Here is a 56,818-nt window from a genome sequence, read left to right as displayed (position 1 = left end):
GCGCGGCAAGGACATCAGCGCCTTCCTGGTCCCGCTCGACCTGCCGGGTGTCACCCGGGAGCCGTTCTCGGACATGGGGACGACGGCGGTCGGCCGCGGCGCCGCGCACTTCGACGGCGTGCGCGTCCCGGCCGGTCACCTGCTGGGCGAGGCCGGGAGTGGCTTCACCCAGGTCATGCAGGGCTTCGACTTCAGCCGGGCGCTGATCGGTCTGCAGTGCGTCGGTTGCGCCCAGCAGACCGTCGACGAGACGTGGGAGCACGTCAGCACCCGGCAGGCGTTCGACCGGCCGCTGTCCACGAACCAGGGCGTCGCGTTCCCGCTGGCCGAGGCCGAGACGCTGCTGACGGCGGCCCGGCTGCTCTGCTACCACACCCTGTGGCTGAAGGACGCCGGTCTTCCGCACACCTCGCAGGCGGCGATGAGCAAGTGGTGGGCGCCGAAGACCGCCTACGACGTCATCACCCAGTGCCTCCTGCTGCACGGCCAGTACGGCTACCGGACCGAGCTGCCCGTCCAGCAGCGCCTGCGGGACGTCCTCGGCCTGCAGATCGGCGACGGCACCGCCCAGATCATGAAGCTCGTCATCGCCCGGCAGCGCCTGGGCCGCGAGCTCGCCCCCTGAATCCCGACACAGGTGAAAGGCACCGCCATGGGAAAGCTCGACAGCAGGGTCGCCATCGTGACCGGCGCCGGCCAGGGCATCGGCCGGGCCATCGCGGAGAAGCTCGCCACCGAGGGCGCCACCGTCATCGTCACCGACGTCAACGAGGCGACGGCGACGGAGACCGCCGAGGCGATCGGCGACGGGGCGATCGGCATCCGCACCGACGTCACCTCGCCGGAGTCGGTGAACGCGATGGTGGGCCAGGTCAGGGCGCAGTTCGGCCGGATCGACGTGCTGGTCAACAACGCCGGCTGGGACAAGGTCGGTCCGTTCGTCGACTCCGATCCGGCCGACTGGGACCGGATCGTCCAGATCAACCTCTACGGCGTCCTCAACACCTCCAAGGCGGTCCTGCCGGTCATGGCCCAGCAGGGATCGGGGTCAGTGGTGAACCTGGCCTCGGACGCCGGCCGCGTGGGTTCCTCCGGGGAGGCGGTGTACTCCGCGGCCAAGGGCGGTGTCATCGCGTTCACCAAGGCGACCGCCCGCGAGATGGCCCGCTCCCGGGTCAACGTCAACTGCCTCTGCCCCGGGCCCACCGACACCGCCCTGTTCGCCTCCGTGGGTGGCGACGACCCGAAGCTGCGGGAGGCGCTGACCAAGGCCATCCCGTTCCGCCGCCTCGGCCAGCCCGCCGACCTGGCCAACGCCGTCGCCTTCTTCGCCTCCGACGAGGCCTCCTACATCACCGGGCAGACCGTCAGCGTCAGCGGCGGCCTGACCATGAGCTGACAGGGACGCACCCGCCATGGCCCTCGAGACGATCCTCAGCCGCGAGCGCACCGACCTGCACACCCGCGACGGTTTCTGGGTGGACCGCACGATCACCGACCATCTCGACGAGGCAGCCGCCGCCACCCCGGACAGGGTCGCCTTCATCGACGCACGCCGGCAGATCACCTACGCCGAGCTCCGCCGCGAGGTCGACCGCTGCGCCCTCGGGCTGCTCGAGCTCGGCATCCGCCCCGGTGACGTCGTGTCCTTCCAGCTGCCCAACTGGATCGAGTGGGTGGTACTGCACTACGCCGCCACCCGGATCGGGGCGATCAGCAACCCGCTGATCCCCATCTACCGGGAGCGGGAGGTCGGCTTCATGGTCGGCCTGGCCCGCTCGAAGGTCATCGTCGTGCCGTCGGAGTTCCGAGGCTTCGACCACCCGGGCATGGTGGACAAGCTGCGGGTGGACTGGCCCGCGCTCGAGCACGTGCTCGTCGTGGACGGCTCCCCCGGCCAGGGCACGCAGTCCTGGGCCGAGTTCATGGCGACGCCCTGGGAGGAGCGTCGCGATCCGGCCGGGCTGGCCGAGCTGCGGCCCGACCCGAACGAGGTCACCGTGCTGATCTTCACCTCGGGCACCACGGGCGAGCCGAAGGGCGTGATGCACACCCACAACACCTTGGTGGCCGCGAACCACCCGCTGCCGGAGCGGCTCGGCATCACGTCCCACAGCGTGGTCCACATGGCGTCGACGCTGGCGCACCTCACCGGCTTGCTGTACGGAGCTCGGCTGCCCGTGCAGAACGGTGCGACCGGCGTCCTCCAGGACGTCTGGGACCCGGTGCGGTTCGTCGAGCTCGTCGAGCAGCACGGGATCACCTACACCTCGGCCGCCACCCCCTTCCTCCACGACCTGCTCGCCGCGCCGAACCTTGCCCAGCACGACGTCTCGTCGCTCGTGCGGTTCTGCTGCATGGGCGCGCCGATCCCGCGGGCGATGGTCCGTGCGGCCCGCCGGGAGCTGCCCGGCCTGGTGGTGCTCGGCGGATGGGGGCAGACCGAGGACGCGCTGGTCACCCTCGGCATCCCCGGCGACCCGGACGAGAAGCTGATCGACACCGACGGCCACCCGTGGCCCGGCATGCAGATCCGGGTGGTCGACGACAGCGGCGCCGAGCTGCCTCCCGGCGTCGACGGCCGGCTGCAGGTGACCGGGCCGTTCCTGTTCGTCGGCTACGCGGAACGGCTGGAGATGACGCGGGCGCTCTTCGACGGCGAATGGTTCGACACGGGCGACCTCGCGCACATCGACGCCGAGGGCTACCTCAGCATCTCCGGCCGGACCAAGGACGTGATCATCCGCGGCGGGGAGAACATCCCGGTCGCCTACGTCGAGAACGTGCTCTACGAGCACCCGCAGATCCAGGAGGTCGCGGTCGTCGGCGTGCCCGACCCGCGGCTGCAGGAACGCGCGTGCGCCTGCATCGTCCCCATCGCGGATGCGGATCTCACCCTCGACGACCTCAAGGCGTTCCTCGCCGAGAAGGGGGTGGCCAAGCAGTACTGGCCCGAGCGTCTGGAGATCCGCTCGGAGCTGCCGCGAACGCCCAGCGGCAAGATCCAGAAGTTCCGCCTCCGCGAGGAGATCGGGGACGGGGCGTGAGCGCCGCCTACCTGGTCGCCGGGGCACGCACCCCGATCGGCCGCTACGGCGGCGGGCTGGCGCCGGTCCGGCCGGACGACCTCGCCGCCCACGTGATCCGGGCGCTCGTCGATCGCCTGCCGTCGGTCGACTGGGCCGCGGTCGACGACGTCGTCCTCGGCTGCGCCAACCAGGCCGGCGAGGACAACCGCGACGTCGCCCGGATGGCGGCACTGCTCGCGGAGCTGCCGGTCGACGTGCCCGGGGTGACGGTCAACCGGCTGTGCGGGTCGGGGCTCGACGCGGTCGCGCTCGCGGCCCGCGCAGTCCGCTCCGAGGAGGCCGATCTGGTCGTCGCCGGCGGGGTGGAGAGCATGAGCCGCGCCCCGTTCGTGCTCCCGAAGGCGCCCGCCCCGTGGTCCCGCACCACCGAGATGCACGACACCACGATCGGGTGGCGCTTCGTCAACCCGCGGATGCAGCGCCTCCACGGCACCGACTCGATGCCCGAGACCGCGCAGACCGTCGCCGACGAGCACGGCGTCTCCCGCGAGGACCAGGACGGGTTCGCGTTCCGCTCCCAGGAGCGCGCCGCCCGGGCGATCCGCTCCGGGCGGCTGGGCCGGGAGATCGCGCCGGTCCCGGTCCCGCAACGGCGGGGGGAGCCGGTGACGGTGGACGCCGACGAGCACCCCAGACCGACGTCGCCGGACGCTCTGGCGAAGCTGCCGCCGATCACACCCGGCGGCAGCGTCACCGCCGGGAACGCCTCCGGGGTGAACGACGGCGCGGTGGCGCTGCTCGTGGCGTCCGACCGCGCGGTCGACCGGTACGGGCTGGAGCCGCTCGCCCGGGTCCACGGTGCCGCAGTCGCCGGCGTGCCGCCGCGGGTGATGGGCCTCGGTCCGGCGCCGGCCACCCGGAGGCTCCTCGACCGGGCCGGGCACGGGGTCGCCGACGTCGACGTCGTCGAACTCAACGAGGCGTTCGCCGCGCAGGCCCTCGCCGTCCTGCGGCTGCTCGGCCTGCCCGACGACGCCGAGCACGTCAACCCCAACGGCGGCGCGATCGCCCTCGGCCACCCGCTGGGCGCCAGCGGCGCCCGGCTGGCGCTGACCGCCGCCCTGGAGCTGCAGGAGAGGGACGCCCGCCGCGCCCTCGTCACCATGTGCGTCGGCGTCGGGCAGGGCATCTCCGTCCTGCTCGAGGCCGCCTGAGACAGGAGACCGCGATGACCGACCTGGCCCACGACTACCTCGACCTGGACAGCCTCCTCTCAGCGGACGAGCTCGAGCTGCGGGCGCGGGTCCGCTCCTTCGTCGACGAGCGCATCCGGCCGGACGTCGCCCGGTGGTACGAGGCCGCGCACTTCCCGCGCGAGCTCGTCAAGGAGATGGGCGCGCTCGGCCTGCTCGGCATGCACCTGCGCGGCTACGGCTGCGCAGGCCGCAGCGCCGTCGAGTACGGGCTGGCCGCCCTGGAACTGGAGGCCGGCGACTCGGGGCTGCGCACGTTCGTCAGCGTCCAGGGCTCGCTGGCGATGAGCGCGATATCGAAGTTCGGCTCCGAGGAGCAGAAGCAGCGGTGGCTGCCGGGCATGGCCGCCGGGGAGCTGATCGGCTGCTTCGCGCTGACCGAACCGACCGCGGGCAGCGACCCGGCGAGCATGCTCACCCGCGCCGTCCGCGTCGGCTCGGGCTGGGTGCTCGACGGCGCCAAACGGTGGATCGGCCTGGCCTCCCTCGCCGACGTCGCCGTCGTCTGGGCGAGGACCGACGCCGGCGTCCGCGGATTCCTCGTCCCGACGGCGACCCCTGGCTTCACCGCCACCGCGATCGAACCGAAGCTGAGCATGCGGGCGTCCATCCAGTGCGACATCACCCTCAACGACGTCCGGCTCCCCGCCGAGGCCGTGCTGCCGGGCGTCACGGGCCTGCGCGGCCCCTTCACCTGCCTCGACGAGGCCCGCTACGGGATCATGTGGGGCGCCATGGGCGCAGCCCGCGACGCCTACGAGACCGCGCTGGCCTACGCCCTGCAGCGCCGCCAGTTCGACGCCTCGCTCGCAGGCTTCCAGCTGACCCAGCAGAAGCTCGTCGACATGGTGGTCGAGATCCAGAAGGGCATGCTGGTCGCCCTGCACACCGGCCGGCTCAAGGACGCGGGACGGCTGCGGCCGGAGCAGATCTCCCTCGGCAAGCTCGACAACGTCCGCAGCGCGATCGCCATCTGCCGCGAGGCACGCACCATCCTCGGTGGCAACGGCATCACGCTGGACCACTCCCCCCTGCGGCACGCCAACAACCTGGAGAGCGTCCGCACCTACGAGGGGACCGACGAGATGCACACGCTGATCATGGGCCGGGCCATCACCGGCATCCCCGCCTTCGCCCCCGGGCGGCCGTCATGAGCCACCCGACGCTGACCGTCGAGGTCTCCGACCGGCTCGCCGTCGTCACCATCAACCGGCCCGAGCTCCGCAACGCCCTGAGCCGGCAGGTGCTCGCCGACCTGCAGGACGTGCTCGCGGTGCTCCGCGACGACGACGAGGTGGGCGCCGTCGCCTTCACCGGAGCCGGGGACAAGGCCTTCGTGGCCGGTGCCGACATCTCGCAGCTGCAGGGATACACGCTGCACACCGGGCTCGAGGGCGCGATGCAGCGGCTCTTCGACGAGATCGAGGCCTTCGACAAGCCCACCATCGCGGCCGTCAACGGCTTCGCGCTCGGCGGCGGCTGCGAACTGGCGATGTCCTGCGACATCCGCATCGCCGCCGACACGGCTCGCTTCGGCCTGCCGGAGACCAACCTGTCGGTGCTCCCCGGGGCCGGCGGTACCCAGCGCCTGGCCCGGCTGGTCGGCACCGGGCGGGCGATCGAGATGGTCCTCTCCGGACGCTTCCTCGCCGCCGCCGAGGCGCGCGAGATCGGACTGGTCACCACCGTCGTCCCGCAGCCGGAGCTGCTCCCCGCGGTGCGCGCGCTCGCCGACCGGATCCTCGCCAAGGGCCCGCTGTCGGTGCGGCTGGCGAAACTCGTGATCCGCGCCGGCATGGACGCCGACCAGCGCACGGGCCTGGTCGTCGAGCGGCTGGCGCAGGCCCTGCTCTACACCACGGACGACAAGCGCGAAGGGGCGACGGCCTTCCTGGAGAAGCGCCCGGCCGCCTTCCGGGGCAGGTGAGGGCCGTGGCGGTACCGACCACCGATCCCGTTCGGCGGATCCTCGTCGTCGGCTCGGGCACGATGGGATCGCAGATCGCGGCGCTCTGCGCGCTCGCCGGATACGTCGTCACCGCTTTCGACGTCGAGCAGGACGCGCTCGACCGCGCCGCCGGTCGGCTGCGCGACCTGCTGGCGCGCGACGTTGCGAAGGGCCGTCGGCAGCAGTCGGACGTCGACGCGGCGCTCGGCCGGCTCGCGTTCAGCGCAGAGCTCGACCCCGCGGCGAGCACCGCCGACTTCGTCATCGAGGCCGCCGCGGAGAAGCTCGACGTGAAGCGGGACATCTTCGCCCGCCTCGACGCGACCGCCCCGGCGCACGCGGTGCTGGCGACGAACTCCTCGGCGATCGTCTCCTCGCAGCTGGCCGGCGCGACCGCCCGACCCGACCGGGTGTGCAACATGCACTTCTTCAACCCGGCGCTGGTCATGCGCTGCGTGGAGGTCGTCGGCGGTCCGCAGACGTCGCCGGACACCATCGCCACCACCGTCGGCCTGGCTCGCGCCCTCGGCAAGGAGCCGGTCCTCCTGGCCAAGGAGATCCCCGGCTTCGTGGCCAACCGCATCCTCAACGCGGTCCGCGACGAGGCGCTCTTCCTCCTCGAGGAAGGAGTCGCCTCGGTGGAGGCGATCGACACCGCCTGCCGCACCGCGCTCGGCTACCCGATGGGGCCTTTCGAGCTCATGGACCTCACCGGGATCGACATCGGCTACCACGCCAAGCTGGCCCGTCACGCGGTGTCCGGCGACCCGCGCGACCTGCCGAGCCGCACGCTCACCCGCCTGGTCGAACGCGGCGAGCTCGGCCGCAAGACCGGCACGGGGTTCTACCGCTACGACGAGGAGGGCCGCCGGCACACCCGGCCGGCTCACGGGACGGATGCGCCATGACCGCTGTCGAGGTGTCCGCGAGCGCCGACTACTACCTGGTGGACGACCTGCTCACCGATGAAGCCCGCACGGTCCGCGACCGGGTCCGTGCCTTCGTGGACCGCGACGTGCTCCCGATCATCAACGGCTACTGGGACCGCGCCGCCTTCCCCTTCGAACTGGTGCCCAGGATCGCCGAGCTCGAGATCATCGGCAGCACGATCGAGGGGTACGGGTGCCCCGGCCTGTCCCGGCTGGCGGCCGGCATCGCCACGCGCGAGATGTCCCGCGGCGACGGCAGCGTCAACACCTTCATCGGCGTGCAGTCCGGCCTGTCCATGGGCTCGATCGCCATGCTCGGCAGCGAGGAGCAGAAGCAGCGCTGGCTGCCCGGCATGGCCGCCCTGGAGAAGATCGGCGCCTTCGCGCTCACCGAGCCCGACCACGGCTCCGACTCCGTGAGGCTGGAGACGACCGTCCGCCGGGACGGCGACCACTGGGTCCTCGACGGCGCCAAGCGCTGGATCGGCAACGCCAGCATCGCCGACGTGGTCGTCGTCTGGGCCCGCGACGTCGCCGACGGCCGCGTCAAGGCCGTCGTGGTGGAGAAGAACCCCGACGGCAGCTACCCCGACGGATACTCCGCCGAGCTGATCACCGGCAAGATCGGCAAGCGCGCCGTCTGGCAGCCGGACGTCGTCCTCCGCGACGTGCGAGTGCCGCTGGAGAACAAGCTGCCCGGCGCCGAGTCGTTCCGTGCCGCTACGCAGGTGCTGACCGCCACTCGCGGTGGTGCGGCGTGGGAATCCCTCGGCCACGCCATCGCCGCCTACGAGCTCGCCCTGGCCCATGCGCTGTCGAGGACCCAGTTCGACCGACCGATCGCCAGCTTCCAGCTGGTGCAGCACAAGCTCGCCGGCATGCTCGCCGAGATCACGTCGATGCAGCTGTACTGCTTCCGGATGGCCGAGCTGCAGGAGCAGGGCAAGTGGACCGGCCCCATGGCGTCCCTGGCGAAGATGAACCACGCCCGCAAGGCCCGCCAGGTCTGCCTCGACGCCCGCGACATCCTCGGCGGCAACGGCCTCCTCGTCGACCACCACGTCGCCCGTCATCTCACCGACATGGAGGTCGTGCACACCTACGAGGGGACCGACAGCATCCAGTCGCTCATCGTCGGGCGGGACATCACCGGCATCCCGGCCTTCTCCTGACACCTGCTCCCGAGGCCCCCGCCTGCTCCCGAGGCCCCCGCCGGCTGGACGCGGTCGTTCGGAGCTCGACCGGGCACCTCGTGATCGGGACCCCCGCTGTGCCGACGCGTGGCCCTCGTCGTCCGCCGCGGTGATCCCGCAGCCGCGCCAGGGGGTCGCCGAGCGCGTCGAGCCGGTCCGGGGAACCGTCCGTCGCCCCCGGATCGCGCCGGGGTGCGCCGACCGGTAGGACAGGGGCCGGACGCCGGCCCGGCGTCCCTCCCCTTCCCGGACGACGCGAGCGAGGACCGTACGTGGCCGCCCCGACCCTCGACACCGACCCGTGGCTCGTCCGCGAGCCGCACGTGGACCCCGACGCGCTCGCCGTCGCCGAATCCCTCTTCAGCCTCTCCAACGGGTACCTCGGCATCCGCGGCACGCTCGACGAGGTCGAGCCCTCCGCCATGCGCGGCACCTACCTGTCCGGCGTCCACGAGACGCATCCGCTGTCCTATCCCGAGGGCGGCTACGGGCACCCCGAGGAGGGGCAGGCGATGCTCACCGTCGCCGACGGCACGCCGCTGCGCCTGCTCGTCGACGGTGTCCCGCTCGACGTGCGCGAGGCCCGGCCGCAGGTCCACGAACGCACGCTGGACCTGCGCGCCGGTACCCTCGACCGCCGCCTGTGCTGGACGGCGCCGTCGGGCACGACGCTGGAGGTGTCCTCGCGGCGGCTGGTCCACCTCGTGGAGCGCTCGGTCTGCGCCGTCCGGTACGAGGTCCGCGCCCTGGACGGGCCCGCGCACGTCCTCGTCCGGTCCGAGCTCGCCGCCGGGGAGGTCACGCCGGCGGGCGTCGACAACGACGACCCGCGCGTCGCGGAGTGCCTGGACCAGGCCTTCGAGCCGCGCGCGCAGATCGGCGACGAGCACGGCGGCGCCCTGGTGGAGCGGACGCGCCGGTCGGGCATCACGATCGCCACCGCGGTCGGCCACGAGGTCGACGGCGGGCGGGTGAGCCCGCACGTCGACCAGCAGCACGTCGTCGTCACGATCGCCGCCGACCTGCTCCCCGGGCAGACCCTCACGATCGTCAAGGCCGTCGGGTACAGCTGGTCGTACGACGCCGGGTCCGACTCCGTCCTCGGGGAGGCCTCGGCAGCCGTGAGTTCCGCCCTCGACCTGGGATGGGAGGGGTTGCTCGCCGGTCAGCGCGCCGCGCTCGACGAGCTGTGGGCGACGGCGGACGTGGAGGTCGACGGCGATCCCGAGCTGCAGCAGGCGCTGCGCTACGCCGTCTTCCAGCTGCACTCCTCCGCCGCCTGCATCTCGAACGCCCCCGTCGGCGCCAAGGGGTTGACCGGCGTGGGGTACAGCGGCCACACCTTCTGGGACGTCGAGGGGTTCGTGCTACCCGCCCTGGCGCTGCTGCGCCCGGACGCGGCGGCACGCCTGCTGCGGTGGCGCTCCGCCACGCTCGACCTCGCCCGCGAGCGTGCCCGGACGTTGGGGCTGGCGGGCGCGTGCTTCGCGTGGCGCACGATCAGCGGGCGCGAGGTCTCCGCGTACTGGCCGGCGAGCACGGCGGCGATGCACGTCAACGCCGACATCTCCCGCGCCTTCTGGCTCTACCGGAACGTCACCGGCGCCGACCTCGTCTCCGTCGGGGGCCTCGGCGTGCTCGTCGAGACGGCGCGGCTGTGGATGTCCATCGGCCACGAGGACGCAGCCGGCGGCTGGCACCTGTTCGGCATGACGGGGCCGGACGAGTACACGGGGATCGTGGACGACAACGTCTTCACCAACCTCATGGCCCGGCGCAACCTCCGGTGGGCCGCCGACGCGTGCCAACGGCTGCAGGCGCGCGCGGCGGAGCTGGGCGTCGACACGACCGAGATCGCCGCCTGGCGGGCCGCGGCGGCGGCGGTGCACGTCCCGTGGGACGAGGGTCTGCGGGTGCACCCGATGAACGCGAACTTCACGACCTACCGGGAGTGGGACTTCGAGGACGGACGCGACGCCTACCCGGTCCAGGAGCACCAGCACTACGCCACCTTCTACCGGCGGCAGGTGCTCAAGCAGGCCGACCTGGTCCAGGCGCTGTGGTGGTGCCGCGACGACTTCACGGCCGAGGAGGTGGCGCGCGATCTGGACTACTACGAGGCGCGCACCGTCCGGGACTCCTCGCTCTCGGCCGCCGTCCAGGCGGTCGTGTGCGCCCAGGCGCAGCACCCCGACCTCGCGCTCCGGTACCTGCGCGAGGCCGCCCTCGTGGATCTGCGCGACGTCACCGGCGGTACCGCCCAGGGCCTGCACCTGGCCTCGGTGGGAGGGGCGTGGCTGGCGTTCGTGGCCGGCCTCGGCGGGTTGCGGGAGGACCACGACGACCTCGAGCTCGCGCCCCTGCTGCCGTCCTCGCTCTCGCGCACCGCCTACTCCGTCACCTGGCGCGGCCGGCTGCTCCGCGTCGAGACGACGAGGGAGGGCACCACGGTGACGCTGGTGCGCGGCGAGGAACCGGTGACCGTCGTCGTGGACGGCGCACGTCTGGAGGTCACGGCCGCCGCCCCCGTCCGGGTGCCGCTCCGCGCTCCCACCCCGCTGCTCGACGAGCCGACGCAGCCGATCGGTCGTGAACCGCGCACGTGAGGGCGCGCCTCGGCCCGCCGGCCACCCGCCCAGGCCGGTGACCCCGACTCCGGCGGGCGGGTCGTCCCGGGAGCGCCACGGCCACCTCCCGGAGCTGGGCGGCGACCTCCCGGTGCCGGGCGATGACTTCGGTGCCGGGATGCGGTCGAAACGGTGCGGGCCGGTCGATGCCGCGTGCGGCCGGCGGGCCCGTGGAGCGTCGATCAGCGCTCCGGCCGAGGGCGGGGAGGCGTGCCGTGGCCGTGGCGGCGGAGAAGCGGGTGGCGGTGCCGACCCGCCGGGCACTCCGGCGGCGGCTCGCGCCGTTGTACGCGGCCGCGTTCCTGCAGAACCTCGCGCTGTGGGTGCCCATCGAGAAGCTGTTCATGACCGGCATCGGCTTCGACGCGGCCGGCGTGGGCCTGATGGCGGCCGTGTACTCGGTGGTCGTGCCCGTCTTCGAGGTGCCGTCGGGCGTGCTCGCCGACCGGTGGAGCCGTCGCGGCGTCCTGGTGCTGGCCTGCCTCGCCGCGGCGCTGAGTGCCGCGATCGGCGGGGCCAGTCCGAACGTGGCGACGTACATGGTGTCGGCGTTCTTCCTCGGCATCTTCTTCGCCATGCAGTCGGGGACGTTCGAGTCGGTCGTCTACGACACGCTCCTCGAGGAGACCGGCTCGAGCGATGACTTCGAACGGGTCATCGGCCGGGTACGGGTCGTCGAGAGCGTCGCGCTCGTCACGAGCGCGCTGACCGGCGGAGTCCTCGCCGAACTCCTCTCCCTGCGGGTCACGTACTTCCTGACCGTCCCGCTCCTGGTCGCGGCGGGGGTGGCGGTGTGCCTGTTCCGCGAGCCGCGGCTGCACCGGGCCGAGGAGTCCGTCCCGCTCCGACGCCAGCTCGCCACCACCTACCGCACGCTCCTGCAGCGGGGCCGGCTGCGGCCCGTGATCGCGCTGACGATCGCGGCCGCGCTGACGATGCAGGGGATGCTGGAGTTCGGTCCCCTCTGGCTGGTCGCCCTCGCCGTCCCGGCGATCTGGTACGGGCCGCACTGGGCCGGCCTGACTTCTGCCCTGGGGCTGGGCGGACTGCTCGGTTCGCAGCGCTGGGTGACGCGGCGGAGCGGGGCGGCCGCGCTGGCCGGCGTGATGGTCGCCTGCACGCTCGTCCTGGTGGGGAGCACCGCACCGGCAGTGGTGGTCGGCGCGCAGGTGGTGCTCACCGCCGTCGTCGTCGCGGTGGGGATCCCGGTCACGCGACGGCTGCACGACGCCGTGCCGTCGGCGGTCCGCGCCGGAGTCGCCTCCGGCGTCGGCACGCTCACCTGGCTCACCTTCGTGCCGTTCGCGCTCCTCGTCGGGTTCGTCAGCGACCGGGTGGGCGTCGGCGACGCGGGCTGGCTGTTCGTCGCGGTGGCGGTCGTCTGCGGCGTCCTCGTCATCACGGTCCTGCCCACGGCACCGACGGCTCCCGTCGCTGCACCGCTGCACGAGGAGGCGGCGCCCACGTTCCCGCCGGATCGGTTCCTGCCCGACGACGATCCGGACTGGCCGGGTCACTGGGCGGTACCGCCCGCCGCCTGGGCGGGGCTCGGCACGGAGGTGCACGACGCGGAAGCGGCCGCCGAGGTCCGCACCGCGCTCATGGAGATGCCGGTCGAGCTCCGGCGGGTCATGGTCCTGCGCGACGTCGAGGGCCGACCACCCGGTGACGTGGCCCGAGCGCTCGGTATCAGTCCCCGGGACGAGCAGCTGCGTCTGCATGCGGCACGCGGTCTGGTGCGCTCCCGGGTGGCGCGGCATCTCGAGGGGAGGCGTGCCACGTGAACGGCGAGCCCGGCACGGGCGGCACCGAGGAACGGTGCGTCGACCTCGTCGAGCAGCTCACCGCGTACCTCGACGGCACCCTGCCGGTCGAGGAGCGCCGGCGCATCGAGCAGCACCTCGAACGCTGCGAGGGCTGCCGCACGGCCCTCGCGCAGTGGCGCACGGTGGTGCGGCTGGCCGGACGGCTCACCACCGCCGACGTCGCCGACGTCGACCCCCTGCTGCGCGACCGGCTGATGGCCACGTTCCTCGAGGCACGACGACGCTGACCGGCCGTGGCAGCAGCTGCTCCGTGCCGCGGTGCGCGGTGGAGGCGTGGTTGGCGCCCGCGCGGCCGCCCGAGCCGACCACGAGGACGTGGGTCGCCTGCTCGGCGAAGCCGAGACCGTCGGCGCGGCCGAGGGCGCACGGTCCCGGCTCTTCGACGCCATCTGCGACGACCTGGCGGAGCGGATCGGCGCCTCGCGGGCGGTGGTCGAAGGCGCGGGCACGAGATCCAGTTCACCGGCCCGCCCATCAACGACACCGTGCGGGCGCTCTGGCAGCAGTCCGGCGACCGCGCCACGTCCGGGAGCTAGGTCGACCATGGTGACCCGGAGCGCCCGGCCGCCGGGCGCCCCGGGTGCCGGATGGATGGCGGGGAGCGCCTGCGTCAGCCCATCGTCTTCTGACCGTCGATCGATTCCCGCAGGATGTCGGCGTGGCCGGCGTGCTGAGCGGTCTCGGCGATGATGTGCAGGAAGACGCGTCGGGCCGACCAGCGGGCGCCCGGCTCGAACCAGGGTGCCTCTGGCAACGCGTGCTCGGCGTCCAGGTCCGGGAGCGTGGCGACGACTTCATCGGTGTGCCGGGCCACCGCCTCGTAGTCGGACAGCACACCTGCCAGCGTCTCCCCCGGCGCGAGGTGCCAGTGTCGGGACACGACGTCGGGGCCCCAATTGCGGTTCATCGCCTCGGCCCCGCCCTCGGCGAACCGCACCCATCCGGCCTCCTGGGCCGCGACGTGCTTGATCAGCCCCGCCAGGTCGAGTGAGCTGGCGGTGGGCCGCCGCTGCGCCTGTTCGGCGGTCAGGTCGCGCACGGTGAACCGCAGGAAAGCCCGGTGTCGCCGCAGGGACTCGACGAGGTCGGCCCGCTCGCGCGTGAGGGTGGTCGTACCGGTCATGGGATCCCCTTCCGTGGTCCTCCGGTGGGTCGGTGCCGACGCTAGGGGCTGGGGGTGCCGGATGGCACGGATCGGCACCGCAGATCAACTCGTCACCGAGGAAGGGTCATGCCCCCGGCCCGAGGTGGACCCCCAGAGGACCGAACGCCTGATCCTCGCGACCTCCCGAGCCACCGCCTTCGGCGGTGCGTCCGGCGCCGTCCTGGCCGTCTGTTCCACCGGCTGGTGCGCCGCCGAGGCGGTCGGCGGCGCGTGGCCAACGCCGTCCCCGCCAGGAGTCCCCCGGGCGGGGCCACGGTGGTGGAGGCACGCACTCAGCGAGGGTGCTCGCCGAAGCCGGCGTCGAGGTCGTTCACGGTGAACTCCCGGCCCAACCGGCGGCGGAGGAACGCGTTCGTCGAGCAGCGGGTGGAGGAGAGGAAGAAGCGCTCCTCGTTGCTCCTGACCATGGCGCAGAAGGGATCCGCTGCGTCAGGGCCGAGGTCGAGATCGTCGTAGTTGACGACGACGTGCACCGCCGGGTCGAGCGCGAAGGACGACCCGGCTCACCAGGTCCTGCATAGTCCCCGCACTCTGATCTCCATGGAGGTGCGACCGGTGCGGTTGACTGGCCCGGAAGGTCACCAACTCACCGACGTGCGCGGGTTCGCGGAACACGATCTGGCCCACCGACAGCGTGACTGCGCAACTCCGCGCCCAGCGGGTCACGTGTGCAGGCCACCTGGTCCAGGTACTTCGGCAGCGGACCGCCGTGGCCGTTGCACGTCGAGTAGGACGTGTCCGGCGTCATCGGGATCGTCATCGACGGCCGGCGGCGGTCGTCGTCCCGGTCTCCGCCGGGCGTGGCGCCCGCAGGCTCGCCGGGGGTGGGCATCTCGTCGGCCTCCTCGGACCTGGTCGACAGAGCATGCTGAGGACTGCCGCGGCCCGGCCACCGCGGGTGGCCGGGCCGCGGCCCTTCTGCTCACGCTGCCGGTGTGGTGGTCAGACCCGCACGGCCAGGACGGGGCAGTCGGCGTCGAGCAGGATGGTCTGGGCGACCGAGCCCATCACCAGCTTGCCGACCGGGCTGCGCCGTCGGACTCCGATCACGAGGACCTCGGCGCGGGTCTCGTCGGCCGCGACGAGGGCCGCTGACGCGTGGTCGGGGATGGACGGCTCGGTCACGACGACTGCTCGCCCGTCCGGACCCAATTCTGCACGAGCTGCGTCCAGTGCCGCGGTCAGGGCCTGCGTGTCCCTCCCGCTGGTGAGATTCAGGACGTGCAGGTCGCTGTTGCGGCGGGCCGCCTCGGCGGCGGCTGCCGGGAGGACGGCGGCTGCTTCGACGGCATTCGCCACGGTGGTCAGGACGGTCACCGGGTCATCAGAGCTCCCAGGGGTAGTTCGACGGGCAGCAGGATGGGGGCCAGGACCAGCAGGGCGGCGGTGACCAGTCCGTAGACGAGCACCGTCCGGGTGCGGGCCCGGGCGACGTAGAGCAGGAAGGCAGGGACGAACACCAGGGCTGCGGCGACGTAGCCACCCAGGGCGACCAGGCCCAGGAAGGCCGCCATCCAGACGAAGGTGCGGGCGGCCACGGCGACGCCGGGGAACCGCCGGCGTGCGGGTTGCTCCCCCGGAACCGGGCTGGTCGACACCGACCGCAACCGGCGGATCTCCAGGATCAGCAGCACCAGCGCGGCGAGCGCGCCGACGCCCGTGATCAGCCTCGGCACGAGGCGGGCGTCCGGGCTGTAGCCGCCGGCCACCACGAAGGCGGTCACGAAGACCACAAGCATCCCCGCGGCAGTCAGCAATGACCACACCGAGCCGGACAGCTCGCCCTCGTCGTCGCCGGCCGGCTCGACCGTCCGGTCGTCGGTGTCGGTGCCCCGGCGCCGACGCAGGTAGCGGATCAGCGCGAAGACAGCCGGTGCGATCAGCACGACCAGGAAGACGATCACCCAGGGGCGCGCCAGCCACTCGGCGCCGTCGTACACGGCGTCGGTGAGGAAGTAGTAGCGCTCCAGAGGGATGGCCAGGACGAAGCCGATGAGGAACGGCGCCCGCGGGAACCCGGTGTCCTTGAGCAGCCAGCCGAGCAAGCCGAGCGCGATCATGACCCACAGGTCGCCGAGCTGACCGCTCTCCTGGAACGCGCCGAGCAGCATCACGACCACCAGGCCGGGGCCGAGGACGGCGAAAGGCACCTTGGTGATGCGGGCCAGCGGCTTGGTCACCAGGAAGCACAGCGCGGCGCCGACGACGCTGGCGATCGCGAACGCCCACACGATCAGGTACATGAGGTCGAGGTGGTCGGTGACGATGGCCGGGCCGGGCTGTATGCCGTAGGTCAGCAGGGTGCCGAGGAGCATCGCTGCGGGCACCCCGCCGGGGATGCCGAACAGCAACGTGGGGATGAGGTCACCGGCCTCCACCGAGTTGTTCGCGCTCTCCGGGCCGATGATCCCGCGAGGGTCGCCCTTGCCGAACTTGCTCTTGTCCTTGGCCGTGGCCACGCTCTGCCCGTAGGCCAGCCAGGTGCCGGCCGTGGCGCCGACGCCGGGCAGCACGCCGGCCCAGATGCCGATGAGTGCGCCGCGGATGACCTGCGTCCAGTGGCCCAGCCACTCCCGGACGCCGGCCAGCCAGCCGTGGCCCAGGGCGATCTCCTCACCGGGCTGCTGCCGCTGCCCGACCCGCGAGGCGATCTCGGCCAGACCGAACACACCGAGCGCGACGGCGACGAGGGACAGCCCGTCGGCGAGGAACAGGCTGCCGCCGGTGAACCGGTACTCCGCCGTGGAGGGTGCGATGCCGACCAGACCCAGCAGCAGGCCGAGGCAACCGGCGACCAGGCCCTTGGCCACGTTGCCCCGTGACAGCACCGCTGCCAGTGAGACACCGAGCACCGTGAGCATGAACAGCTCCGGAGCGCCGAAGGAGAGCACCAGCGGCCGGGCCAGCGGGATGGCCAGGGTGAGGCCGACGGCGCCGATGATCCCGCCGGCCATGGAGGACAGGAACGCCAGGGACAGCGCCCGTGCGGCCCGGCCCTGTTTGGCCATCGCGTAGCCGTCGAGCATGGTGACGCTGGCCGACGCCGAGCCGGGTGCCCCCAGCAGCACCGCGGCGACGGTGTCGGAGGTGTGCACCACGGCCAGCGCCCCGATGAGCAGCGCGAGCGCCTGCTCGGCCTCCATGCCGAAGGTGACCGGGAGCAGGATGGCGACGGCGCCGGTGCCGCCCAGGCCGGGGATCAGGCCGATGACCAGACCGGCGACCACGCCGACGGCCAGCATGAGCAGCAGGGACGGTTGGGTGAGCGAGGCCAGGGCGGCGAGTGCGGAGTCGAGCACGGAGAGCTCCTCAGTCCAGCTGGACGTCGTGGTCGGAGGCCAGCAGCTCGACGACGTAGTCGCGGACGTCGGGCTCGACGGTGTAGGCGTCGTGCACGAGCGCGGGAAGGTCGTCGTCGGCGATGATCGGGTAGCCGCCCAGCACCTCGGCGGCGGCGTCGGTGAACTCGGGGTCCTCGGCCATCTCGTGAGCCGAGGTGCGCAGGGTCTGGACCGCCGCGTCGGGGGTCTTCTCCGGCACCCACATGGCCTTCTGCCAGGTGTAGGTCAGCGCCAGGAGCGAGCGGTATGCCTCGAGGGCGGGCCCGCCGGGAGCCTCGCCGTACAGCTGCTCGTAGACCTCGACGACGGTGGGCAGGTCCGGGAAGTTGGGGTCCCGGACGATCTTGCCGGCCACGTCGACCTGGCCCATGGACATCAAGGGGACGGCGGTGCCGGACAAGACCAGAGGTGCGACGGCGGGCCCGTACGCCGACGTGGTCTGGTAGTCCAGATCCACCTCGCCGCGCTGGAGCGCCAGGTTGACCGGCCCTCGGCCTTCGAAGCCGAAGATGGACTCGACGTCGGCACCGAGCAGGTCGAAGGCCACGAGGGTCGTGAGGTCCAGCCCGGTGGCGCTGATGCCGCCGAAGCGCAGCGGGGTGTCCCGGTTCACCAGGTCCTCGACGGAGGACACGCCGGCGGCAGTCCGTGCGTAGATGACCCCGCCGCTGCCGTTGGCCAGGATCGGGGTCAGCTGATCGAAGTCGTACTGCACCTCGCTGCGGCCCAACACCCACGGGACGACGCTGCTGGCCGTGGACACGAGGATCTCCGTGCCGTCGGCCCGGGCCTCGGCGACGAAGGCGTTGGTTCCTGCGATGCCCTCCCCGCCGGGCTCGTTGACCGGGGCGAAGCCTGGCTGCCCGGGCACCACGTGGCTGAGCTCGGTGCCGACGTAGCGGGCCCAGGTGTCGGTCCCACCGCCCTCGGCCAGCGGGATGAGCACCTCCAGGGTCTCCCCCGCGAAGTCGCCGTCGGTCGTTGCCGCGGCCCTGCGCAGCAGGTCCGAGCCCAGGGTGGTCGCGGCCACGGCCAGCACCACGAACAGGCTCATGATCATCAGGGCCGCCTGCTTCGAGCAGCCCGGGGTGGGGGCAGCAGCGACTGCTTCCCGCTCAGGGGTCTGGGTGCTCATCGGTGCACCTCCGTCTGCACGGGAGCGGCTGGGAGAGCCGGCTCCACCCACGCCGACCATGCTCGACCGTCGGCTCGCGATGAAGCAGCCGGGAAGGAGTTCCGCCGGGATGCGGGCCCCCGCAGCGGCAGGGCGTCGTCGGGCAGCGCCAGCACGGCGTCGGCGATGCGTCGGGCGGTGCGCGTGACCGCGACCGCCGGTGCGCCGTCCATCTCGCCGGTGTGCGTGGCGACCACTCCCGAAGGAGTGGCCAGCCGCAGCCGGCCGGCGATGGCGGCCACGACACGGTCGGCCACGAGGGTGCCCGGGGTGGCCGCGGCCATCGTCAGCGCGACGCTGCCGGTGATGGCCAGGGCCGGATGGACCTGCCCCATGGACAGCATCCGTACGGTCAGATCGGCCTCACCGGTCGTGGGCGCGGGGCCGACCACGGCCAGCTTCGGCACGGCCCGCTCCGCCGAGACCTCGTCGACCGCCAGGCCCATGCGCACGGCCGCCTGCCGCCGAACCCCGTCCAGTGCGGCCAGCAGACCGGCCCGTGCGGTGATCTCGGCCGGGCTCTCGGACCCGGCCAGCCCGACGGTCGCGGCGTCCAGGACGACCACCGGCGCGCCGGCGTCGATCAGGGTTGCCGGGACGAGACGTCCGTCGAAGGCCAGTTCTTCCCTGGGCGACCCGGTGGGCAGCAACGACCCCGTGGTCCGCCCGGCCGGGTCGCGGAACCACATCCGCACCCCGACTCCCGGGAAGGGCACACCCGGGATGTGCTCGGTGCCGTCCTCCTCGACGACGCCGCCCGGGGTGGGCACCTGCTGGACGATGAGCTGACCGGTGTTGGTGTTGCGGACCCGCACGGTCGTCAGCTCGCCGGTCGGCTGGACCCAGCGACGCCGCAGCGCATAGAGGCCGGCGACCGCCGAACAGTTGCCGCAGTTGCTGCCCCAGTCGACCACCGGCTCGTCGATCCCGACCTGGGCGAAGGTGTAGTCGACGTCGGCGTCCTCGGTGCCCGCGGGCGCGAGGATGACCGCCTTGCTCGTCGTCGAGGTCGCTCCCCCGACGCCGTCGACCTGTCGCGGGTCGGGGCTGCCGAAGGCCCGCAGAAGCACCGCGGCCGGGTCCAGGCCGAGGTTGTCCAGGTCGGCACGGTCGAAGACCCAGCACTTGCTGGTGCCTCCACGCATCCATGTCGCCGCAAGCTCGCGCACGCCATCTCCTCACGGTGCGGAATGGCCGGCCCCGGACGGAATGCCGTCGTCCGGGGCCGGGAGGCTCCTCAGTTCGGGGAGCCGCTCGAGGACGACTGTGCGGGCGGCCACCCATGTAGCACAATCACGGAAGTGTTCAATCCCTTTTAGGAACCCTTAACCCTGGGAGCCGATGTGCTGGACGTCCGCCGGTTGGTGCTGCTCGCGGCGGTCATCGACAGCGGCTCGATGACCGCCGCAGCCCAAACCCTGAGCTACACCACCTCGGCGGTGTCCCAGCAGCTGAGCCGGCTCGAGAAGGAGGTGGGCCAACCCCTCCTGCAGCGGCAGCCTCGCGGCATCGTGCCGACCGAGGCGGGGCTGGTGCTGGCCGACCACGCACGCCGGGTCGCCCGGCAACTCGCCGCGGCGGAAGCCGACCTCGCCCAGGTCGCCGGACTACGCCGCGGCCGGCTGACCGTCGGCACCTTCCCGACCGTCGGCGGCTCTCTGTTGGCTCTCGCCGTCAGTCAGTTCCGGTCCGCCCACCCCGGCGTCAGGCTGACCGTGCGCTCAGCGCGGCTGGACCGTCTCACGGAGATGCTCGACGCCGGCGAGGCCGACATGTCCCTGCTGTGGGACTACGCGTGGAACCGCGTCGACCCCGGGTCCTACGCGCTCACCCACCTGCTCGACGACCCCACGATGCTCGTCGTCTCCGCCGACCACCCGCTCGCCGACCGTGAGCGAGTCGACATGACCGACCTCGCCGCCGAGGAGTGGGTCGTCCGCGAACCCGATCACCCGGTCGCCGAAGTGCTCGACCGCAGCTGCCGCGCCGCCGGCTTCCGCCCCCGGATCGCCTTCCACGCCAACGACTACCAGGAGGCCCAGGCCATGGTCAGCGTCGGGCTCGGCATCGCACTCGCTCCACGAACCGCCGTCACGAACCCGCACCCCGACGTCCGCGTCATCTCACTGGGGAGCACGGCGCCTGCCCGGCGCATCCTGCTCGCCCGCCGGCAGGAGCGCGTCCCCGCCCCGGCCGAGGCCGCGATGGTCCGCGTCTTCACGGATGTGGCACGCACGTACCAGCGCTCGTGACGCCAGGGCACGATCGCTGGGGTCGGCCGTCTCGGCGCATGTGGTGGCCGGACGGCCACGGCGCGCAGGACCGCAGCAAGTCTTCGTGCTCCTGACCGTGACGTCCATGTCCCCCGCCGACGCGAAGGCGCATCTGAGGAGCTGGACGCGGCCATGGCGCGTCGCCACGCTCAGCAGAGGTCGGACACCGTCCTCACCCTCCGGGCGGCGCCTGATCAGCAGACCGGGCCGTCACCCCGGATGACGACGAGGCGGTTCGGCGGGCCCTGCGGGGCGACGGTGACCACGCCGATGAGTCTGGCCGGCCCGCAAGGGCTGGGAAGAAGACTGTTCCCATGCGCCGGCACCGGCTCGATCCCCAGCGGTCAGCCGGCGACGGCGAGAAGCGCGCCTCGGCAGAGGTCCACGGTGAGCACGCTCGGCAGGCGCAGCAGCCGCGCCTCCAGCAGCCCGGCGCCGTCGACGTCGACCATGGTGTCGATGGTCAAGCGCCAGCGCCCGGCGCCGGCCTCCTCGGCCTCGAAGCGGGTGATCCGGTACGCGCGGCCGGTCAGCAGGGTGAGCACCCGCTGGACGCACGGCAGGTCCTCGACGGTGACGTACAGCTTGACGGGTGACAGCGGAAGGGGCGGCATGGCTTCCTCGACGAGCCCAGGCGGCTCGAGGTCGGCGGGATGCTCTCGACGGCACGCCTCGGACCCGCCGACCGAGAGTCAGGAACCGGCGGGCCCGCTGGAAATCTGCCCGATCGCCACGGACGAACAATACGACGTGCGGCGGCCGCCACACCAGCGTGTCGGCAGCTGCTCCACCGCGGCGAGCACGGTGTCGAGGTCGGCGCTCGGCTCGGTCGAGGCGAGCACCCGCAGACCAGCCTCCCAGGCCGCGGCGATCGCGCGGGCCTTGCCGCCGGTCAGCGCCAGCAGCTCCCCCGACGAGCCGTCGAAGGTGATCCCCGCCGCCGGGCCGCAGAGCGTGCGAGTTCACGCGATCCCGCCGGCTGACCGCACCCGCCGTCCGACCGGCGAGCTGGTCGGACGGCGGGCCGGTCGGACGGCGGGCGCGGCACCGGAGCCACCGTGCGGTGCCGCAGACTCCGCGCCCCTGTGCTACGCCGGTCGGACCTCGCGCACGCCGGCCGTCAGGCGCCCGTACTTCTGCCGCGCCGCCTCACCGGAGGTGCCGACAGCATCTCCGATCCGGTCCCAGGACACGCCCGCTGCCCGGGCCGCGACCACGGCCTGGCCGAGGTCGCTCTCGGCCAGCGAGCGGCGCAGCGCGGCCGCCCGCAGAGCCGACTCGGCCGGCGGGACGGACGGATCGCTGCGGTCCTCCTCCAGGGAGCGGGCCATCTCCTCGGAGAGGGCGACGATCTCGTCATAGCTGCGGGGCATCTGCATCACCTCGTTCTCGCTCGATTGCGGTCGTACTTGCCGCGGCGCTCCATGACGTGGACGACGACATTGCGGCCTTCCTCATCGCGGTCGTAGCCCACTTCCAGGCTTTGCCCCGGTGGTGTCTGGGCCGACCGCCACGGTCAGGTGGTGGTCGCCCTGGTCGGGGAACACGTCGATGGCGTTGCGCAGTGCGTGGCGGATGTCCTCCTCGCTGTACCCGCGCTTGAGCGCGCTGGGGAGCGATCACCACATCGTCGACGGCTCACAAGTTATCTTGCAAGTCACCGCGACGGGAGCGTCCACAGGAGTCTCCTCGACTGCTGCGGCGGTGCGGCGGCGGCGGCGAGCGCAGGGACGCGCCGCACCTGACCGCAGGCAAGGGCAGGCGCTCCTCGAGTCGATCCGGGGCGACCGGCTGGACGCCTAGTTCCGGGTTCCGGTTGATGCCCGCCAGCGGGCTGCGCCGAGGGCAGGCGCTGGCCCCGCACTTGTCCGACGTCGACCCCGACGCCGGCCTGCTGAGGGTCCGCTGGACCCTCAACAGGACGTCCCAGGGGCTGCAGCTCGACGAGCCCAGGACGGACGAGTCCCGCAGAACCGTGCCACTCCCCCGCTCGGCCATCGCGACGCCCCGGGGCACCGGACCCGGCAACTGGAGGAACAGCGGGCGTCCGCCGGAGCCTGGCAGGAGCACGGGCTGGTCTTCACCACCGTGATCGGAACACCGCTAGAGCCCCGCAACGTCCTGCGGCGACGCTTCGAGGTCCTCACGGAGCCAGCCGGCCTCCGCGGCGTCACCCTGCACACCCTTCGGCCTCCGCGGCGAGCTTCCTACTGGCGGCCGGGACGCACACAGGTCGTCCAGGAGCACCTGGGTCACTCGTCCTACGCGATCACCGCGGACGTCTACAGCCACGGCGGTCCGGCGCAGCAGCGCGAGGCCGCGGATCGGCTCGACCAGGCGCTCCGGTGGTGACCCTTGCTGCAACGACCAGACAGCCACGGCCACGGCAGCCTCCGCGGAGTGCCCAACGTCGGCCCTGTCAGGGGTGTCGGGGGTGTTATGGTTTTGTCATTCCTCCCCGTCGTCCTCCGGGACTGGCGGGGATTTTTCTTGCCGTAGCCCGAGAGGACTGTCGATGAGCGACCGCGTCGTCGTCTTCATCGACTACCAGAACGTGCACGGCTGGGCCCGCCGCCTCTTCCTCCCGGTCAACGCCCCCCCGCCGACGGGCACGTCGACCCGCTGCGCCTGGCACAACTCCTCGTCCGTCGTCGCCGCCGCCCCTCAGCGGTAGAGGGTGTGCGCGTGTACCGCGGGCGTCCGTCACCGGATCACCAGCCGCGCGCCGCGGCCGCGAACGACCGCCAGACCGCCGCCTGGCAGCGCAGTGGCGCGGTCACCGTCATCCGCCGGCCGCTGGGCTATCCGGCCGACTGGCCGACCGCTCCGGCCCAGGAGAAGGGCATCGACGTCGCACTGGCCATCGACGTGGTGGCCATGGCGCTGCGCAAGGAGTACGACGCGGCGATCGTCGTCTCCTCCGACACCGACCTCATGCCGGCCATCGAGACCGTCTACACCGGCCAGCTCGGCCATGTCGAGCTGGCCACCTGGGCCGGGGCCCGCCGCCTACGCTTCCCCCGCACCCAGCTGCCGTGGTGCCACTTCATCAGCGAACCCGAGTACCACACGCTGCAGGACCTCACCGACTACACGCAGGTCCCCGGCAGCGAGTGAGGGAGTCGGTCCCCGGTCGGCTCGACCGAGCGCCGCCAGGGTGACCGTTGCTGTACGCGACCGCGTTGCTGTACCGGTTGCTGTACTCACGCGAGAGGCGGGCCGGCCTCTCGGCCGACCCGCCGCTGACCTGCGGTTCCACTGTCGGGCTGACAGGATTTGAACCTGCGACCCCTTGACCCCCAGTCAAGTGCGCTACCAAGCTGCGCTACAGCCCGAGCGCCGCGCGGGCGGTGATCCGCGCGGTCGCTGCCCGAGCAGACTACCCCACCGCGCCCGGCCGACCGCGGGTCGGCGTCCCTCCGCTGGCACCGTCGGAGCCTGCGGCCGACAGCCGGCTAGGGCACGGCATCGGCGTGGCGGTGGACCAGCCGCCACACCCCGTCCTCCCGCCGGTAGACCAGCGTCACCCGCAGCGTCTGCGGTCGGCGCGGGCCGTCCGCCGCCGAGAAGACGGAGTGCTCCAGCCCGGCCAGGACCGCGAGGTCGCCCCCGACCTCGACGTGGTGCACCTCGACGCGGGCATCGCTGCCCCGGGACAGCCGTGCCGCCGCGCGGGCGAACGTCGTCACCACCTGCTCCCGGCCCACCGCCGGCGGGCGCCCCGGCGCGTAGAGGGTGACCGGTTCGGTGTCACCCCACAGCTCCCGCCACGGTCCCGGGTCGCCGCTGTGGAAGGCGTCCATGGCAGCGAGGTGGCGGTCGAGCACCTGGTCGAGGAACGCGTCACGGTCCATCGGTCCGGGCCTCCGGGCGGTCGGGGCACGAGCATCCACCCGGAGCGGCCGGGCGGGAAGGACGACGGCCTCGATCGCGAGCAAGGATGGGCTACCTTAGGCACATGCGCATGCACATCGTGCTCGACGACGACCTCGTCAGGCAGATCGACGAGCGCGCCGGCAAGGGCGGGCGCACCCGGTACGTCACCGAGGCCCTCCGGCAGCGGCTGGACAACGAGCGACGGTGGGAGTCGCTGCTCTCCGCCGCCGGGACCGTGGCCGACGAGGGCCACGAATGGGACGACGACCCCGCGGCCTGGGTCGCCGGCCAGCGGCGCAGCGATCCCGACCGGGTCGGGTGACGTGGCGGTCGTCCTGTTGGACACGACCGTGCTCATCGACGTGCTGCGTGGTCGCCCGGTGGTCGAGCGGCTGCGGTTGATGGCCCGCCAGGGCGACGTCGCCGCGACCAGCCCGGTCAACGTCGAGGAGGTCGTCCGCGGCCTGCGCCGCGCGGAGGCGTCGGCGGTGGACGCACTCTTCGACGGGCTCCTCGTCGTCCCGCTCGACCGCGCCGCCGGCGAGCGGGCCGGCCGGTGGCGCCGCGACTTCGCCGCGCGGGGAACGACTCTGTCGCAGGCCGATTGCCTGGTCGCCGCCGCGGCGCTCGCCGCGGGTGGGCGCGTCGCCACCGGGAATCCCCGTGACTTCCCGATGGCGGAGGTCGCCGTGGAGCACTGGCCCGTGGGTCGCTGACCCGGCGCGCGTCAGCGGCGCGCCGCGTCGCTGCCCCGGCCCTCGCGGACCTTGACCGACACCTCGATCGGCGTCCCGGCGAAGCCGAACCGCTCCCGCAGCCTGCGCTCCAGGAACCGGCGGTAGCCGGCCTCCAGGAAGCCGGTGGAGAACACGACGAACCGGGGCGGCCGGACGTCGGCCTGCGTGACGTACTTGATCTTCGGCGCCCTTCCCCCGCGGGCCGGCGGGGGCTGCTCCTGGACGACGGCACGGATGAAGGTGTTCAGCTCCGCGGTGGGCACCCGGTGCTCCCAGGAGGCCAGCGCGGACCGCAGGTGCTGCGCGAGCTTTCCCACACCGCGGCCGGTCACCGCCGAGATGTTGACCCGGCTGGCCCACCGGACGCGCGACAGGTCGCGTTCGATCTCCCGCTCGAGCTGGGCGTGCCGGTCCTCGTCGAGGGTGTCCCACTTGTTGAAGGCGATGACTAGGGCGCGGCCGGCCTCGATGACCTGGCTGACGATCCGCTGGTCCTGCTCGCTGACGACCTCGTCGGCGGCGAGCAGGACGACGGCGACCTCGGCGGCGTGGATCGCCGCCTCGGTGCGCAGGCTGGCGTAGTACTCCATGCCGCTGGCGGTGCCGACCTTGCGGCGCAACCCGGCGGTGTCGACGAACCGCCACTCCTCGCCGCCCAGCGTCACGATCGAGTCGACCGGGTCGACGGTGGTGCCGGCGACCGGGTCGACGACGGACCGCTCGTCGCGGGCGAGCCGGTTGAGCAGGCTGGACTTGCCCACGTTCGGCCGCCCGACCAGGGCCACCCGCCGCGGCCCGCCCACGTCCGGCTGCTCGCGCGGCGCGTCCGGCAGCGCGTCCAGCACCAGGTCGAGCAGGTCTCCGCTGCCCCGCCCGTGGAGCGCGCTGACCGGCTGCGGCTCACCCAGCCCCAGCGACCACAGCTCGGCGGCGTTGGCCTCGCTGCGCTCGTCGTCGACCTTGTTGGCCACCACGATCACCGGCCGGTCGCTGCGGCGCAGCACCCGCGCGGCGGCCAGGTCGGTGTCGGTCGCGCCGACGGTGCTGTCGACGACGAGCACGACGACGTCCGCCGTCCGCATGGCGTGCTCGGCCTGCCGCGTGATCGACGCCCCGAGGCCGCTGGCCTTGGGGTCCCACCCGCCCGTGTCGACGACGAGGAAGGTGCGCCCGTTCCACAGCGCCTCGTAGGAGATGCGGTCGCGGGTGACACCGGGCACGTCCTGCACGACCGCGGCCCGCCGGCCGAGGATGCGGTTGACCAGCGTCGACTTCCCCACGTTGGGCCGGCCCACGATCGCGACCACCGGCAGCACCCGGCCGCCGGCCTGCTCGGTGTCCGCTCCTCCGCGACCGCCGGGCGCGCTCATGCCCGCCCCGCCACCGTCGACCGGGCCAGCTCGACGACGCGGTCGACGACGGCCTCGCGGTCGAGGTCGGTGCTGTCCAGCACGACGGCGTCGGCCGCCGGGCGCAGCGGGCTGTCGGCCCGCCGGCTGTCGTACTCGTCGCGACGCCGCATGTCGGAGGCGAGCGCGGCGATCTTGCCGGGGTCGGTGACGCCCAGCTGACCGGCCCGCCGCCGCGCCCGGACCTCGGGCGCGGCGGTCAGGTAGATCTTCAGCGTCGCGTCGGGCAGCACGACCGTGCCGATGTCGCGGCCCTCCACGACGACGGCGTCCGCCTCGGCCACCAACTCGCGCTGCCGGGCGACCAGCAGCCGGCGGACGGCGGGGACGGCGGAGACCGGGGAGACGGCGCGGGTCACCTCGGCGCCCCGGATGCGCTCGGCCACGTCCACGCCGTCGACCGTGACCACCTCGGTGGCGGCGTCCGTGCCGATCTCGATCTTCGCGTCGGCGACGGCGCGGGCGACCGCGACCTTGTCGTCGAGCCCCACGCCGGCGTCGAGCACCGCGACAGTCGCGGCCCGGTACATGGCCCCGGTGTCGAGGTAGGCCGCGTCGAGCCGGCGGGCCACGTCCCGGGCGACGCTGCTCTTGCCGGTCCCCGACGGCCCGTCGAGCGTCACCTGCCCTCGGAAGTCGCTCACTGCGCTCTGGCCCGGCCCGGCGGCATCCGCTCGCTGGCGCTCGCTCACTGGGCTCTGACCCGGCCCGGTGGCATCCGCTCGCTGGCGCTCGCTCACTGGGCTATGTCCCGGCGGAGGGCCACGGCACCGCGCAGGTAGACGTGCTGGATGTCGGCGCGCGACTTCGGCGTCTCCACGTGCGCCATCAGCCGCAGCACCCGCGGCAGCGCGTGCGGGACGTCGATCTCGGTGGCGCACATCAGCGGGACGTCGCCGAGGCCGAGCTCGCGGGCGGCCAGCGCGGGGAACTCGGCGACGAGGTCGGGGGTGGCGGTGAACAGGATGCTGATCAGGTCGTCGGAGACCAGGCCGTTGCGGTCGATCACAGCCGATACCAGCTCCCGGGTGGCGCGGAGGATCTCCTCCCGGTCGTCGGCGTCGACCTGGGTCGCGCCGCGGATGGCTCGGACGGCCATGCACTCTCCTCGCTCGCTCGCGACGCCGGGGCGCCTGCGGGATCCGGCGCCCGGTCGACCGGGAGCCCGTACGAGTCTAGGTTCGCCGCGCCGGCCACCGTCCTCGGCTTCCCCGCCGCCCCGTCGCCGGACACGCCCCGACCGCGGCACGGAGGCGCAGCGTCGGGCGGCGCGACCGGTTCAGAGGCCGACGAGCTCCTCCAGGGCGCCGACCTCCTGGCGGGTCAGCCGCCGGATGGTGCCGGTGCGCATGCGCTGAAGCTGCACCGGTCCGACCGCGGTGCGCGTCAGCCGGGAGACCGGCAGCCCGACCTCGGCCAGCAGCCGCCGCACGATGTGCTTGCGCCCCTCGTGCAGCACCACCTCGACGACGGACTGCCCGGCGTGGGTGTCGACCACCTGGAACGAGTCGACGGCGACCGGGCCGTCGTCGAGCTCGACGCCCGCGCGCAGCCTCCGGTGCAGGTCGCGCGGGATGGAGCCCGACACCTGGGCGAGGTAGGTCTTGCGGACCTCGTAGGAGGGGTGCGCCAGCCGGTGGGCGAGCTCGCCGTCGTTGGTGACGAGCAGCAGGCCCTCGGTGTCCTGGTCGAGGCGGCCGACGTGCACCAGGCCGGGCGCCAGGTCGCCGATCATGTCGCCGATGGTCGGTCGGGCGCGGTCGTCGCTCATCGCGGTGAGAACCCCGTACGGCTTGTTCAGCGCGTAGGAGACCCGGTCGTCGCGGATCTCGATGCGCGCGCCGTCGACGGCGATCCGGTCGGTGCGCGGGTCGACCCGCATGCCCTGGACGTCGACCCGCTTGCCGTTCACGCTGATCCGCCCGGCGGCGATCATGTCCTCGCACACCCGCCGGGAGGCCACGCCGGCCCGCGCCAGCACCTTCTGCAGCCGCTCGCCCTGCCGCTCCGGCTCGCGCGCGGGCTCCCGCCGGTCGCCCGGATGGGCGGGCGCCAGCTCCATGTGCTCCGACCAGCCCTCGCCGCCCTCGGTCGTGGGCCCCTCGTCGGAGAGGTCGATCGAGGCGTCGCGCGGCCCGGTGGGCGGATCGGCGTTCATCGGATCCAGTCTCCCACCCGGGCGGAGCGCCCGGTTCGGCCCGCTTCTGCGGTGGTCTTCGTGCTCCTGCGGTCGTGCAGCACCGCAGGAGCTCGAACAGCACCGCAGATGGGCACCACTGGCGGCCCGGGCCGCCAGCCGCGCGGGCCGTGCTCAGCCGTCGGGGTGCTCGTCGAGCACGGACGACGGGTCGGGCAGCAGCGGCGCCAGGTCGGGCAGCTCGTCCAACCCGGTGAGCCCGAGCCGCTCGAGGAACAGCGGCGTCGTCCCGTAGAGGCCACCCCCGGTGTCGGGGTCGCTGCCGACCTCGTGCACCAGCCCGCGGGCGAGCAAGGTGCGCATGACGCCGTCCACGCCGACGCCGCGGATCGCGGAGACGCGGGCCCGGGTCACCGGCTGGCGGTAGGCGATCACCGCGAGGGTCTCCAGCGCGGCCTGGCTCAGCCGGCTGCGCTGCCCCTCCCCGAGGTACCGCGAGACCACCTCCGCGTGCTCGTCGCGGGTGTAGAGCCGCCACTCCTCCCCCACCCGGCGCAGCGTCATCCCGGCCCGGCGGCGGTCGTAGTCGGCGGCCAGCTCGGCCAGCCCGGCCGCCACCTGCTCGGGCGGACAGCGCAGCGCGGCGGCCAGCGTCTCCTCGTCGACCGGGTCGTCGACCACGAACAGCAGCGCCTCCAGGCCGCCGCGCAGCGCGACCGGGTCCAATTCGGCGAGGGGTTCGTCGGCGGCCGGCTCCGCGCCGGCCGCCGGCTGCGGCGCGGCGGGCGGTGCGGTGTCCGGCGAGTCGTCGTCCTCCACCGGGACGGCGACCAGCGGCGGCTCCGCCCCGGCCGGCCGCTCGGCCACCCGCGCGGCCAGCTCCGCCGCGACGGCGTCCCAGGTCTGCGGGTCGGCGTCGCCCCGGTCGGCCGCCTCCTCGCGGGTGGCGGCGAGTTCGGCGGCCAGCGACTCCCACGAGATGGGCCCGCGGTCCTCGCCGTTCACCGGTGGTCCTCCATCCCGTCCACGTCGCCCCCGCCGTCCGGGTCCGGCTCCGCCGCGCCGGCCCGGGCGGGCAGCGCCGAACCGGTCCACCGGACCACCAGCTCCCCCAGCGGCGTCAGCTGCTCGAACACCACCCGCTGCTGACGGTAGAGCTCCAGCAGCGCCAGGAAGCGAGCCACCACCTCGAGCGTGTGCGCGCAGTCGGCGGTGAGCGACCTGAACGACGCGGTGCCCACCCGCGCCAGGTGGTTGCGGACGACGAGCAGCTGCTCGGCGACGTTGACCGGCGGAGCGTGCAGGTGGCCGACGTCGACCACCGGCGGCGCCTTCGGCACCAGCGCCCGCGCGGCCAGCGCGGCGAACTGCTCCGGCGTGAGGTCGAGGGCCACCTCGGGCACCAGGTCGGCGAAGCGGGGCTCGAGGGTCGCCGTCCGCGGGAAGCGCCTCGCCGCCGTCTCGTCCCGGCCGCGCAGGAACTCGGCCGCCTGCTTGTAGGCCCGGTACTGCAGCAGCCGCGCGAACAGCAGGTCGCGGGCCTCCAGCAGCTCGAGGTCGTCCTCGTCGTCGACGTCGGCGGCGGGCAGCAGCCGCGCGGCTTTGAGGTCGAGCAGGGTGGCGGCCACCACGAGGAACTCGCTGGCCTGGTCGAGGTCGAGCCCGTCGCCGAGCGCGCGGAGGTGGGCGATGAACTCGTCGGTGACCGTCGACAGGGCGATCTCGGTGACGTCGAGCTTGTGCCGGCCGATCAGCTGCAGCAGCAGGTCGAACGGGCCCTCGAAGTTGGTGAGCCGGACCGTGAACCGCGCCGCCCCGTCCTCGGTCACGGAGCCAGCCTAGGAGCCGGGGCGGACGGGAGGCGCCGCCGCTGCGGAACGTCCCGTCTCGGGCGCGGGGGCAGGGGGCCTCCCGACCGAGGTGGGAGCAGCGGCTCATCGCATCCCGGGACGGCACCTGGCCGCGGTGTCGTCCGGTGGACGACGGAGCTACGAGCCCTTGAGCCGCCGGACGAGCACCGACTCCTCGCCGCGCTCGGCGAGGTCGGCGAGCAGCACGGACACGGCCTCGCGCACGATCCGCCCGCGATCGGCGGCCACACCGTGCTGCGCGCGCAGCGACAATCGCGCGCTCTCCAGGGCCAGCAGCTCGTCGGCGGAGATGTAGACCGTGATCTTCTCGTCGTGCTTGGTCCGCTCCACCCGGGTGCGCGCCGGCCGGCCGCGCTTGAGCGGCCCCGGGGCGGACAGCGGCTGCGCGGTGGGGACGGCCGGGGCCGTCGGCGCGCGGAAGGCGGCCAGCGCGTCGGCGGAGCCGGACGCGGGCCCGGACGCGGCACCGGAGCCGGACGCCCCGCCGGGCACCAGGGTCAGCGGCATGCCCGGGGTCGGCTCCCCGGCCTCGGCACGACGGCCGCGCAGCGCCGGGGAACTGGTCGCCGCGGACATGCTCGGCAGCTCGGTCACCTCCGCCTCGTCGGGCTTGGTGTCGGTGCGCCGGAACAGCTCCGACGCGCCGGGGAGCACGGGCCTCCTCGTCACAGCGAGAGAACCTCCTTGGCCAGGTCGCGGTAGGCCGAGGCACCCGACGAGGTGGGAGCCCAGGTGGTGATCGGCTGCCCCGCGACCGTGGTCTCCGGGAAGCGGACGGTGCGGTGGATGACGGTCTGGAAGACGGTGTCGCCGAAGGCCTCGACCACCCGGCTGAACACCTCGCGGCAGTGCACGGTGCGCGAGTCGTACATCGTGGCCAGGATCCCGGAGATCTCCAGCTGCGGGTTGAGCCGCTCCTTGACCTTGTCGATGGTGTCGACGAGGAGGGCGACGCCGCGCAGGGAGAAGAACTCGCACTCGAGCGGGATCATCACGCCGTGCGCGGCGGTGAGTGCGTTGACCGTCAGCAGGCCCAGCGAGGGCTGGCAGTCGACGAGGATGTAGTCGTACTCCTCGCGCACCGAGTCCAGGCAGCGCATCAGCGTCTGCTCCCGCGCCACCTCGCTGACCAGCTGCACCTCGGCGGCCGACAGGTCGATGTTGCTCGGCACCAGGTCCAGCCCGGCGACGTCGGTGGGCACCCGGACGTCGGCCAGCGTGGTCCGCCGCTCCATCAGCGCGTTGTAGACCGTGCGCTCCAGCTGCTGGGCCGGGACGCCGAGCCCGACCGAGAGCGCACCCTGCGGGTCGAGGTCGACGAGCAGCACCCGACGGCCGAACTCGACCAGCGCCGCACCCAGGTTGATGGTCGACGTCGTCTTGCCGACACCGCCCTTCTGGTTGCACATCGCGATGATCCGCGCGGGGCCGTGCCGCTCGAGCGGGGGCGGGTCGGGCAGCCGGTGCTGCCGCGCCCGGGCGGGGTCCAGCCGGGAGGGGGCGGCGCCCATCTCGACGTCGGTGTCGTGCGGGCGCGCGACGGCGGGGGCTGCGTCCGCTCGGATCGCCATGGGTCCATCGCCTCCAGCTCGTGCCCCGATCCGGTCGGTTCCGGTCGCGGTCAGCCGTCCTGCCCGCTCGGGTGACGACGAAGCTACGGAGTGTCGTCAGCCGTGCCACGGAGGCACGCCGCGACGACGCCTTCGCTGTGCAGAAGTGACGACAAGTCGCCACCCTCAAGCCGAAAGCGTTGTGCAGGTCCGCCGACGACGCGCGCGTCGGTTGTCAGCTGTGCGCCCTCGGATGGCTGGTCGCGTACACCTCCCGCAGTCGGTCGACGGTGACGAGCGTGTACACCTGCGTCGTCGTCACCGACGCGTGCCCGAGGAGCTCCTGCACGACCCGGACGTCGGCTCCGCCGTCGAGCAGGTGGGTGGCGAAGGAGTGCCGCAGCGTGTGCGGCGACACCTCGACGGAGAGACCGGCCCGCTCCGCCGCCGTCCGGAGGATGGCCCAGGCGCTCTGCCGCGACAGCGGGCCGCCCCGGGCGTTGAGGAACAACGCTCCGCCGCGGGCGCCGCCCCGCCCGGCGGCCGCCAGCGCCGGCCGGGCGCGCACCAGGTAGTCGTCGACCGCGCGCAGCGCGAAGCTGCCCACGGGGACGACGCGCTGCTTGCCGCCCTTGCCGGCCAGCCGCACCGCCGCCTGCCCGCGGTCGAGGTCGTCGACGGCCAGCCCGACGGCCTCGGAGATCCGCGCCCCGGTGCCGTAGAGCAGCTCGAGCAGCGTCCGGTCGCGCAGCCCCCGCGGCCCCTCCGTGGAGCCGGCGGCCTCGATCAGCGCGACGACCGACTCGACCGGGATCGCCTTGGGCAGCCGACGCGCCGGGGTCGGCGGGCGCACCTCGTGCGCGACGTCGTCGGGCACCAGCCCGTCGAGCAGCGCGAAGCGGTGCAGGCCGCGGACGGCGACCACCGCCCGCGCGGCCGAGGTCGCCGACAGCGGGAGGTGGTCGTCGTCGCCGGCGCGCAGGGCGGCGAGGAAGGCGGCGACGTCGGCCTCGGCCACCTCGCCGAGGTCGGCGACCCCGGCCGCGGTCAGGTGCTCGGCGTAGCGGCGCAGGTCGCGCCGGTAGGAGGCGATGGTGTTGGCGGCCAGCCCTCGCTCGACGGCGAGGTGGTCGAGGTAGCCGCGCACCACCCGATCGACGTCGGGCGCGGCGGGCCGCTCCTCGCTCGCCGGCGCTCGCTGCGGTGCTCCCGTCGCCGTCGTCAGGCCGTGCCGGTCGGCCCGACTCCGCGCGCCGGTCCGCTCCTCGCTCGTTCCTCGCTGCGATGCTCCCGTCGCCGTCGTCAGGCCAGCACCTCCTCGAGCGGGACGGCGGTGGTGCCGTGCGCCGCCGCCACCTCGGGCAGCACCACCTGCCCGTCGACGACGTTGACCCCGTGCGCCAGCGCCCGGTTGCCGCGCACCGCGGCGCCGGTGCCCTCGTTGGCCAGCTCCATGACGTAGGGCAGCGTGACGTTGGTCAGCGCGTAGGTGGAGGTGTTGGGCACCGCACCGGGCATGTTGGCCACGCAGTAGAACACCGACTCGTGCACCCGGAAGGTCGGGTCGTCGTGCGTCGTGGGCCGGCTGGACTCGAAGCAGCCGCCCTGGTCGACGGCGATGTCGACGAGCACCGAGCCCGGCTTCATCCGCGACACCAGCTCGTCGCTGACCAGCGTGGGGGCCTTGGCGCCGGGCACCAGCACCGCGCCGATGACGAGGTCGGCGTCGAGCACCGCCCGCTCGAGCTCGTAGGCGTTGGAGACGACGGTCTGGAGGTGGCCGCGGTAGACCCGGTCGGCGGCCCGCAGCTTGTCGACGTCGCGGTCGAGCACGAGGACCTCGGCCTGCATGCCGAGGGCGATGGTCGCCGCGTTCATACCGGACACACCGGCGCCGATCACCACGACCTTGGCCGCGTAGACGCCGGAGACGCCGCCGAGGAGCACCCCGCGCCCGCCGTGCGCGCGCTCGAGGCAGTGGGCGCCGACCTGGGGCGCCATCCGGCCGGCCACCTCCGACATGGGCGCGAGCAGCGGCAGCGCGCCGTCCGCGGTCTGCACGGTCTCGTAGGCGATGGCGGTGGTGCCGCTGGTGACCAGGGCGTCGGTGCACTCCTTGGACGCCGCGAGGTGCAGGTAGGTGAACAGCGTCTGCCCGGCGCGCAGCCGGTGGTACTCCTCGTGCACCGGCTCCTTGACCTTGAGCAGCAGGTCGGCGTCGGCCCACACGTCGTCGGCGTCGGCGACGATGCGCGCCCCGGCGGCGGTGAAGTCGCCGTCCGGGATGGACGACCCCTCCCCCGCGCCGCGCTGGACCAACACCTCGTGCCCGGCCCGGACCAGCTCGGTCACCCCGGCCGGGGTGAGCGCGACCCGGTACTCGTGGTTCTTGACCTCCGTCGGGACTCCGACCCGCATCGCACGTCTCCCCTGGTCTGGCGGGTCGTCCCCGAGGGTGACGGGGCCTCGCCCACCGCGTCGTGGGCCGCCCGTTCGGAGCGGGCCTGGCGCGAAGTCTAGGTGACCGACCCCCTCGCCTCCCGCCACTCGCCGGCCCCTGACCCCTGCGGGTGGGCCGGGGACCGGCTCAGCCGGCGCTGGTCGCGTACCCGCAGGCCTGCACGGCAGCGCTGCAGACGTCCTCGTCCTGCTGCCCGGTGCCGCCGCTGGCGCCCAGCGCACCCACGAGCTGCCCGTCGGCGTAGACCGGCACCGCGCCTGGCTGCGGCGTGAAGCGGCCGTCGGTCATCGCGCTCAGCGCCGTGGAGAAATTGGGCAGCGAGTCCATCTTCGCCTTCTGCCCGGCGCTGGGCATGCCGTAGGCCGCGGCGGTCCACGCCTTGCCCTGGGCCACCTCCGTGGAGATCCACGGGGCGCCGTCCATGCGGGCGAGGGCCACGAGATGGCCACCGGCGTCCATCACGGCGAAGGACATCGGCACGCCGAGCCGGCCGGACTCCTCGCGGGCGGCGGACAGCAGGGACAGGGCCTGGTCGCAGGTCAGCACGCGGCTACCTTGGCAGGCCGCCCGTCCGCCCCGCAGCCGGGGGTCGGTGGTCGGGTCCGGCACCGCCGGGTGTCAGCCGGCGTCGACCGGGCGCAGCCCGGGCCGCGCCGCCCGGTGCTGGGCCGCGGCGAGCAATCCGGCCACGGCGGTCCCGTTGCGGATGTCGCCGTCGAACACCCGCTGCACGGCCTCGGCGAGGGGCACCCGGACGACCTCCATGTCCAGCTCCTCGAACTCGACGACGAAGTCCTCCGGCGGCTCCACCTCGCTGAGCTCCTCGGCCAGGTAGACCAGCACCTGCTCGTCGCTGAAGCCGGGGCTGCTGTAGGTGGTGACGAGCAGCGACCATCGGCCGGCGGCGAGCCGCGCCTCCTCGGCCAGCTCCCGGCGCGCGGTGTCCAGCGGCGGCTCGCCGTCGGCGTCGCGCAGGCCCGCCGGCAGCTCCCACAGGTAGGCGGCCACGGGGTGGCGGTACTGCCGCAGCAGCACCACCCGCTCCTGCTCGTCGAGCGCGACGACGGCGACCGCGCCGGGATGGCGGACGACGTCGCGCACGCTGTCGCCGCCGTCGGGCATCGTCACCGTGTCGCGGCGCAGCGAGATGATCGGCCCGTCGAACACCGGTTCCGAGGCGAGCACCTCGTACCGGTGGCCGGCCGGGCCGGTCGCCCCCGTGGTGCCGGACATTAGATGCCGACCTTCTCCGCCTCGTCCGCAGGCACGGGCAGCCGCGCGGACCCGGAGTAGTCGAGCGCGGCCAGCACGAACGCCCGGAACAGCGGGTGCGGCCGGGTCGGCCGGCTCTTGAGCTCGGGGTGGGCCTGGGTGCCCACGAAGAACGGGTGCACGTCGCGGGGCAGCTCGGCGAACTCGACCAGCAGCCCGTCGGGCGAGGTGCCGGAGAAGACCATGCCCGCCTCGGCGAGCCGGTCGCGGTAGGCGTTGGCCACCTCGTAGCGGTGGCGGTGCCGCTCGGTCACCGACGTGCCGCCGTACGCGGCGGCGACCACCGAGCCCGACTCCAGCGCCGCCGGGTAGCTGCCCAGGCGCATGGTGCCGCCCATCCCGCGTTCGCCGGCGATGACGTCGACCTGGCTGGCCATGGTCGCGATCACCGGGTCGGGGGTGTCGGGGTCGAACTCGGTGGAGTTGGCCTTCTCCAGCCCGGCCAGGTCGCGGGCCACCTCGATGACCATGCACTGCAGGCCCAGGCACAGCCCGAGCGTCGGGATGCCGTTGACCCGCGCGTAGCGGATCGCGCCGAGCTTGCCCTCGATGCCGCGGACGCCGAAGCCGCCGGGGACGCACACGCCGTCGACGCCGGCCAGCGCGTGGGCCGCGCCCTCGGGGGTCTCGCAGTCGTCGGAGGGCACCCACCGGATGTCGACCCGGCTGTGGTGCGCGAAGCCGCCGGCGCGCAGCGCCTCGGTGACCGACAGGTAGGCGTCGGGGAGATCGATGTACTTGCCGACCAGCGCGATGGCCACCGTCTCGCGCGGCGCGTGCACGCGGTCGAGCAGGTCGCCCCACACGGTCCAGTCGACGTCGCGGAACGGCAGCCCGAGCCGGCGGACGACGTAGGCGTCCAGCCCCTCCCGGTGCAGCACCTTGGGGATGTCGTAGATCGACGGCGCGTCGGCGCACGAGATGACGCCCTCGAGGTCGACGTCGCACATCAGGCTGATCTTGCGCTTGAGCCCGGTGCCGATCTCCCGGTCCGACCGGCAGACCAGCGCGTCGGGCTGGATGCCGATGCTGCGCAGCGCGGCGACCGAGTGCTGGGTCGGCTTGGTCTTCAGCTCACCGGACGGCGCGATGTAGGGAACCAGCGAGATGTGCAGGAAGAAGCAGTTGTCGCGGCCGATCTCGTGCCGCACCTGCCGGGCGGCCTCCAGGAAGGGCAGCGACTCGATGTCGCCGACCGTGCCGCCGATCTCGGTGATGACCACGTCGACCCGGCCCGGCCCCTCGCCGCCGGCCATGATCCGCGACTTGATCTCGTTGGTGATGTGCGGGATGACCTGCACGGTGTCGCCGAGGTACTCGCCGCGCCGCTCCTTGGCGATCACGTCCGAGTAGACCTGGCCGGTGGTCACGTTCGCCCGGCCGTCGAGGTCGGTGTCGAGGAAGCGCTCGTAGTGGCCGATGTCGAGGTCGGTCTCGGCGCCGTCCTCGGTGACGAACACCTCGCCGTGCTGGAACGGGTTCATCGTCCCGGGATCGACGTTGAGGTACGGGTCGAGCTTCTGCATGGTGACCCGCAGGCCCCGGCTGGACAGCAGCGCGCCGAGCGAGCTGGCCGTCAGGCCCTTGCCGAGCGAGGAGACCACACCGCCGGTGACGAAGACGAACTTCGTCGGCTGGGTGTTGTGGAGGAGGCTGTCGTTCCCGTAGCGATCACGCGTTCCAGACGGTCGACCCACGGGAGACGACCGTAACACGGTCGCCGTCCTCGACCGGGCCGGAGCGGGGGGTCCCGCCGGGCGCCGTCCGCCCCTCGGCGTCGCTGCCACGGCCGGCCGCCAGCCACACCAGCAGCGGCACCAGCAGCGCCGCGGCGGTGGCGGGGACCGCGACGCCGGAGTCGTTGACGGCGGCACCGATCGCCAGGCTCAGCGCGACGGCCAGCAACCCGGCGCGCAGCACCTCGGCGTCGCCCGGTGCCAGGCCCGCCCGGCCCCCGACCCCGCCGGCCGGGGCGCGGCTGCGAAGCAGACCGCCCGGCCCGGCCAGCCACCACGCGGCGAACAGCGCCGTCGGCAGGGTCCACACCAGCGGGCTGCCGAGCAGGATGTCGAGGTTGGCCTGGGCCTTGCGCAGCACGACGGTCCACGCCTCGCCGCTGAGCACCTGGTCGACGAAGCGGCCCAGGTGGCTGCGCTCGGCGGGCGGTCGGCGCCAGTCCAGCAGCGCCACCGCGCCGACGGTGACCACCGCCGCGCCGATGACCCCGACCAGCCGCGGAACGGTCACCCGGATCCGGCCGAGCAGCATGGCCAGCAGCGCGAAACCGGGCAGCGCGGCCAGCACGCCGCCGAAGTCCCGCCCGAGCGCCGGCGTCCCGACCACCGCCACGGTGAGGACGCCGATCGCCGCGACGGTGCCGAGGACCGCGGCCCGCCCACGGCCGGCGGGCGCCCGCCGGCCGGCCGCGGCGGCCGCGGCGGCGGTGAGCAGCAGCACGCTGACCGACAGCAGCCCGAACGTCAGGTTGCCGTAGCCGGTGAACCGCCCGGCGACGATCGCGTCGTACCCGAGCAGGCCGTCGAGCTCGAGCGTCGAACCGGTCAGCACGTCCCCGACCAGCGTGCCGGCCGTCACCGCGAGGACGGCGAGCGGCGGCCCGAGCCGGGTGGCGCGCCACGGCCCGAGGAGGGCCAGCGCGACCACGGCCGCGTCGGCGGCCAGGACGGCGGCCAGCAGCGCCGGCCGCGGCGCGCCGGCGGCCGCCCAGGGCACCAGCCCGGCCAGGTAGGTGGCCCCGGGCAGCGCCGCGACCGCCAGCGTCGCGGTCCGCAGCACCGGCCGCAGCCGCCCTCGGGACGCGCGGACCGTCCGGGGCCGCAGACCGAGGACGGCGACGCCCAGGGCGACGACCACGGCGAGGGCGACGACCAGCGTCCAGAACAGGATGCCGGTGCTGCGGTAGTGCACCCGCGCGGCGGTGCCCGCCTCCTCCAGCTCGGCGACGGCCTCGGCGAGCGCCGGCCGGCCACCCGTGCGCTGCATCGGCTGGCCGTTCATCGAGGACGGCGCCTCGATGCCGAGGGCGCGCAGCGCGGTGGGCGCCACGTCGATCAGCTGGACGAACGGGGCGCGGCCGGTGCTCGACGACGTCAGCCACCCCCGCTGCTCGAACCCGGGCCCGGAGGCGATGCCCACGTGCAGCTGCGGGCGGGCGTCGTCGACCTCCGAGACGCCCTGCACGAGCAGCAGCGTCTCCCCGGGCAGCCGGCCGGCGGCCGCCCGCACGCGGCCGACGGCGGCGTCGACCCCCGCCAGGGCGGCGGCCCGCGCGTCCGGCACGGTGTCCGCACCCGGGTCCGGTGGCGGGGCCGCCGGGTCGACGTCGGCGGTCTCGAACAACCCGTCGAGCGACAGCACGCTCAGCGGGCAGCCGCCCAGCAGGCCGGTCAGCGCGCCGTCGTCCGCGGGGAGCTCGTCGGCGACGGCCGGTTGGACCCCGGCGGCGGCGACGGCCAGGGTCGCCGCGCGACCCGCCACGCCGGCGCAGCCGACGGCGGCGCCGAGCGCCGCCGGGCGGGCTCCGAAGCGCACCGTCCCCTCGTCCTCGGCGATCCGGCGGACCGTGCCGGCGGGGTCGACCAGGGCCAGGGTGCTGATCCGCTGCTGCAGGTCGCACAGCGACGGCAGGTCGCGCACCGGCTCCTCGGCGGCGGGGCCGGTCCCGTCGCCGGTTCCCCCGGGCGCGACGGCGTCGGGCGAGGTCGCCTCGGACGGGGAACGACCGGGCCCCGTCCCCTCCGGCAGCGATTCCCCGGGCAGCGACTCGTCGGGCAGCGGCACGGTGGGCACGGGCACCGTCGGCAGCGGCTCCTCCGGCCCGGGGTAGCGCGCCCGGTTGCCCGCACCGAGGGTGGCCCAGCCGTCGAGCGGGCACGTGATCGACCGGGCGGCGCGCACCGACAGCGCACCGATCGGCGCGTCCTCGGCGAGGGCCCACAGCTCCGGTGTGCGGTCCGGGGCGAGGTCGGTCCAGCTCAGCCCCGGCACGCCGACGACCACCACCCGGTCGGCGGCGTACTGGCCGTCCGCGGTGTCGGCCGCGCGCGCGGGCGCCGCACCCAGCAGCACCGCGAGCAGGGTGGTCAGCCACGCGGCGAGCGCGCGGGCCGGAACGCGCCGCCGGCTCACCGGGGCCCGCCCTCCGGCGGCCCGAGCAGCTCCCGGTAGACCGCCACGAGCTGCCGCGCGGTCGCGGCCTGGTCCGGCCACCCGGCGGCCCGGGCCCGGCCGGCCTCGGCCAGCCGGGTCGCCCGGCCGGGCTCGGTCAGCACGCGGACGACCGCCTCGGCCAGCGCGGCCGGATCGTCGACCGGCACCAGCTCGGCGGCGTCGCCGAGGAGCCCGGGCAGACCGCCGGTGCGGGTGGCCACCAGGGGGGTGCCCGACCGCAGCGCCTCCTGCGCGGTCAGCGACCGCGCCTCCCAACGGGAGGGGAGCACGCACACGTCGGCGGCGGCGAGCAGGTCGGCGACGTCGCCCCGGCGGCCCAGCAGCCGGACGGGCAGCCGCCCGGCGGCGATGCGGGCGGTCAGCTCCGCGTGGAGGGGTCCGTCGCCGGCGACGGCGACCAGCGGAGCGGCCGGCAGCCGCGCGTCCGCCGACCACCGCCCGGCGGCGTCGAGCAGGACGTCGTACCCCTTCTGCGGGTGCAGCCGGCCGACCGCCACCACGAGCGGCACCCCGTCGGGGACCGCGAGCTCGGTCCGCACCTCCGCGCGGGTGCGCCGGGGCGGCGGCAGCGGCGGCGCGGACACGGGGGCGGTGCGGACGTCGGCAGCACCCAGCCGGCGGGCGTTCGCGGCCAGGTCGTCGGAGGCGGCCAGCACCAGGTCGGCCGCCCGCACGGTGGTGCGCTCGGCGGCCTGCAGCACGCGCCGGTGGAGCCCGCCGCCCTCGGGCAGCGCGTTGTGGAGGGTGACGACGAGCGGCCGCCGGGGTGCGGTGCTCCGCACGGCGGCCGCGGTCACCAGGCCGGCGCGCAGCCCGTGGGCGTGCACGAGGTCGGCGCCGGCCAGCGCCCGGCGGAGGGCGAGCACGGCCCGGGCGTCGGCCGGGGGCGCCAGGCCCGCCGAGATCTCGACGGGCCGGAAGTCCGCGCCGGCGGCGGTGAAGGCGAACAGCGCGTCGGTCGCGGCGGGCCCGCACACCCGGACGCCCGCCCCGGCCGCGGCCAGCGGCGCGAGCACCGACCGGACGTGCGTGCCGACCCCGCCGGTGCTGGTGGCGAGGACCTCGGCGATCCGCCGGCCGGCCAGCGGCGCCCCGGGCGCGACCGGATCCTCCCGCCCGGCGGCGGGCAGCGTGTCAGCCACCGTGCACCTCCTGCCGGACGGGCGACCGCAGATCACGCAGCGCCGCCGTGATGGGGGCGCGCGCGGTTCCCATGATGACCGCCGCGGCCACCACCGCGGCGGTGCAGCCGGCCAGCGCACCCGAGCCGAGGGCGAGCAGCACCCCCTCCGGGGGTCGCGGGGCGGCCCCCAGCGCCCGCGCGACGGCCAGCCCGACGGCAGCGGCGACGACCGCACCGAGCAGCGCCGCCGCGCCGGCGTGCGGCAGCCCGCGCAGCGCGTGCGGGCCGACGACGCGGGCGACCACGACCAGCAGCGCCGCGCCGCCGACGGTCACGCCGAGCGTGTGCCCCAGGCCGAGCGCGAGCGCGCGGTCGGCCTGGGGCAGCAGGCCGGCCAGGACCACGTCGGCGGCGACGGCCACCAGCCACCCCGCGACGACGCAGGCGGTCGGCGCCCGCCAGAGCCCGCGCGCGTACAGCGTCCGGCCGAGCAGGGCGACCAGGCCGTAGCCGAGCAGCCCGGGGGCGAAGGCGACGATGGTCTGGCGCAGCGCCTCGACCTGGTCGGTCGCCGCGGAGCTGAGGAAGACGCGGGCCATCGGACCGGCGACGGTGACCAGCACCGCGGCCGCGCCCGCGGCCGTCACCACGGTGAGGACGGCGGTCGGCGCCAGCACCTGGCCGAAGCCGACCTCGTCACCGGCCTCGGCCCGCTCGGCCAGCCCCGGGTAGGCCGACGTGGCCAGCGGCACCGCCAGCGCCGCCCACGGCACGAGGAACAGCGTCAGGCCGGCGGCGTAGACCACCTGGGTGCCGTCCGGGCCCGCGGCGGCCAGCCGGATGGCCACCGCGGCCAGCAGCTGCTGGCCGGCGAGGGTCAGCACGCCCGCGACCGCAAGCCGGCGCACCCGTGGTGCGGCGCCCACCGGGAAGCGCAGCGACGGGCGCAGCGCGAGATCGAGCCGGCGCAGCGGGGCGAGCAGGCTCAGGCTGAGCGCGGCCACGCCGAGCGTCGTCCCCACCCCGAGGACGAGCTCGGCCGGCGTCGACAGCGCCTCGGCGGACCCCGCGCCGTCCATCGCCGCGAACAGCAGGTACGAGGCGGCCACCACGACGCTCGACAGCAGCGGCGCCAGCGCCGGCCCGGCGAAGCGGCGGTGCGCCTGCAGCACCCCGGTCAGCACGATGCCCACGCCGTAGAGCACGACCTGGGGCGCGAACACGAGCAGGAAGCGGGCGGCCAGGGCGACCTCCGCGGAGCCGTCCGCGCCACCGCCGAGCAGCAGCCGGGCGAGCGGCCCGGCCAGCACCGCGACCAGGACGGCCAGCGGGGTCAGCACGAGCAGCGTCCACCCCAGCAACGCCGACGCCGTGGCACGCACCTGCGCCCGGTCGCCGGCGGCGATGCCGCCGGCCAGCATCGGGACGACGAGGCTGGCCAGCGCTCCCCCGGCGACGACCTCGAAGACGATGTTGGGGACGGCGTTGGCCGCGAAGTAGGTGTCGCCGGTGCTGCCGGCGCCGACGGTGTTGGTGAACACGAGCGTGCGGCCGAAGCCGGCCAGCCGCGCGAGCACGGTGAGCACCGAGATGAGCACCGCCGCGCCCGCGACGCCGGAGAGGAACTGCCGGCGGCTCATCGGCCGCGGCGGCCGAGCCGGTCCAGCTCCCGCAGCCCGGGGGTCGCCTCGATGACCCGCGTGAAACTGACCCGCTCGCTGGCCAGCGTGAGGCCCACGACCGCGGTGAGCAGCGCGGTCCGGGACGGCCGGGCCGGCACGCCGGCCAGCCGCAGCCCGAGCAGCGCGCCGACGGCGTTGGCCCCGCAGTCGCCGAGCATGACCCGTTCGCCCAGGTCGGCCGGGAGGGCGGCGAGCGTGGCGCCGAGCGGTCCGGCCACCAGCCCACCCGCGGGCCCGCCGAGCGTGGCGGCCGCCGCGAGCGCGCTCGCCTTGGCCGCGCGTCCCGGGCGCACGTCGAGCAGGTTGACCAGGTTCGCCGTCCCGGCGACCAGGCCGGTGGTCAGCACACCGTCGGCGAGGCGGGTGAGCGCGGTCGGCCGCCGCGCCGGCACCCGGCCGGTGAGCACGGCCGCGGCCACCGCGGCCGCGCTGATGCCGGCCACCTTGACGGCGCCGGCGGAGATGCGGCCCGCGCGCAGCGCGGCCAGGTGCCCGGCGAGGCCCTTGTCGCGGGCCTGCTCCGGCCGCGCACCGGCGAGGTCGTCGTAGGCACCGACCGCCCCGGCCACCGTGCCCACCAGCGCCGCCGCGGCGCGGCCGCCCGGGGCCGCACCGAGCACCGCAGTCGCGGTCGCCGCCGCCGCGAGCGCCGGGCCGCCCAGCAGGGTCACCGGCCGGCCGGCGTAGTTGGTGCGCCGCCAGGGCTCGCCACCCGGCCGGTCGGCGAGCCGTTCGGCCGCGCTCAGGGCCGCCCGCGAGGTCGCCGCGCCGGCGAGCGCGAGCCCGGCCCGACGCGCCGCCGTCCGCCCCGTCCCGCTCGTCACGGGGCGGCGGGCGACACCGGGGGCACCGGCTGCGCGTCCTCCCCCGTGCCGTACTTGCCCGAAGTGCCCTCCGCCTCGCGGCCGAGGGCCAGGACGGTGCTGATCCGTCCCGCGGAGGTGCCGACGTTGTCGACCGTGGAGATCGCGGCGGAGAGGGTCGGGTCGGCGCGGATGGCGCCCACCAGGCCGCTCTCGGCGGCGGACGCGGCGTCGCCGGCGACCACCGCACCCGAGCCCGCGGCGTCCAGGGCGGTGACCAGCTCGACGAGCGTCCCGTTGCGCTCCTCGGCGTCGGCGGTGAAGGCGTCGGCGGTGAGGACGACGGCGAAGTCGGCCGGGGCCACCGACGCGCTCTCCTGGGTCAGCACGTCGAGCGCGGAGAGGCCGGCGACCACCGACGAGACGTCGGCGGTGCTCGGCTGGCCGGCCGGGGACCCCCCGGCCTCCGCCTCCGGCGCGGTGTTCTGCTCCGGCGACCCGGCGTCGGCGGGGGCCATCAGGACCTGGGAGAGCAGCGCGGCGACCAACCGGCCGGCGTCGTCGGTCTCCGGCAGCTGCACGCCCGGGGGCAGCCCCGGTCCGGTGACGTAGCTCTGCAGCGCGGCCGCGGTCGCCGGGTCGCTGTACTCGGGCTGCAGCCGCAGCGTGCCGGTGACGCTGCCGCCGGCCTGCGCCACGAGCGAGGCCACCTCGTCGACGATCTCGGTGCCGACGGCCTCGTTGGTGGTCAGCAGCAGCACGCTGCGGTCGGTGAGGGCGCCCTCGACCAGGGCCGGCGCGACGGACTGCTCGAAGTCGTCCGCGGTGTCCAGCCGGGCCTGCAGCTGCTGCGTCTGGTCCTCCAGGGCCCGCTTGTCCTGCTCGAGGTCGGTCACCTGCGCCTCGATGTCGGCGAGGATCGGGTCGTTGAGCTGGGTGGTGCCGATGACGATCCCGAGGGCCACCGCCAGGAAGACGGCGATCAGCGAGACCAGGTGGTAGCGGAAGTCGATCACGTGAGGAGGTTCTCCAGCCAGAACACAAAGCTGTTCCATTGGTCGAGCAGCAGCTCGAGGTAGACCCGGCCCGCGGCCGACACCGCGATGGCCGACCCGATGGCCACGAACGCCGCGATCACCAGCACGACCAGCGCGGCGGTGGAGATGCGGCTGCGGTACAGCCGGCTGACCCCCTTGGCGTCGACCAGCTTGCCGCCCAGGCGCAACCGGGTGAGGAAGGTCGAGGCCATGCCGCCGCGGCCCTTGTCGAGGAATTCGACGAGCGTGGCGTGCGTGCCGACGGCGACGATCAGCTTGGCGCCCTTCTCGTCCGCGAGCAGCATGGCGATGTCCTCGCTGGTGGCCGCCGCGGGGAAGGTGATCGCCTCGACGCCGAGGTCCTGCACCCTGGCCAGCCCCGGCGCCCGGCCGTCGGCGTAGGCGTGCACGACGACCTCGGCACCGGACCGGAGCACGTCGTCGCTCACGGAGTCCATGTCGCCGATGATCATGTCCGGCTGGTAGCCGGCGTCCTTGAGCGCGTCGGCACCGCCGTCGACGCCGATGAGGACCGGCCGGTAGTCGCGGATGTAGGAGCGGAGGGCGTGGAGGTCCTCCCGGTAGTCGTAACCGCGGACGACGACCAGCACGTGCCGGCCCTCGATCTGCGTCGCGACGTCCGGCACGCCGACGCCGTCGAGCAGCAGCGCCCGCTCCCGCTTCATGTACTCCATGGTGTTGGCGGCGAACGCCTCCAGCTGCACCGACAGACCGGCGCGGGCCTCGGCCATGGCGGCCGCGACCGACTCGGCGTCCTGGCGGATGCCCTCGCCCAGGACGGTGCCGTCCTCGCCGATCAGCCGGTCGCCGTCGACGCGGGCGAGGGCACCCTCCTTGACCGCGGCGAAGACCTCGGTCCCGACCCCGTCGACGAGCGGGATGCCGGCGGTGACGAGGATCTCCGGGCCGAGGTTGGGATAGCGGCCGGAGATGCTCGACGCGGCGTTGACGACGGCGGCGACGCGGCAGGCCACCAGCGCGTCGGCGCTGACCCGGTCGATGTCGACGTGGTCGATGACCGCGATGTCGCCGGGCCGCAGCCGCTTGGTGAGGGTCTTCGTGCGCCGGTCCAGGCGGACGGTGCCGGTGGCGTCCGACCCGACGTCGGCGGCCCGGCTCCGTCGGAGGGTCCCGATGCGCATGCCCCCGATGGTCCCATGAGCGGCCTGCGGCCTCCCCGACCGACGCGCGAGCGCGACCGGTCCGTCACAGGACGTGGCCGACACCACGGGCGGAGCGACACGCCGGTGCCGACGAGGCCGTTCGCGGCGCGGGGACGCCGACCCGGCGTGGCTAGCGTTGCGGCTGTGACTGGAGTGGCGCGGGCCCTGCCCCGGACGACGAGCGCGCCGGACGGCACGGCGCCCGAGGAGCGGCGCGACGAGGGGCGGCTGGACGGCGCTCCGGCCGTCGTCCGCGCGGTGCCGAGCGCCCCCGTGCCGCATCCCCGGCCGACGCCGCCCGGCGCGCCCGCGCCGGCGCCACCGGCCGCCGCACCCGTGGCGCCGCAGGCCGCCGCACCCGTGGCGCCGCCCGAGCCCGCGCCGACGCGGGAGGCCCCGGACGAGCCGTGCGCCCGGGCACCCGATGTCCCGGCGTCCGATCCCGCAGCCCCCGACCTCACCGCGCCCGATGTCCCGGCGTCCGACCTCGCAGCCCCCGACCCGGCAGCGCCCGACCGCACCGCGCCGGACCGCAGTGCCCTCGATCTCGCGGCGGCGCCCGACTCCCCTGCGTCGGGTGACGCCGCTCCGGCCCGTCGGGGCCGCACGGCGAACGGACCGGGACGGCGCGAGCTCCGGCGCCAGGAGACCCGGGCGCGGATCGTCGACGCGGCCGCCGACCTCTTCGCCGAACGCGGCTTCGACTCGGTGAGCGTCGTGGAGATCGCCCGCCGGGCAGGCGTGGTGGAGAAGACCGTCTTCAACCACTTCCCGGTCAAGGAGGGGTTGGTCTTCGACGCCGACCCACCGGTGCGCACCGCCCTCCTGGGAGCGGTCCGCCGCCGGCCGGTCGGCGAGTCGGTGTCGGCGGCGGCGGGGACCTTCGTCGTCACGGCGATGAGCCGCCTCGGTGAGCCGGAGGTGGCGTCCGGCCTCGCCCGGATGGCGCGCATCGTCCGCGGCTCGCGCACGCTGCAGGTCCGCGAGCAGGAGATCCTCGGCGAGTTGACCACCGCGCTGGCCGCGCTCATCGCCGAGGAGACCGATGCGCGGTCCGGTCAACTGGAACCGTGGCTCACCGCGCACGCCGTCCTGGGGTTGTACGCCGGGTTGCTGGAGCTGGCCCGGGACCGCGCGCTGGCCGGGATCACCGGCGCTCCGCTGGCCGCCGAGCTGCGCCGCCGCGGCCAGCGCGGCCTCGCACTGCTGCAGTTCGGCCTGGCCGGCTACGGCAAGCGGCGATGACGGTGACATAGTCATCCTCCGGATGACACCGCGGCCACCGGCCGTCCCCCCCGTGCGCCGAGCGCCACCCGTCGCTCCTCGGGGGACCCTCCGGGCCCCCGCTCGTCACGACACCGCGGCCACCGGCCGTCCCCCCGGCGCGCCGAGCGCCACCCGTCGCTCCTCGGGGGAACCTCCGGGCCCCCGCTCGTCACGACACCGCGGCCACCGGCCGTCCCCCCGGCGCGCCGAGCGCCACCCGTCGGCGCACGGTGATCAGCCCAGCTGCAGGGCCCCCAGCAACTGCGCGGAGCGGTCGCCGGGGACGTCGGGGTCGCGGCTGAACAGGGCCACGGCCACCACGTACTCGTCGTCGCCGGTCCAGCCCCGGCCCGCGGCGCAGATGCGGCGGATGTGGTCGCGCACCTTCGGCTCGCCGCTGTACCGGCCGTAGTCCAGGCCCATGGCCAGGAAGTTGACCACCCGGTAGCCGAGGTCGGTCGCGGTCGCCAGGGTGGCGGCCGGGTCGGCGTAGCTGGCCACGGCCGCGACGACGTGGTCGTAGCCGGCCTTGAGCAGGCGCAGCAGCAGGTCGTTGCCGTGCACACCGCCCCAGAGCTCGGGCATGAGGATGTCGCCGTCCGGCGCCGGGATGTACGGCGGATTGGCGATCGCGGTGGTCACCGCCGGTCCGCCCGCGGCGTCGGCCTGGTCGAAGAAGTCGCCGTGCTCGACGGTGTACCGGTCGGCCACCCCGCGCGCGGCGATGTTCGCCCGGGCGCGCTCGACCGCGGCGGCGCTGATGTCGTAACCGTGCACGCGGAGGCCGGGCAGCCCGGCGACCACCTCGGCGATCGCGGCGGCGTCACCGGTGCCCAGTTCGACCACCCCCGCCTCCTCCCACCGCAGGAGGGACCGGTACCGGTCGAGCAGCAGGCAGACGGAGGCGCCGTAGTGCGCGGACTCGTCGACGGAGTCGAAGCAGCTCACCGGGCGGCGTCCGGTGCGGGGACGGCGGGCGGGACGAGTGGCGCACTTCTCCGTGGCACGCGCCCGGTCTACCCCGCCCCGGCCGAGAACACTCCCCCCGACGGGGACGCCCTGACCCGTTCGGGTCAGCCGCGGGCGGCGGCCACCGCCAGCAGCTCGCGGGCGTGCGCCTGGCCGGTGTCGCTGTCGGCCAACCCCGACAGCATGCGGGCCAGCTCCCGGACGCGCTCCTCGCCGTCGACGGCGCGGATGTCGGTAGCCGTGACCCCCGCCGCGGTGTCGGCGGACTTGTCGACCACGAGGTGGGTGTCGGCGAAGGCCGCCACCTGGGCCAGGTGCGTGACGACGACGACCTGGTGGTCGCGCGCCAGGCGCGCCAGGCGCCGGCCGATCTCCCCGGCGGCCTGCCCGCCGACCCCGGCGTCGACCTCGTCGAACACCATGACCGGCACCGGGTCGGCACCGGCGAAGACCACCTCGATGGCCAGCATCACCCGAGACAGCTCGCCGCCGGAGGCCCCCCGGTGCACCGGCCGCGGCGGTGCACCCGGATGGGCGGCGAGCAGCAACGCGACCTCGTCGACGCCCTCGGGTCCCGGATCGTGGGGATGGCTGTCGATCGAGAAGGAGACGCGCGCGGCCGACATGGCCAGTCCCGAGAGCTCCGCGCCGACCTGCGCGGCGAAGCCGTCGGCGGCGGCCCGCCGGCCCTCGGTGAGGCGGCCGGCCAGCTCGTCGACGTCGACCCGGGCGGCGTCCCGAGCCGCCTCCAGCCGGGACAGCGCCTCGTCGGAGACGTCGAGCTCGGACAGCCGGCGCCGGGCGTCCTCCGCCCAGTCCAGGACGCCGGCCAGCCCTGCTCCCGGGTCGGCGTACTTGCGCACCAGGGCGGTGATGGCCGCGCGCCGGTCGAGGACCTCGGCCAGCCGGCCCGGGTCGGCGTCCAGGTCGGCGACGTAGCCGGCCAGCTCGACCGCGACGTCGGCCACCACCGCGGCGGCGTCGGCCAGCCGCTGCGCCAGCGGGGTCAGCGCCGGGTCGTCGGCCGCGGCCAGCGCGCGCTCCGCCACTGCCAGGGCGGCGGTCGCGTCGGGGGCCAGCTCGCCGCCGCCGAGGTCGCCGGTGATGTCGCCGACCAGCGCCATGCGGGCCTCGTCGGCGGCCGCCCGGAGTGCGTCGGCGTCGCCGAGCCGCTTGGCCTGGACGTCGAGGGCCTCGTCCTCTCCCGCCTCGGGTGCGACCGCGGCGATCTCCTCCAGCCCGTGCCGCAGCACGTCGGCGGTATGGGCGAGCTCCCGCGCCCGGGTGCGCCGCCGGTCGAGGTCGGCGGCCAGCTCCCGCCAGCGAGTGTGCGCGGCACGGTACTCGTCGAGCAGCGCCAGGTGCGCGGCGCCGGCGTACCGGTCGAGCGCGCGGCGCTGCTCGGCAGGCCGGGACAGCCGCAGTTGGTCGGTCTGCCCGTGCACGGCGAGCAGGCTCTCGGCGAGCTCCGAGACGACCCCCACGGGCACGCTGCGCCCACCGAGGAAGGCGCGCGAGCGGCCCTCGGCGCTCACCGTGCGGGCGAGGATGAGGCTGCCGTCGTCGTCCGCATCCGCTCCCGCGTCAGCGGCGCGCTCCCACACCGGGGAGTCCGCCGGCAGCAGCAGCCGTCCCTCGACGCCGGCCCGGCCGTTGGCCCGCACCCGCCCGGGGTCGGCGCGGCCGCCGAACAGCAGCGTCAGCCCGGTGACCACCATGGTCTTGCCGGCGCCGGTCTCACCGGTGACGACCGTGAGACCGCTGCCGAGCTCGAGGGTGACGTCGTCGATGGCCCCCAGGCCGCGGATGCGCAGCTCGCCGAGCCGCCCGAGGGCCGCGGCGTCGGCCCTCCCCGCCGCGTCCCGGTGCCGGTCCGGTCCCGTGCCGCCGGTCCGCTCGGCACCGCGTCCGTCGACCCGGTCGGCGGGCGGCCGGTCCGCGCGGTCGGCGGGCGAGCCCGCCGGGCGGCGGGCCGCGCGGTCAGCCGTGGTCGGCCGTGCCGGCACCGCGCACCTCCTCCGCCGGTGCGCTCCCCCAGCCCCGGCCGTCGTCGGCGACCGGCCCGGTGACGACGTCGCGGGTGAGCACGTTGCGGCTGGGGAACAGCTCGTGCCCCGGCCCGTGGCTGCGCGCGTCGCGGAAACCGCGGACGGGCAGGCCGAACTTGGCGACCAGCCGGTCCCCGAAGGTCGACGCGTGCACCCGGGCGATGCGCACCGCGTGCGCGGCCCGCCGGACGTCGATCCGCCCGCCGACCGGGACGTCGACCGCCCGCCGGCCGTCGGCGGAGATCCGGGCCCGGTTGCCGTCGGTCGGCACCGCGACGGTGAGCACCGAGTCGGGCGAGGTGACCAGCGGCCGCGCGAACAGGGCGTGCGCGTTGGTCGGCACGAGGAGGAGCGCCTCGACGTCGGGCCACACGACGGGCCCGCCCGCGGAGAACGCGTACGCGGTCGACCCGGTGGGCGTGGCGAGCAGGACCCCGTCGCAGCCGAAGCTGGTCAGCGGACGCCCGTCGATGGCGATGACCACGTCGAGCACGCGCGACTGCTGGGTCTTCTCCAGCGAGACCTCGTTGAGCGCCCAGGTGCCGCCGACCACCGTGCCGTCGGCGTCCAGCACGTCGACCTCGATGGCCAGGCGTTCCTCCACCGAGTACTCGCAGTGCTCGATCGCGCTGAGCGTCTCCTCGACGGCCTCCGGCTCGGTCTCGGCGAGGAACCCGACGCGCCCGAGGTTCACCCCCATCAGGGCGGCGTCGCTGTACCGCGCGAGCTCGGCGGCGCGCAGGAAGGTGCCGTCGCCGCCGAACACCATGACGATCTCCGTCGCGTGCGCCGCGCCGGGACCGGCCGGGACCACCTCCGCGCCCTCGATGCCCAGGCGGGAGGCCTCCTCCTCGAGCACGCGGACGGCGATCCCGTCGCGCCTGAGCCGGGCGGCCGAGGTGCGGGCCAGGTCGACGATGTCCCGCCGGCCGGTGTGCACGGCCAGCAGGACGCGGCGGACGGTCGCGTGGGCGTCGGCGCCGGTGTGCGGATCGGTCACTGGGGTCCCTCCCGGACGGCGCGGCGGACGTCCTCCTCGTCGAGGAGTCCGGCGTCGCGCCGGAGCCACAGGAAGAATTCCACGTTCCCGGCCGGTCCCGGCAGCGGACTGGCGACGACGCCGGCGCCGCCCCAGCCGAGCCCCGCCGCCGCGTGGGCGACGTCCAGGACGGCCTGCACCCGGTGCTCGGGGTCGCGGACGACGCCGCCGGCACCGAGGCGGGCGCGGCCCACCTCGAACTGCGGCTTCACCATCGGCAGCAGATCGGCGGCGGGCCCGGCGCAGGCGGCCAGCGCCGGTAGCACCAGCGCCAGGGAGATGAAGGACAGGTCGGCGACGACGAGGCCGACCGGGCCGCCGATCGCGTCCGGGGTGAGCGTGCGGACGTTGGTCCGCTCGTGCACGCGCACCCGCTCGTCGGTGCGCAGCGACCAGGCCAGCTCGCCGTACCCCACGTCGACCGCGACGACCTCCGCGGCACCGCGGGAGAGCAGCACCTCGGTGAAGCCGCCGGTGGAGGCGCCGGCGTCGAGGGCGCGGCGTCCGTCGACGACGACCCGGAAGGCGTCGAGGGCACCGAGCAGCTTGTGCGCCCCGCGCGACACCCAGGCCGGCTCGCCAGGATCGGTGCGGACGACGACGGGCGTGCCGGCGTCGACACCCGTCGCCGGCTTGCTCGCGGCCTGCCCGGCGACGGCGACGCGGCCCTCGGCGATGAGGGCGACGGCGTGCTCGCGCGACCGGGCCAGGCCCCGCCGCACCAGCTCCGCGTCCAGGCGGCTGCGACGGGCCATCAGAGCGGGTCGATGCTGCCGAGCTCGCGCTGCAGCCGGGCGTGCTCGGCCTCGAAGACGGCGACGTGCTCGGCGACCGGCCGCTCGGCCAGATCGGCGAGGCGCTCGGGCTCCCGGTCCTCGCGGGGCTCCTCCGGCTCGGCAGCCGGGGCCGCGGCACCGGGCCGCGGCGGACCCGGGACCGGGCGGGCCGGGCTCGGCTGGGTCATGGCTGGTCGCCTCCGAGGTGCGCTGGGTGGTGGCCGGGGCGCTCCGGCCGGCGGGCGGAGGCGGTGGTCGTGGCCGTACCCGCTCCCCTCCGTCCCCGTCCGAGGTTACCGGGCGGGACCGACGGTCCGGCCGGTCCCGGCGGCCCGGACGGCGGCCGCGACGCGTGCGCGGGGCCGGCCGACCGGGGTCGCGGGACCCGGCCGCCGGGGCCCCCCGCGGGGCCGCACACCCGCCCGCGGCTGCGGTCGGCGCAGCCGGACGGTAGCGTCCCGCCGCCGGCTGTCGACGACCGTCCTCCCCGGAGGTGCCCGCCCGCGTGGCCACGACCGACGAGTGCATGACCGCCCTGCGCGGCGTCCTGCAGCCCCTGGCGTCGCACCGCGCCGCCGCGGGGCTGGACCGGAGCATCTCCTGCCACCTGACCGATCTGCGCCAGGTCCTGCTGGGGCGTCTGGCCACCGGGTCCGTGCGGGACCTCCGGGTGGTGCCTGAGGGTCCGGACGCGCCCCGGGCCGACATCCGCCTGGCCATGACGAGCGACGACCTGGTCGCCCTCACCGCGGGCGACCTGTCGTTCGGGCCGGCGTGGGCGTCGGGCCGCATCAAGTTCGAGGCGGGTCTGCGCGACGTGCTGCGGCTGCGCTCGCTGCTCTGATCCGCAGCCGGTCTAGCCGGGAGCCATCCCCCACCGGTCGAGCGCCCGCCGAGCCGGCGCGTCGGTCGCGACGATCCGCGCCGGTCCGCCCGATGCGGCGGGCCGCGACCAGCGCGCGACGCAGAGGGCGCGCAGCCCGTCGAGGCCGTCGCCGGAGCCGCCGTCCGGGAACCCGCCCCGCTCCCGCAGCGAGAGCTGCAGCGCACCGGCCTCCCCCGGCCGGACCGTCCAGCCCCCGCAGCGCCACGCGCCGCCGTCGCTCACCACCGGCGGGTGCACCGCGAGCAGCCCGGCCGCGTCGGGCGCGACCAGGTGCGGACGCTGGGCCGGCTCGGCCTCCAGGAGTGCCGCCGCGCCCGTGATCCCGGACAGGACGAGCAGGCTCGGCACGCCGGCCCGGTGCGCGCCCTCGATGTCGGTGTCGAGCCGGTCGCCGACGACCAGCGGCCGGCGCGCCCCGGTGCGGCGCACGCACTCGGCGTGCATCGCGGGATCGGGCTTGCCGGTCACCAGCGGCGGGACGCCGGTGACCGCCTGCACCACGGCGACCAGCGCGCCGTTGCCGGGCACGGGTCCCCGCGGGGAAGGGACCGTGACGTCGGCGTTGGTGGCCACGTGCCGGGCGCCGGCGCGGACGGCGACGACGGCCTCGGCCAGCTGCTGCCACCCCACGTCGGGGCCGAAGCCTTGGACGACGGCGACCGGCCCGTCATCCGCCCCGGCCACCACGCGGAGTCCGGCCGCCCTCAGCGCGGCGGCCACACCCGGGCCACCGACCGGCAGCACGGCGGCACCGGCCCCCCACCGCTCCCGCACGACCGTGGCCGCGGACTGGGCGCTGGTGATGACGTCACCCGGCCCGGCGTCGACGCCCAGCCCGGTCAGCAGGGCGGCCACCCGCTCGGGCGTCCGGCTGGCGTTGTTGGTCACGAAGCCCAGCCGCAGGCCGGCCGTCCGGGCCCGGGCCAGGGCGTCCGGCACGCCGGGGACGGCCTCGGGCCCGACGTAGACGACGCCGTCGAGGTCGAGCAGCGCGACGTCGAAGGCCCGCGCGGGCGGCTCGGCACACCCGGCCGCGAGCGGCGGCGGATCGGTGGCGCCGTTCATCGCCGGAACGGGCGCCGGGACGCGACGGGCACCGGACGTGGTGCCCGGATGACGGCGCACCGGGCGGCGGGTTGCCCGGTCACGACGGCCCCGCCGCCCGGCGGGCCCGCACGCCGCGCAGCGCACGGCTGTAGTGGCCGAGCTCGGGACGCATGGCCACGGCCAGGGCCAGGTGCTCCGCGGCGAGGTCGAGCTCGCCGGCGCGGCTGGCGGCCATCCCGAGGCCGAAGTGGGCGTAGTCGTCGGTCGGGTTCACCGCGGTCAGCCGGGTGAAGCTGGCGATCGCCTCCGCGTAGCGGCCCGCGTCGTACTGGGCGCGGGCCAACGCCTCGAGCACGCTGCGCGAACCGGGCTCGGCCTCGGCGGCTCGCGCGAGCAGCGTCGCCGCGGCGTCGGGGTTGCGTTCCCCGAGCAGCTGCATGCCACGCCGGTACCACTCGTAGACGCCGCCCTCGGGGGCTCCTGCCTCGGCCACGCATGCACCTCCTCGTCCGGTGGGCGCCGTCCGGCAGCGCCCCGCCGCCGTGCGGACGCGGCCGCGGGTCGGAGCGCGGCGCTCCTACCATGTCCGTCGTGCCCTCGTCGTCGGTGGACTCCCCGTCGCCGGGCGCGACGGGGCTCGACGTCCGGCCCTTCCGGGCCCTCACCTACCGGCGACACGACCCCGAGCACCTGGCCAGGGTCAGCTCGCCAGCCTACGACCTGGTGTCGCCCTCCGGTCGCGACCGGCTGGCCGGGGCGGATCCGCACAACGTGGTCCGCCTCATCCTGCCGCGCGGTGGGGTCGCCAACGGGAGCAACGCCGGACCGCCGGCCGCGGACCCACCGCCGGCCGGGGACCCGCTCCGATCGGCCGCGGGAACGCTGGCGTCCTGGCGCGCCGACGGCGTGCTCGTGCGCGACGTCGTCCCGGCGCTGTGGGTGTACGAGCTGCAGCCGCCGGACGGCGCGCCGGCCACGGTCGGCTGGCTGGGCGCCGTCGCGCTGCCCCCGGCCGGGTCGTCGGCGGTCCTCCCGCACGAGGACACCTATCCCCCGGCCGTCGAGGGTCGGCGGGCGCTGCTGGCCGCCACGGCCACCGACCTGGAGCCGATCGTGCTCGCGCACGACCCTTCGCCCCGCGCCGCCGAGCTCGCCCGCGACGTGTCCCTCCGGCCGGCCACGCTCGCCTTCCGCGACGACGACGGGGTGTGGCACCGGCTGTGGCGGGTGACCGACGAGCCCACGCTGCGGCAGGTGGTCGGCGCGCTGGCCGCCACGCAGGCCGTCATCGCCGACGGGCACCACCGCTTCGCCGCCGCGCTGGCGCACCACCGCAGCGATCCGCGACGGCCGGGGAGCGACGCGGTGCTCGCGCTGGTCACCTCGAGCGGACCGGGCGGCCTCCGCGTCGAGGCCATCCACCGGGTCGTGCCGGACCTCCCGTTCGACCGGGCCGTCGCGACGGCGGCCACGCGCTTCACCGTCTCCGAGGTCGGGTCGGGCCGGGACTGCCCCGAGGCGGAGCGGCTGGCCCGCACCTGGCTCGCCGAGCCGGGGGCACGCGGCCTGCTGGTCAGCGACGGCCGCCGGGTGGTGGCGCTGACCGAGCCCTCGGCCGAAGCGCTCGCCGCGGTACCGACGGAGGCCCCCGCGGCCTGGCGCGGCCTGGACGTCGTGCTGGCCCACCACGCGCTGCTCGACGGACCGTGGTCGGTGCCCGACGACCCGGCGACGGTGGTCATCGCCCACGACGTGAGCGCGGCGCTGCGCACGGCGGCCGAGCGGTCGGGCACCGCGGTCCTGCTCCGTCCGCCCTCACCGGCGGACGTCGCCGCCGTGGCCCGGGCCGGCGCCCGGATGCCGCGCAAGTCGACGCTGTTCGTGCCGAAGCCGCGCACCGGGCTGGTGCTACGACCGCTGGACGACTGAGCGTTCTCCCTCAGGCCGACTCCACCGACCCTCCGGCCGGTGACCGTGCCACCTTCCGGCCGCGGCGGCAGTTGACCTCGCACACCGAGGCGGTTCCGCTCGACGTCCGCCAGAAGCGCCGCTGCAGCGCACCCTCCACCTCGACGACGTCGCCGGGCTGCCAGGCGGCCGCGCGGCGCTTCAACGCCCGGTCGTAGGTGATGCAGCTCAGGACGTCGACCGTCCGGCCTCGGGCCCGGGGTTCCGGTCTCCGCACCACGAGACGGAAGGTCACCAGGGTGTCGCCGCTGGGCAGCTCGCGGAGTTCTGCGGGGGCCGACAGGCGTCCGCGCAGGACCACGTCGTTGCGATCGATGACAGCCACGCTCATGCCCGGAGCCTCTCCGGCCGGCGGCCGCGGACCCAGGCCCTCCCGGCATCTGTGGACGGCCCCGCGGGATGGGGACGGTCCGCGCGGGTCCTGTCGGACCTCAGTGCTGCCGGTCGTCCGGGCCGTCCGCCGGAGGTCCGGTCTCGCCGAGGAGTTCGGCCACCTCCGCCTCGACTTCCGCGTCGAAGTCGGCGTCCGGGGCGTCCGCTCCACCCAGGTCGACGTCCGCCGGCTGCGGTGCATCGACGCGGTCGGTGGTCTCGCCAGCCGGGGGCGGCACGTCCTCGACGTCCGGCAGCTCGATGCCCGGCTCCCCGACGTGCGGCTCCCCGACGTGCGGCTCCCCGACGTCCGGCTCCCCGACGTCCGGCTCCCCGACGTCCGGCTCCCCGACGTC

General features: G+C 74.9%; 57 protein-coding genes and 1 tRNA gene (1 of these 58 cut by a window edge). 19 read left to right on the top strand and 39 right to left on the bottom strand.

Annotated features, from left to right (window positions below; all coding sequences use genetic code 11):
* The 11 genes from OF117_RS06730 to OF117_RS06680 form a co-directional block, all read left to right on the top strand.
* Positions 1–625 carry the 3' portion of an acyl-CoA dehydrogenase family protein gene (locus OF117_RS06730; protein ID WP_263552046.1) on the top strand. Its footprint begins 524 nt before the window's first position, so only the last 625 of its 1,149 coding nucleotides appear in the window; its start codon lies beyond the left edge, outside the window; its stop codon occupies positions 623–625.
* Between the two features lie 27 nt (positions 626–652).
* Positions 653–1,399 (top strand): SDR family NAD(P)-dependent oxidoreductase, encoded by a 747-nt coding sequence (locus tag OF117_RS06725; protein ID WP_263552045.1) that lies wholly within the window; start codon positions 653–655, stop codon positions 1,397–1,399.
* A 16-nt stretch (positions 1,400–1,415) separates the two neighbouring features.
* Positions 1,416–3,047: an AMP-binding protein gene (locus OF117_RS06720; protein ID WP_263552044.1), complete on the top strand. Its 1,632-nt coding sequence runs from the start codon at positions 1,416–1,418 to the stop codon at positions 3,045–3,047.
* Complete coding sequence (pcaF, locus tag OF117_RS06715; protein WP_263552043.1) at positions 3,044–4,243, top strand: 3-oxoadipyl-CoA thiolase; 1,200 nt, start codon at positions 3,044–3,046, stop codon at positions 4,241–4,243. Before OF117_RS06720 ends, pcaF begins: the two co-directional genes overlap by 4 nt.
* Before the next feature lie 14 nt (positions 4,244–4,257).
* The gene (locus OF117_RS06710; protein ID WP_263552042.1) at positions 4,258–5,436 is read left to right on the top strand and encodes an acyl-CoA dehydrogenase family protein; all 1,179 of its coding nucleotides are present in this window, start codon (positions 4,258–4,260) and stop codon (positions 5,434–5,436) included.
* The gene (locus OF117_RS06705; protein WP_263552041.1) at positions 5,433–6,209 is read left to right on the top strand and encodes an enoyl-CoA hydratase/isomerase family protein; all 777 of its coding nucleotides are present in this window, start codon (positions 5,433–5,435) and stop codon (positions 6,207–6,209) included. Before OF117_RS06710 ends, OF117_RS06705 begins: the two co-directional genes overlap by 4 nt.
* Positions 6,210–6,214: 5 nt before the next feature.
* Positions 6,215–7,138, top strand: a complete 924-nt coding sequence (locus tag OF117_RS06700; RefSeq protein ID WP_263552040.1) for a 3-hydroxyacyl-CoA dehydrogenase family protein — start codon at positions 6,215–6,217, stop codon at positions 7,136–7,138.
* Entirely contained in the window at positions 7,135–8,331 is a 1,197-nt protein-coding gene (locus OF117_RS06695; protein WP_263552039.1) for an acyl-CoA dehydrogenase family protein, read from the top strand. The genes OF117_RS06700 and OF117_RS06695 overlap by 4 nt, the downstream gene beginning before the upstream one ends.
* A gap of 293 nt (positions 8,332–8,624) precedes the next feature.
* The gene (locus OF117_RS06690) at positions 8,625–10,958 is read left to right on the top strand and encodes a glycoside hydrolase family 65 protein (protein ID WP_263552038.1); all 2,334 of its coding nucleotides are present in this window, start codon (positions 8,625–8,627) and stop codon (positions 10,956–10,958) included.
* Between the two features lie 236 nt (positions 10,959–11,194).
* Positions 11,195–12,763: an MFS transporter gene (locus tag OF117_RS06685; RefSeq protein WP_263552037.1), complete on the top strand. Its 1,569-nt coding sequence runs from the start codon at positions 11,195–11,197 to the stop codon at positions 12,761–12,763.
* Positions 12,760–13,032: an anti-sigma factor family protein gene (locus OF117_RS06680; protein WP_263552036.1), complete on the top strand. Its 273-nt coding sequence runs from the start codon at positions 12,760–12,762 to the stop codon at positions 13,030–13,032. The genes OF117_RS06685 and OF117_RS06680 overlap by 4 nt, the downstream gene beginning before the upstream one ends.
* Before the next feature lie 383 nt (positions 13,033–13,415).
* On the opposite strand, the gene OF117_RS06675 is transcribed toward OF117_RS06680, so the two are convergent.
* The 6 genes from OF117_RS06675 to OF117_RS06650 form a co-directional block, all read right to left on the bottom strand.
* Positions 13,416–13,928 (bottom strand): DinB family protein, encoded by a 513-nt coding sequence (locus tag OF117_RS06675; RefSeq protein ID WP_263552035.1) that lies wholly within the window; start codon positions 13,926–13,928, stop codon positions 13,416–13,418.
* Positions 13,929–14,242: 314 nt separating this feature from the next.
* The gene (locus OF117_RS06670) at positions 14,243–14,443 is read right to left on the bottom strand and encodes a hypothetical protein (RefSeq protein ID WP_263552034.1); all 201 of its coding nucleotides are present in this window, start codon (positions 14,441–14,443) and stop codon (positions 14,243–14,245) included.
* Positions 14,444–14,912: 469 nt separating this feature from the next.
* Positions 14,913–15,287 (bottom strand): universal stress protein, encoded by a 375-nt coding sequence (locus tag OF117_RS06665; protein WP_263552033.1) that lies wholly within the window; start codon positions 15,285–15,287, stop codon positions 14,913–14,915.
* The gene (locus OF117_RS06660; protein ID WP_263552032.1) at positions 15,284–17,269 is read right to left on the bottom strand and encodes a tripartite tricarboxylate transporter permease; all 1,986 of its coding nucleotides are present in this window, start codon (positions 17,267–17,269) and stop codon (positions 15,284–15,286) included. Before OF117_RS06660 ends, OF117_RS06665 begins: the two co-directional genes overlap by 4 nt.
* A 10-nt stretch (positions 17,270–17,279) precedes the next feature.
* On the bottom strand, positions 17,280–18,446 hold the full coding sequence (locus OF117_RS06655) for a Bug family tripartite tricarboxylate transporter substrate binding protein (protein ID WP_263552031.1): 1,167 nt from the start codon (positions 18,444–18,446) through the stop codon (positions 17,280–17,282).
* Positions 18,443–19,654 carry a PrpF domain-containing protein gene (locus tag OF117_RS06650; RefSeq protein WP_263552030.1) on the bottom strand — a complete coding sequence of 404 codons (1,212 nt, stop codon included), beginning with the start codon at positions 19,652–19,654 and terminating at the stop codon, positions 18,443–18,445. The genes OF117_RS06655 and OF117_RS06650 overlap by 4 nt, the downstream gene beginning before the upstream one ends.
* A gap of 174 nt (positions 19,655–19,828) precedes the next feature.
* On the opposite strand from OF117_RS06650, the gene OF117_RS06645 reads away from it, so the two are divergent.
* A complete protein-coding gene (locus OF117_RS06645; protein ID WP_263552029.1) occupies positions 19,829–20,737 on the top strand; it encodes a LysR family transcriptional regulator in 909 nt (302 codons plus the stop codon).
* A 365-nt stretch (positions 20,738–21,102) separates the two neighbouring features.
* On the opposite strand, the gene OF117_RS06640 is transcribed toward OF117_RS06645, so the two are convergent.
* The 3 genes from OF117_RS06640 to OF117_RS06630 form a co-directional block, all read right to left on the bottom strand.
* Positions 21,103–21,372: a hypothetical protein gene (locus OF117_RS06640; protein WP_263552028.1), complete on the bottom strand. Its 270-nt coding sequence runs from the start codon at positions 21,370–21,372 to the stop codon at positions 21,103–21,105.
* A 78-nt stretch (positions 21,373–21,450) separates the two neighbouring features.
* Positions 21,451–21,600, bottom strand: a complete 150-nt coding sequence (locus tag OF117_RS06635) for a hypothetical protein (RefSeq protein ID WP_263552027.1) — start codon at positions 21,598–21,600, stop codon at positions 21,451–21,453.
* Positions 21,601–21,846: 246 nt separating this feature from the next.
* Positions 21,847–22,131 carry a hypothetical protein gene (locus OF117_RS06630; protein ID WP_263552026.1) on the bottom strand — a complete coding sequence of 95 codons (285 nt, stop codon included), beginning with the start codon at positions 22,129–22,131 and terminating at the stop codon, positions 21,847–21,849.
* A 1,142-nt stretch (positions 22,132–23,273) separates the two neighbouring features.
* On the opposite strand from OF117_RS06630, the gene OF117_RS06625 reads away from it, so the two are divergent.
* On the top strand, positions 23,274–23,432 hold the full coding sequence (locus OF117_RS06625; protein WP_263552025.1) for a hypothetical protein: 159 nt from the start codon (positions 23,274–23,276) through the stop codon (positions 23,430–23,432).
* Positions 23,433–23,443: 11 nt separating this feature from the next.
* A complete protein-coding gene (locus tag OF117_RS06620; RefSeq protein WP_411969425.1) occupies positions 23,444–23,875 on the top strand; it encodes an NYN domain-containing protein in 432 nt (143 codons plus the stop codon).
* A gap of 144 nt (positions 23,876–24,019) precedes the next feature.
* On the opposite strand, the gene OF117_RS06615 is transcribed toward OF117_RS06620, so the two are convergent.
* Positions 24,020–24,093, bottom strand: a tRNA-Pro gene (locus OF117_RS06615).
* Between the two features lie 120 nt (positions 24,094–24,213).
* The gene (locus OF117_RS06610) at positions 24,214–24,612 is read right to left on the bottom strand and encodes a YybH family protein (RefSeq protein ID WP_263552024.1); all 399 of its coding nucleotides are present in this window, start codon (positions 24,610–24,612) and stop codon (positions 24,214–24,216) included.
* Between the two features lie 104 nt (positions 24,613–24,716).
* Here OF117_RS06610 and OF117_RS06605 point away from each other — a divergent pair, with 104 nt between their 5' ends.
* On the top strand, positions 24,717–24,956 hold the full coding sequence (locus OF117_RS06605) for a ribbon-helix-helix domain-containing protein (RefSeq protein WP_263552023.1): 240 nt from the start codon (positions 24,717–24,719) through the stop codon (positions 24,954–24,956).
* Position 24,957: 1 nt separating this feature from the next.
* Positions 24,958–25,350, top strand: a complete 393-nt coding sequence (locus OF117_RS06600) for a PIN domain-containing protein (protein ID WP_263552022.1) — start codon at positions 24,958–24,960, stop codon at positions 25,348–25,350.
* 11 nt (positions 25,351–25,361) lie between these two features.
* On the opposite strand, the gene der is transcribed toward OF117_RS06600, so the two are convergent.
* The 19 genes from der to steA form a co-directional block, all read right to left on the bottom strand.
* The gene (gene der, locus OF117_RS06595) at positions 25,362–26,741 is read right to left on the bottom strand and encodes a ribosome biogenesis GTPase Der (protein ID WP_263552021.1); all 1,380 of its coding nucleotides are present in this window, start codon (positions 26,739–26,741) and stop codon (positions 25,362–25,364) included.
* Complete coding sequence (gene cmk / locus OF117_RS06590; protein WP_263552020.1) at positions 26,738–27,424, bottom strand: (d)CMP kinase; 687 nt, start codon at positions 27,422–27,424, stop codon at positions 26,738–26,740. Before cmk ends, der begins: the two co-directional genes overlap by 4 nt.
* Before the next feature lie 92 nt (positions 27,425–27,516).
* Positions 27,517–27,879: a chorismate mutase gene (gene aroH / locus OF117_RS06585; protein WP_263552019.1), complete on the bottom strand. Its 363-nt coding sequence runs from the start codon at positions 27,877–27,879 to the stop codon at positions 27,517–27,519.
* Positions 27,880–28,059: 180 nt separating this feature from the next.
* The gene (locus tag OF117_RS06580; protein ID WP_411969431.1) at positions 28,060–28,842 is read right to left on the bottom strand and encodes a pseudouridine synthase; all 783 of its coding nucleotides are present in this window, start codon (positions 28,840–28,842) and stop codon (positions 28,060–28,062) included.
* Between the two features lie 249 nt (positions 28,843–29,091).
* Positions 29,092–29,922 carry an SMC-Scp complex subunit ScpB gene (gene scpB, locus OF117_RS06575; protein ID WP_263552017.1) on the bottom strand — a complete coding sequence of 277 codons (831 nt, stop codon included), beginning with the start codon at positions 29,920–29,922 and terminating at the stop codon, positions 29,092–29,094.
* Positions 29,919–30,746 carry a segregation and condensation protein A gene (locus tag OF117_RS06570; protein WP_263552016.1) on the bottom strand — a complete coding sequence of 276 codons (828 nt, stop codon included), beginning with the start codon at positions 30,744–30,746 and terminating at the stop codon, positions 29,919–29,921. Before OF117_RS06570 ends, scpB begins: the two co-directional genes overlap by 4 nt.
* A gap of 159 nt (positions 30,747–30,905) precedes the next feature.
* Entirely contained in the window at positions 30,906–31,457 is a 552-nt protein-coding gene (locus OF117_RS06565) for a hypothetical protein (RefSeq protein ID WP_263552015.1), read from the bottom strand.
* Entirely contained in the window at positions 31,454–32,359 is a 906-nt protein-coding gene (locus OF117_RS06560) for a ParA family protein (protein WP_263552014.1), read from the bottom strand. The genes OF117_RS06565 and OF117_RS06560 overlap by 4 nt, the downstream gene beginning before the upstream one ends.
* 214 nt (positions 32,360–32,573) lie before the next feature.
* Complete coding sequence (locus OF117_RS06555; protein ID WP_263552013.1) at positions 32,574–33,488, bottom strand: site-specific tyrosine recombinase XerD; 915 nt, start codon at positions 33,486–33,488, stop codon at positions 32,574–32,576.
* Between the two features lie 152 nt (positions 33,489–33,640).
* Complete coding sequence (ald, locus tag OF117_RS06550) at positions 33,641–34,756, bottom strand: alanine dehydrogenase (RefSeq protein WP_263552012.1); 1,116 nt, start codon at positions 34,754–34,756, stop codon at positions 33,641–33,643.
* Positions 34,757–34,925: 169 nt separating this feature from the next.
* The gene (locus OF117_RS06545; RefSeq protein ID WP_263552011.1) at positions 34,926–35,345 is read right to left on the bottom strand and encodes a GlcG/HbpS family heme-binding protein; all 420 of its coding nucleotides are present in this window, start codon (positions 35,343–35,345) and stop codon (positions 34,926–34,928) included.
* A gap of 72 nt (positions 35,346–35,417) precedes the next feature.
* Positions 35,418–36,032, bottom strand: a complete 615-nt coding sequence (locus OF117_RS06540; protein WP_263552010.1) for an NUDIX domain-containing protein — start codon at positions 36,030–36,032, stop codon at positions 35,418–35,420.
* On the bottom strand, positions 36,032–37,768 hold the full coding sequence (locus OF117_RS06535; protein WP_263552009.1) for a CTP synthase: 1,737 nt from the start codon (positions 37,766–37,768) through the stop codon (positions 36,032–36,034). Before OF117_RS06535 ends, OF117_RS06540 begins: the two co-directional genes overlap by 1 nt.
* Positions 37,743–40,220, bottom strand: a complete 2,478-nt coding sequence (locus tag OF117_RS06530; RefSeq protein WP_263552008.1) for a hypothetical protein — start codon at positions 40,218–40,220, stop codon at positions 37,743–37,745. The genes OF117_RS06535 and OF117_RS06530 overlap by 26 nt, the downstream gene beginning before the upstream one ends.
* Positions 40,217–41,404, bottom strand: a complete 1,188-nt coding sequence (locus tag OF117_RS06525) for a glycosyltransferase family 4 protein (RefSeq protein ID WP_263552007.1) — start codon at positions 41,402–41,404, stop codon at positions 40,217–40,219. Before OF117_RS06525 ends, OF117_RS06530 begins: the two co-directional genes overlap by 4 nt.
* On the bottom strand, positions 41,397–43,025 hold the full coding sequence (gene murJ / locus OF117_RS06520) for a murein biosynthesis integral membrane protein MurJ (protein WP_263552006.1): 1,629 nt from the start codon (positions 43,023–43,025) through the stop codon (positions 41,397–41,399). The genes OF117_RS06525 and murJ overlap by 8 nt, the downstream gene beginning before the upstream one ends.
* Positions 43,022–43,891 (bottom strand): hypothetical protein, encoded by an 870-nt coding sequence (locus tag OF117_RS06515; RefSeq protein ID WP_263552005.1) that lies wholly within the window; start codon positions 43,889–43,891, stop codon positions 43,022–43,024. The genes murJ and OF117_RS06515 overlap by 4 nt, the downstream gene beginning before the upstream one ends.
* Positions 43,888–44,886, bottom strand: coding sequence for a copper transporter (locus OF117_RS06510; RefSeq protein ID WP_263552004.1), 999 nt, complete (start codon positions 44,884–44,886; stop codon positions 43,888–43,890). The genes OF117_RS06515 and OF117_RS06510 overlap by 4 nt, the downstream gene beginning before the upstream one ends.
* A complete protein-coding gene (gene steA, locus OF117_RS06505; RefSeq protein ID WP_263552003.1) occupies positions 44,883–46,070 on the bottom strand; it encodes a putative cytokinetic ring protein SteA in 1,188 nt (395 codons plus the stop codon). The genes OF117_RS06510 and steA overlap by 4 nt, the downstream gene beginning before the upstream one ends.
* Positions 46,071–46,235: 165 nt before the next feature.
* Here steA and OF117_RS06500 point away from each other — a divergent pair, with 165 nt between their 5' ends.
* Positions 46,236–47,336, top strand: coding sequence for a TetR/AcrR family transcriptional regulator (locus OF117_RS06500; RefSeq protein WP_263552002.1), 1,101 nt, complete (start codon positions 46,236–46,238; stop codon positions 47,334–47,336).
* 255 nt (positions 47,337–47,591) lie between these two features.
* Here the strand turns inward: OF117_RS06500 and OF117_RS06495 are convergent, their stop codons facing one another.
* From OF117_RS06495 to OF117_RS06475, 5 genes are all read right to left on the bottom strand, one after another.
* Positions 47,592–48,305 (bottom strand): methyltransferase, encoded by a 714-nt coding sequence (locus OF117_RS06495; protein WP_263552001.1) that lies wholly within the window; start codon positions 48,303–48,305, stop codon positions 47,592–47,594.
* Between the two features lie 125 nt (positions 48,306–48,430).
* Entirely contained in the window at positions 48,431–50,332 is a 1,902-nt protein-coding gene (gene recN, locus OF117_RS06490) for a DNA repair protein RecN (protein WP_263552000.1), read from the bottom strand.
* Positions 50,307–51,374: an NAD kinase gene (locus OF117_RS06485; protein WP_263551999.1), complete on the bottom strand. Its 1,068-nt coding sequence runs from the start codon at positions 51,372–51,374 to the stop codon at positions 50,307–50,309. Before OF117_RS06485 ends, recN begins: the two co-directional genes overlap by 26 nt.
* Positions 51,371–52,168, bottom strand: coding sequence for a TlyA family RNA methyltransferase (locus tag OF117_RS06480; RefSeq protein WP_263551998.1), 798 nt, complete (start codon positions 52,166–52,168; stop codon positions 51,371–51,373). The genes OF117_RS06485 and OF117_RS06480 overlap by 4 nt, the downstream gene beginning before the upstream one ends.
* A complete protein-coding gene (locus tag OF117_RS06475) occupies positions 52,168–52,377 on the bottom strand; it encodes a hypothetical protein (RefSeq protein WP_263551997.1) in 210 nt (69 codons plus the stop codon). The genes OF117_RS06480 and OF117_RS06475 overlap by 1 nt, the downstream gene beginning before the upstream one ends.
* Positions 52,378–52,694: 317 nt before the next feature.
* Here OF117_RS06475 and OF117_RS06470 point away from each other — a divergent pair, with 317 nt between their 5' ends.
* Positions 52,695–53,033 (top strand): sterol-binding protein, encoded by a 339-nt coding sequence (locus OF117_RS06470; RefSeq protein ID WP_263551996.1) that lies wholly within the window; start codon positions 52,695–52,697, stop codon positions 53,031–53,033.
* A 12-nt stretch (positions 53,034–53,045) separates the two neighbouring features.
* On the opposite strand, the gene OF117_RS06465 is transcribed toward OF117_RS06470, so the two are convergent.
* Positions 53,046–54,140: an HAD-IIA family hydrolase gene (locus OF117_RS06465; protein ID WP_263551995.1), complete on the bottom strand. Its 1,095-nt coding sequence runs from the start codon at positions 54,138–54,140 to the stop codon at positions 53,046–53,048.
* 79 nt (positions 54,141–54,219) lie between these two features.
* Positions 54,220–54,615, bottom strand: coding sequence for a tetratricopeptide repeat protein (locus OF117_RS06460; RefSeq protein ID WP_263551994.1), 396 nt, complete (start codon positions 54,613–54,615; stop codon positions 54,220–54,222).
* Between the two features lie 89 nt (positions 54,616–54,704).
* On the opposite strand from OF117_RS06460, the gene OF117_RS06455 reads away from it, so the two are divergent.
* Entirely contained in the window at positions 54,705–56,051 is a 1,347-nt protein-coding gene (locus OF117_RS06455; RefSeq protein ID WP_263551993.1) for a DUF1015 domain-containing protein, read from the top strand.
* 10 nt (positions 56,052–56,061) lie between these two features.
* Here OF117_RS06455 and OF117_RS06450 read toward each other — a convergent pair whose 3' ends face one another.
* Both OF117_RS06450 and OF117_RS06445 read right to left on the bottom strand, forming a co-directional pair.
* Positions 56,062–56,421, bottom strand: coding sequence for a single-stranded DNA-binding protein (locus tag OF117_RS06450; protein ID WP_263551992.1), 360 nt, complete (start codon positions 56,419–56,421; stop codon positions 56,062–56,064).
* A 100-nt stretch (positions 56,422–56,521) separates the two neighbouring features.
* Positions 56,522–56,818, bottom strand: a 297-nt coding sequence (locus OF117_RS06445; RefSeq protein WP_263551991.1) for a hypothetical protein, incomplete at its 5' end; no start/stop codon positions are given.

The sequence above is a fragment of the Geodermatophilus sp. YIM 151500 genome (genome assembly GCF_025716945.1).
Classification (GTDB): Bacteria; Actinomycetota; Actinomycetes; order Mycobacteriales; family Geodermatophilaceae; genus YIM-151500.
The sequence above is the reverse complement of the archived record's forward strand: the minus strand, read 5'-3'. Positions and strand labels throughout refer to the sequence as shown.

What these genes read in the sequence shown, in the direction of transcription:
- OF117_RS06610 (WP_263552024.1), bottom strand. Translation starts at nt 24,612, where the DNA reads ATGGACCGTGACGCGTTCCTCGACCAGGTGCTCGACCGCCACCTCGCT.
- OF117_RS06725 (WP_263552045.1), top strand. Translation starts at nt 653, where the DNA reads ATGGGAAAGCTCGACAGCAGGGTCGCCATCGTGACCGGCGCCGGCCAG.
- OF117_RS06450 (WP_263551992.1), bottom strand. Translation starts at nt 56,421, where the DNA reads ATGAGCGTGGCTGTCATCGATCGCAACGACGTGGTCCTGCGCGGACGC.
- OF117_RS06640 (WP_263552028.1), bottom strand. Translation starts at nt 21,372, where the DNA reads ATGCCGCCCCTTCCGCTGTCACCCGTCAAGCTGTACGTCACCGTCGAG.
- OF117_RS06560 (WP_263552014.1), bottom strand. Translation starts at nt 32,359, where the DNA reads ATGGCGATCCGAGCGGACGCAGCCCCCGCCGTCGCGCGCCCGCACGAC.
- aroH (WP_263552019.1), bottom strand. Translation starts at nt 27,879, where the DNA reads ATGGCCGTCCGAGCCATCCGCGGCGCGACCCAGGTCGACGCCGACGAC.
- OF117_RS06605 (WP_263552023.1), top strand. Translation starts at nt 24,717, where the DNA reads ATGCGCATGCACATCGTGCTCGACGACGACCTCGTCAGGCAGATCGAC.
- OF117_RS06720 (WP_263552044.1), top strand. Translation starts at nt 1,416, where the DNA reads ATGGCCCTCGAGACGATCCTCAGCCGCGAGCGCACCGACCTGCACACC.
- OF117_RS06540 (WP_263552010.1), bottom strand. Translation starts at nt 36,032, where the DNA reads ATGTCCGGCACCACGGGGGCGACCGGCCCGGCCGGCCACCGGTACGAG.
- der (WP_263552021.1), bottom strand. Translation starts at nt 26,741, where the DNA reads ATGAGCGCGCCCGGCGGTCGCGGAGGAGCGGACACCGAGCAGGCCGGC.
- OF117_RS06630 (WP_263552026.1), bottom strand. Translation starts at nt 22,131, where the DNA reads ATGCCCCGCAGCTATGACGAGATCGTCGCCCTCTCCGAGGAGATGGCC.
- OF117_RS06475 (WP_263551997.1), bottom strand. Translation starts at nt 52,377, where the DNA reads ATGACCCAGCCGAGCCCGGCCCGCCCGGTCCCGGGTCCGCCGCGGCCC.
- OF117_RS06480 (WP_263551998.1), bottom strand. Translation starts at nt 52,168, where the DNA reads ATGGCCCGTCGCAGCCGCCTGGACGCGGAGCTGGTGCGGCGGGGCCTG.
- steA (WP_263552003.1), bottom strand. Translation starts at nt 46,070, where the DNA reads ATGCGCATCGGGACCCTCCGACGGAGCCGGGCCGCCGACGTCGGGTCG.
- OF117_RS06455 (WP_263551993.1), top strand. Translation starts at nt 54,705, where the DNA reads ATGTCCGTCGTGCCCTCGTCGTCGGTGGACTCCCCGTCGCCGGGCGCG.
- OF117_RS06580 (WP_411969431.1), bottom strand. Translation starts at nt 28,842, where the DNA reads ATGGAGCTGGCGCCCGCCCATCCGGGCGACCGGCGGGAGCCCGCGCGC.
- OF117_RS06625 (WP_263552025.1), top strand. Translation starts at nt 23,274, where the DNA reads ATGAGCGACCGCGTCGTCGTCTTCATCGACTACCAGAACGTGCACGGC.
- ald (WP_263552012.1), bottom strand. Translation starts at nt 34,756, where the DNA reads ATGCGGGTCGGAGTCCCGACGGAGGTCAAGAACCACGAGTACCGGGTC.
- OF117_RS06705 (WP_263552041.1), top strand. Translation starts at nt 5,433, where the DNA reads ATGAGCCACCCGACGCTGACCGTCGAGGTCTCCGACCGGCTCGCCGTC.
- OF117_RS06675 (WP_263552035.1), bottom strand. Translation starts at nt 13,928, where the DNA reads ATGACCGGTACGACCACCCTCACGCGCGAGCGGGCCGACCTCGTCGAG.
- murJ (WP_263552006.1), bottom strand. Translation starts at nt 43,025, where the DNA reads ATGAGCCGCCGGCAGTTCCTCTCCGGCGTCGCGGGCGCGGCGGTGCTC.
- OF117_RS06710 (WP_263552042.1), top strand. Translation starts at nt 4,258, where the DNA reads ATGACCGACCTGGCCCACGACTACCTCGACCTGGACAGCCTCCTCTCA.
- OF117_RS06655 (WP_263552031.1), bottom strand. Translation starts at nt 18,446, where the DNA reads ATGAGCACCCAGACCCCTGAGCGGGAAGCAGTCGCTGCTGCCCCCACC.
- OF117_RS06695 (WP_263552039.1), top strand. Translation starts at nt 7,135, where the DNA reads ATGACCGCTGTCGAGGTGTCCGCGAGCGCCGACTACTACCTGGTGGAC.
- OF117_RS06465 (WP_263551995.1), bottom strand. Translation starts at nt 54,140, where the DNA reads ATGAACGGCGCCACCGATCCGCCGCCGCTCGCGGCCGGGTGTGCCGAG.